The sequence below is a fragment of the Clostridioides sp. ZZV15-6383 genome (genome assembly GCF_020657735.1).
GTDB lineage: Bacteria > Bacillota > Clostridia > Peptostreptococcales > Peptostreptococcaceae > Clostridioides > Clostridioides difficile_D.
The window spans coordinates 1-57,671 of the sequence record NZ_JAGWCV010000012.1 but is presented as its reverse complement, the minus strand read 5'-3'; the positions used below and the strand labels follow the sequence as shown (position 1 = coordinate 57,671).

The 57,671-nt window shown below is 28.7% G+C and carries 55 protein-coding genes, 1 tRNA gene and 1 other RNA gene (1 of these 57 running past the window's edge); 8 read left to right on the top strand and 49 right to left on the bottom strand.

The window, feature by feature from the left end; genetic code table 11:
• From KGF42_RS06765 to polA, 21 genes are all read right to left on the bottom strand, one after another.
• A protein-coding gene (locus tag KGF42_RS06765) for a penicillin-binding transpeptidase domain-containing protein (protein WP_227820946.1) crosses the window boundary here: on the bottom strand, nucleotides 1-2,005 show its 5' portion. Its footprint begins 974 nt before the window's first position; the window shows 2,005 of its 2,979 coding nt (coding positions 1-2,005); it begins with the start codon at nucleotides 2,003-2,005; its stop codon lies beyond the left edge, outside the window.
• Between the two features lie 11 nt (nucleotides 2,006-2,016).
• Nucleotides 2,017-2,505 carry a rod shape-determining protein MreD gene (gene mreD, locus KGF42_RS06760; protein ID WP_227820947.1) on the bottom strand — a complete coding sequence of 163 codons (489 nt, stop codon included), beginning with the start codon at nucleotides 2,503-2,505 and terminating at the stop codon, nucleotides 2,017-2,019.
• A gap of 14 nt (nucleotides 2,506-2,519) precedes the next feature.
• Nucleotides 2,520-3,413, bottom strand: a complete 894-nt coding sequence (gene mreC, locus KGF42_RS06755) for a rod shape-determining protein MreC (RefSeq protein ID WP_227820987.1) — start codon at nucleotides 3,411-3,413, stop codon at nucleotides 2,520-2,522.
• 9 nt (nucleotides 3,414-3,422) lie between these two features.
• Nucleotides 3,423-4,484, bottom strand: a complete 1,062-nt coding sequence (locus tag KGF42_RS06750) for a rod shape-determining protein (protein WP_285891573.1) — start codon at nucleotides 4,482-4,484, stop codon at nucleotides 3,423-3,425.
• Between the two features lie 69 nt (nucleotides 4,485-4,553).
• Nucleotides 4,554-5,213 (bottom strand): RadC family protein, encoded by a 660-nt coding sequence (gene radC, locus KGF42_RS06745; RefSeq protein ID WP_227820989.1) that lies wholly within the window; start codon nucleotides 5,211-5,213, stop codon nucleotides 4,554-4,556.
• Nucleotides 5,214-5,257: 44 nt separating this feature from the next.
• On the bottom strand, nucleotides 5,258-5,842 hold the full coding sequence (locus tag KGF42_RS06740; protein WP_227820948.1) for a Maf family protein: 585 nt from the start codon (nucleotides 5,840-5,842) through the stop codon (nucleotides 5,258-5,260).
• Nucleotides 5,843-6,061: 219 nt separating this feature from the next.
• Complete coding sequence (locus tag KGF42_RS06735; RefSeq protein ID WP_227826013.1) at nucleotides 6,062-7,033, bottom strand: RnfABCDGE type electron transport complex subunit B; 972 nt, start codon at nucleotides 7,031-7,033, stop codon at nucleotides 6,062-6,064.
• Nucleotides 7,034-7,048: 15 nt separating this feature from the next.
• Nucleotides 7,049-7,624, bottom strand: a complete 576-nt coding sequence (gene rsxA, locus KGF42_RS06730) for an electron transport complex subunit RsxA (RefSeq protein WP_003419046.1) — start codon at nucleotides 7,622-7,624, stop codon at nucleotides 7,049-7,051.
• Nucleotides 7,625-7,638: 14 nt separating this feature from the next.
• Nucleotides 7,639-8,232, bottom strand: a complete 594-nt coding sequence (locus KGF42_RS06725; protein WP_003419045.1) for an RnfABCDGE type electron transport complex subunit E — start codon at nucleotides 8,230-8,232, stop codon at nucleotides 7,639-7,641.
• A gap of 12 nt (nucleotides 8,233-8,244) precedes the next feature.
• Entirely contained in the window at nucleotides 8,245-8,814 is a 570-nt protein-coding gene (locus KGF42_RS06720) for an RnfABCDGE type electron transport complex subunit G (RefSeq protein ID WP_003419043.1), read from the bottom strand.
• Nucleotides 8,814-9,791 (bottom strand): RnfABCDGE type electron transport complex subunit D, encoded by a 978-nt coding sequence (locus KGF42_RS06715; protein WP_227826007.1) that lies wholly within the window; start codon nucleotides 9,789-9,791, stop codon nucleotides 8,814-8,816. The genes KGF42_RS06720 and KGF42_RS06715 overlap by 1 nt, the downstream gene beginning before the upstream one ends.
• A gap of 22 nt (nucleotides 9,792-9,813) precedes the next feature.
• A complete protein-coding gene (gene rsxC / locus KGF42_RS06710) occupies nucleotides 9,814-11,151 on the bottom strand; it encodes an electron transport complex subunit RsxC (RefSeq protein WP_227826006.1) in 1,338 nt (445 codons plus the stop codon).
• A gap of 215 nt (nucleotides 11,152-11,366) precedes the next feature.
• Nucleotides 11,367-12,311, bottom strand: coding sequence for a hypothetical protein (locus KGF42_RS06705; protein WP_227826005.1), 945 nt, complete (start codon nucleotides 12,309-12,311; stop codon nucleotides 11,367-11,369).
• A gap of 110 nt (nucleotides 12,312-12,421) precedes the next feature.
• Entirely contained in the window at nucleotides 12,422-13,702 is a 1,281-nt protein-coding gene (locus KGF42_RS06700; protein WP_227820952.1) for a C40 family peptidase, read from the bottom strand.
• A gap of 131 nt (nucleotides 13,703-13,833) precedes the next feature.
• The gene (locus KGF42_RS06695; RefSeq protein ID WP_107595051.1) at nucleotides 13,834-14,205 is read right to left on the bottom strand and encodes a VOC family protein; all 372 of its coding nucleotides are present in this window, start codon (nucleotides 14,203-14,205) and stop codon (nucleotides 13,834-13,836) included.
• 276 nt (nucleotides 14,206-14,481) lie between these two features.
• Nucleotides 14,482-15,081, bottom strand: coding sequence for a hypothetical protein (locus KGF42_RS06690; RefSeq protein ID WP_054273156.1), 600 nt, complete (start codon nucleotides 15,079-15,081; stop codon nucleotides 14,482-14,484).
• A 201-nt stretch (nucleotides 15,082-15,282) separates the two neighbouring features.
• Nucleotides 15,283-15,495, bottom strand: a complete 213-nt coding sequence (locus KGF42_RS06685) for a cation transporter (RefSeq protein ID WP_227820953.1) — start codon at nucleotides 15,493-15,495, stop codon at nucleotides 15,283-15,285.
• Between the two features lie 72 nt (nucleotides 15,496-15,567).
• Nucleotides 15,568-17,286 carry an ABC transporter substrate-binding protein gene (locus KGF42_RS06680; protein WP_227826004.1) on the bottom strand — a complete coding sequence of 573 codons (1,719 nt, stop codon included), beginning with the start codon at nucleotides 17,284-17,286 and terminating at the stop codon, nucleotides 15,568-15,570.
• Nucleotides 17,286-17,840, bottom strand: coding sequence for a lytic transglycosylase domain-containing protein (locus tag KGF42_RS06675; RefSeq protein ID WP_054273153.1), 555 nt, complete (start codon nucleotides 17,838-17,840; stop codon nucleotides 17,286-17,288). The genes KGF42_RS06680 and KGF42_RS06675 overlap by 1 nt, the downstream gene beginning before the upstream one ends.
• Nucleotides 17,833-18,435 carry a dephospho-CoA kinase gene (gene coaE / locus KGF42_RS06670; RefSeq protein ID WP_054273152.1) on the bottom strand — a complete coding sequence of 201 codons (603 nt, stop codon included), beginning with the start codon at nucleotides 18,433-18,435 and terminating at the stop codon, nucleotides 17,833-17,835. The genes KGF42_RS06675 and coaE overlap by 8 nt, the downstream gene beginning before the upstream one ends.
• Nucleotides 18,436-18,443: 8 nt before the next feature.
• Complete coding sequence (polA, locus tag KGF42_RS06665) at nucleotides 18,444-21,092, bottom strand: DNA polymerase I (protein ID WP_227826003.1); 2,649 nt, start codon at nucleotides 21,090-21,092, stop codon at nucleotides 18,444-18,446.
• A 318-nt stretch (nucleotides 21,093-21,410) separates the two neighbouring features.
• Here polA and KGF42_RS06660 point away from each other — a divergent pair.
• From KGF42_RS06660 to KGF42_RS06645, 4 genes are all read left to right on the top strand, one after another.
• A tRNA-Leu gene (locus KGF42_RS06660) sits at nucleotides 21,411-21,493 on the top strand.
• A gap of 539 nt (nucleotides 21,494-22,032) precedes the next feature.
• On the top strand, nucleotides 22,033-23,442 hold the full coding sequence (locus tag KGF42_RS06655) for an MBOAT family O-acyltransferase (RefSeq protein WP_227826002.1): 1,410 nt from the start codon (nucleotides 22,033-22,035) through the stop codon (nucleotides 23,440-23,442).
• Between the two features lie 16 nt (nucleotides 23,443-23,458).
• A complete protein-coding gene (locus tag KGF42_RS06650; protein WP_227820957.1) occupies nucleotides 23,459-24,652 on the top strand; it encodes an alginate O-acetyltransferase AlgX-related protein in 1,194 nt (397 codons plus the stop codon).
• 114 nt (nucleotides 24,653-24,766) lie between these two features.
• A complete protein-coding gene (locus KGF42_RS06645) occupies nucleotides 24,767-25,837 on the top strand; it encodes a hypothetical protein (protein ID WP_227820958.1) in 1,071 nt (356 codons plus the stop codon).
• Between the two features lie 374 nt (nucleotides 25,838-26,211).
• On the opposite strand, the gene KGF42_RS06640 is transcribed toward KGF42_RS06645, so the two are convergent.
• From KGF42_RS06640 to KGF42_RS06545, 20 genes are all read right to left on the bottom strand, one after another.
• Nucleotides 26,212-26,655 (bottom strand): hypothetical protein, encoded by a 444-nt coding sequence (locus KGF42_RS06640; RefSeq protein WP_227820959.1) that lies wholly within the window; start codon nucleotides 26,653-26,655, stop codon nucleotides 26,212-26,214.
• A gap of 2 nt (nucleotides 26,656-26,657) precedes the next feature.
• Nucleotides 26,658-26,855 (bottom strand): helix-turn-helix transcriptional regulator, encoded by a 198-nt coding sequence (locus KGF42_RS06635; protein ID WP_227820960.1) that lies wholly within the window; start codon nucleotides 26,853-26,855, stop codon nucleotides 26,658-26,660.
• Nucleotides 26,856-27,009: 154 nt separating this feature from the next.
• Nucleotides 27,010-27,876, bottom strand: coding sequence for an AraC family transcriptional regulator (locus KGF42_RS06630; RefSeq protein ID WP_227820961.1), 867 nt, complete (start codon nucleotides 27,874-27,876; stop codon nucleotides 27,010-27,012).
• 208 nt (nucleotides 27,877-28,084) lie between these two features.
• Nucleotides 28,085-28,954: a nitroreductase family protein gene (locus KGF42_RS06625; RefSeq protein WP_227820962.1), complete on the bottom strand. Its 870-nt coding sequence runs from the start codon at nucleotides 28,952-28,954 to the stop codon at nucleotides 28,085-28,087.
• A gap of 503 nt (nucleotides 28,955-29,457) precedes the next feature.
• Nucleotides 29,458-29,679, bottom strand: coding sequence for a hypothetical protein (locus tag KGF42_RS06620; RefSeq protein WP_054269644.1), 222 nt, complete (start codon nucleotides 29,677-29,679; stop codon nucleotides 29,458-29,460).
• A 500-nt stretch (nucleotides 29,680-30,179) separates the two neighbouring features.
• Nucleotides 30,180-31,160: a hypothetical protein gene (locus KGF42_RS06615; protein ID WP_227826001.1), complete on the bottom strand. Its 981-nt coding sequence runs from the start codon at nucleotides 31,158-31,160 to the stop codon at nucleotides 30,180-30,182.
• A 159-nt stretch (nucleotides 31,161-31,319) separates the two neighbouring features.
• On the bottom strand, nucleotides 31,320-32,192 hold the full coding sequence (locus KGF42_RS06610; protein ID WP_227826000.1) for a metallophosphoesterase: 873 nt from the start codon (nucleotides 32,190-32,192) through the stop codon (nucleotides 31,320-31,322).
• 162 nt (nucleotides 32,193-32,354) lie between these two features.
• The gene (locus KGF42_RS06605; RefSeq protein WP_227820965.1) at nucleotides 32,355-32,906 is read right to left on the bottom strand and encodes a helix-turn-helix domain-containing protein; all 552 of its coding nucleotides are present in this window, start codon (nucleotides 32,904-32,906) and stop codon (nucleotides 32,355-32,357) included.
• A 19-nt stretch (nucleotides 32,907-32,925) separates the two neighbouring features.
• On the bottom strand, nucleotides 32,926-33,828 hold the full coding sequence (locus KGF42_RS06600; RefSeq protein ID WP_227825999.1) for a glycyl-radical enzyme activating protein: 903 nt from the start codon (nucleotides 33,826-33,828) through the stop codon (nucleotides 32,926-32,928).
• Nucleotides 33,829-33,842: 14 nt separating this feature from the next.
• Nucleotides 33,843-36,215, bottom strand: coding sequence for a formate C-acetyltransferase/glycerol dehydratase family glycyl radical enzyme (locus KGF42_RS06595; RefSeq protein WP_227825998.1), 2,373 nt, complete (start codon nucleotides 36,213-36,215; stop codon nucleotides 33,843-33,845).
• Nucleotides 36,216-36,357: 142 nt separating this feature from the next.
• Nucleotides 36,358-36,585: a GHKL domain-containing protein gene (locus KGF42_RS06590; protein WP_227820968.1), complete on the bottom strand. Its 228-nt coding sequence runs from the start codon at nucleotides 36,583-36,585 to the stop codon at nucleotides 36,358-36,360.
• A complete protein-coding gene (locus KGF42_RS06585) occupies nucleotides 36,582-36,722 on the bottom strand; it encodes a DUF2812 domain-containing protein (RefSeq protein WP_227820969.1) in 141 nt (46 codons plus the stop codon). The genes KGF42_RS06590 and KGF42_RS06585 overlap by 4 nt, the downstream gene beginning before the upstream one ends.
• A 100-nt stretch (nucleotides 36,723-36,822) precedes the next feature.
• Nucleotides 36,823-37,626, bottom strand: a complete 804-nt coding sequence (zupT, locus tag KGF42_RS06580) for a zinc transporter ZupT (RefSeq protein ID WP_227820970.1) — start codon at nucleotides 37,624-37,626, stop codon at nucleotides 36,823-36,825.
• 152 nt (nucleotides 37,627-37,778) lie between these two features.
• Nucleotides 37,779-38,942: a M20 family metallopeptidase gene (locus tag KGF42_RS06575; protein WP_227825997.1), complete on the bottom strand. Its 1,164-nt coding sequence runs from the start codon at nucleotides 38,940-38,942 to the stop codon at nucleotides 37,779-37,781.
• Between the two features lie 59 nt (nucleotides 38,943-39,001).
• Nucleotides 39,002-40,189, bottom strand: coding sequence for a hypothetical protein (locus KGF42_RS06570; RefSeq protein ID WP_227820972.1), 1,188 nt, complete (start codon nucleotides 40,187-40,189; stop codon nucleotides 39,002-39,004).
• A gap of 353 nt (nucleotides 40,190-40,542) precedes the next feature.
• Complete coding sequence (locus KGF42_RS06565) at nucleotides 40,543-42,243, bottom strand: ABC transporter ATP-binding protein (protein ID WP_054273134.1); 1,701 nt, start codon at nucleotides 42,241-42,243, stop codon at nucleotides 40,543-40,545.
• 241 nt (nucleotides 42,244-42,484) lie between these two features.
• Nucleotides 42,485-42,760 carry a PTS sugar transporter subunit IIB gene (locus KGF42_RS06560; RefSeq protein ID WP_227820974.1) on the bottom strand — a complete coding sequence of 92 codons (276 nt, stop codon included), beginning with the start codon at nucleotides 42,758-42,760 and terminating at the stop codon, nucleotides 42,485-42,487.
• A 118-nt stretch (nucleotides 42,761-42,878) separates the two neighbouring features.
• Nucleotides 42,879-43,451, bottom strand: a complete 573-nt coding sequence (gene mobB, locus KGF42_RS06555; protein WP_054273132.1) for a molybdopterin-guanine dinucleotide biosynthesis protein B — start codon at nucleotides 43,449-43,451, stop codon at nucleotides 42,879-42,881.
• Nucleotides 43,435-44,616, bottom strand: a complete 1,182-nt coding sequence (locus KGF42_RS06550) for a molybdopterin molybdotransferase MoeA (protein WP_227825996.1) — start codon at nucleotides 44,614-44,616, stop codon at nucleotides 43,435-43,437. The genes mobB and KGF42_RS06550 overlap by 17 nt, the downstream gene beginning before the upstream one ends.
• A gap of 253 nt (nucleotides 44,617-44,869) precedes the next feature.
• Entirely contained in the window at nucleotides 44,870-45,604 is a 735-nt protein-coding gene (locus KGF42_RS06545) for a hypothetical protein (protein ID WP_227820976.1), read from the bottom strand.
• Between the two features lie 362 nt (nucleotides 45,605-45,966).
• Here KGF42_RS06545 and KGF42_RS06540 point away from each other — a divergent pair, with 362 nt between their 5' ends.
• On the top strand, nucleotides 45,967-46,872 hold the full coding sequence (locus tag KGF42_RS06540) for a selenium metabolism-associated LysR family transcriptional regulator (protein WP_227825995.1): 906 nt from the start codon (nucleotides 45,967-45,969) through the stop codon (nucleotides 46,870-46,872).
• A gap of 55 nt (nucleotides 46,873-46,927) precedes the next feature.
• On the opposite strand, the gene KGF42_RS06535 is transcribed toward KGF42_RS06540, so the two are convergent.
• From KGF42_RS06535 to KGF42_RS06520, 4 genes are all read right to left on the bottom strand, one after another.
• Nucleotides 46,928-47,242, bottom strand: a complete 315-nt coding sequence (locus KGF42_RS06535; RefSeq protein ID WP_227825994.1) for a PTS system mannose/fructose/sorbose family transporter subunit IID — start codon at nucleotides 47,240-47,242, stop codon at nucleotides 46,928-46,930.
• A gap of 255 nt (nucleotides 47,243-47,497) precedes the next feature.
• Nucleotides 47,498-48,892 carry an aminopeptidase gene (locus KGF42_RS06530; RefSeq protein ID WP_227825993.1) on the bottom strand — a complete coding sequence of 465 codons (1,395 nt, stop codon included), beginning with the start codon at nucleotides 48,890-48,892 and terminating at the stop codon, nucleotides 47,498-47,500.
• Nucleotides 48,893-48,911: 19 nt separating this feature from the next.
• On the bottom strand, nucleotides 48,912-49,121 hold the full coding sequence (locus KGF42_RS06525; protein ID WP_054273114.1) for a DUF896 domain-containing protein: 210 nt from the start codon (nucleotides 49,119-49,121) through the stop codon (nucleotides 48,912-48,914).
• 28 nt (nucleotides 49,122-49,149) lie between these two features.
• On the bottom strand, nucleotides 49,150-50,595 hold the full coding sequence (locus KGF42_RS06520) for a PLP-dependent aminotransferase family protein (RefSeq protein ID WP_227825992.1): 1,446 nt from the start codon (nucleotides 50,593-50,595) through the stop codon (nucleotides 49,150-49,152).
• Between the two features lie 109 nt (nucleotides 50,596-50,704).
• Here KGF42_RS06520 and KGF42_RS06515 point away from each other — a divergent pair, with 109 nt between their 5' ends.
• Complete coding sequence (locus KGF42_RS06515) at nucleotides 50,705-51,499, top strand: histidinol-phosphatase HisJ family protein (RefSeq protein ID WP_227820981.1); 795 nt, start codon at nucleotides 50,705-50,707, stop codon at nucleotides 51,497-51,499.
• A 50-nt stretch (nucleotides 51,500-51,549) separates the two neighbouring features.
• Nucleotides 51,550-52,872, top strand: coding sequence for a polysaccharide biosynthesis protein (locus KGF42_RS06510; RefSeq protein ID WP_227820982.1), 1,323 nt, complete (start codon nucleotides 51,550-51,552; stop codon nucleotides 52,870-52,872).
• A 99-nt stretch (nucleotides 52,873-52,971) separates the two neighbouring features.
• On the opposite strand, the gene cdeC is transcribed toward KGF42_RS06510, so the two are convergent.
• The 3 genes from cdeC to KGF42_RS06495 all read right to left on the bottom strand — a co-directional run bounded on the left by cdeC (nucleotide 52,972) and on the right by KGF42_RS06495 (nucleotide 55,547).
• Entirely contained in the window at nucleotides 52,972-54,171 is a 1,200-nt protein-coding gene (cdeC, locus tag KGF42_RS06505) for an exosporium morphogenetic protein CdeC (RefSeq protein ID WP_227820983.1), read from the bottom strand.
• A gap of 183 nt (nucleotides 54,172-54,354) precedes the next feature.
• A non-coding RNA gene (gene ssrS, locus KGF42_RS06500) (6S RNA) lies at nucleotides 54,355-54,536 on the bottom strand.
• A 114-nt stretch (nucleotides 54,537-54,650) separates the two neighbouring features.
• Nucleotides 54,651-55,547 (bottom strand): hypothetical protein, encoded by an 897-nt coding sequence (locus KGF42_RS06495; protein WP_227825991.1) that lies wholly within the window; start codon nucleotides 55,545-55,547, stop codon nucleotides 54,651-54,653.
• Between the two features lie 211 nt (nucleotides 55,548-55,758).
• Here KGF42_RS06495 and KGF42_RS06490 point away from each other — a divergent pair, with 211 nt between their 5' ends.
• On the top strand, nucleotides 55,759-56,157 hold the full coding sequence (locus KGF42_RS06490; RefSeq protein WP_227820985.1) for a hypothetical protein: 399 nt from the start codon (nucleotides 55,759-55,761) through the stop codon (nucleotides 56,155-56,157).
• Nucleotides 56,158-56,281: 124 nt separating this feature from the next.
• Here the strand turns inward: KGF42_RS06490 and ccpA are convergent, their stop codons facing one another.
• Nucleotides 56,282-57,304: a LacI family transcriptional regulator CcpA gene (ccpA, locus tag KGF42_RS06485; RefSeq protein ID WP_413926997.1), complete on the bottom strand. Its 1,023-nt coding sequence runs from the start codon at nucleotides 57,302-57,304 to the stop codon at nucleotides 56,282-56,284.
• Nucleotides 57,305-57,671 lie beyond the last annotated feature (367 nt).

The window sequence follows — 57,671 nt, the reverse complement described above, 5'->3', positions numbered from 1 at the left end:
ATCTATTCATCGTTTCTACTCTACCAGGAGTTTTCTTTTCAGCTGCCCAACTTACAATTTCATCGATTCTTTTTTCGTATTCTTTAGGATTTTTATCCCTAGTTATATCAACAAAGTCATTGGCCATTTCTCTATCTAAAGCTGATTTTAACAATGCTTGTGTTGATTTTAATTTATCCTCTGTACTAGGCACCTTACCTGCTCTTTCCTCTACTTCGTCTTCAAGCCCAGTATTTCCATCTAACCCAAATAATTTTGCATACTCAAGTATCTTACTTGCATTCATATCTATACCAATACTTTTTCCATCGGGCCATATCTTACCTGTACCAATAGTTGCCATATATATATTACAAGACTCTTGTATAGCTTTATATAAATTTGTCATACCATGATTTCCTCTACCATGGTTCCACACATAGTCACCAAAAGATTTTTTACCTAACATGATAACCCCAGGGTCATTTATAGTAAAGTTTGGATTTAAGCCATTTTCTAAGGCTGCCATTGAAGTTACCATCTTAAATGAAGAACCTGGCTGGAATTCCCCTTGTGTAACTAAGTTTAAAAGAGGGCTTCCTGCTAGTAAGTCATTTGGATTTTTTGGTTGAAGTGCTTTATAGTCTTCTGTAGAAATACCCTTTGCAAATTTATTTGGGTCATAATTAGGATAGCTTGATGAAGCTAGTACTTCTCCATTTTTAACATCAATAACTATAAGAGCTGCTGATTGTGCTTTTCCTGCATATGCACTAATTGGTTTGTCCCCAAATTTACTTTTAAAGGTACCACCTTTAGAAGCAACTTCGATTATCTGTTTTAATGCATTATCTGAAACGTCTTGCAAATCTTTATCTAGTGTAAGGTATACAGTATTTCCTGATTTAGGCTTTTTAGATTCAATTTCTTTACTGATTCTACCCAATGCGTCAACTTTAACCATTTTATAACCATCAGTTCCTCTTAGTCTGCTTTCGTTACTTTTTTCTACTCCTGCAAGACCTACCATATCTCCAGTTTCATAACCTTTCTGAAGGTATGATTCTATTTGAGTGGATGGCATTTTTCCTACATATCCTAACATATGTGAAGCTAATGTCCCATTAGGATAATATCTTACTGGTTCAACTGCTATCGAAACACCTACAAGGTCCATAGCACGCTCCTCAATTTGGGCAATTGTAGTTTCTCCTACATCTTTTGCAATAGTTACTGGATTATATTGAGAATATCCTTTTGATTTTATCAAATCCCTTACAACCATTATTTTCCTTGCATCTTCATCACTTAAGCTTTTATCAATTTCTAACGCATCACTATTTCTTACTTTTTCAAACGCTTCTTTGGCACTTAGTTTAGTTTCTTTTATCTTATAACTAGCCAACCAATCTATCTTATCTCTTTCTGCTGTGAACATCCATTTACTAACTAAAATAGGTGGATAGTATCCATTTTCATTTAGTTTTGCCTGTAATTTTGTTGCATCCAATCTTTTATCTTCTTGAGACAATATTCCAGCTGATATAAGTTTATCTACTAAATAATAAAAACTTTCTTTAGCATTATAATCACTTGGAATACCATTTTCTGATTTATATTCTCTAATATCTCTGTCATATGTATAATAGTACTTTCCATTTTCTACATATATAGGAAACTCATCTACATATTCTTCACCATTTTTCTCCAGCAAATTTATAAGTTTTAATGATATTTCATTTGCTCTTGAATGTTTGTTTGTATCTTTCTTATTAATATCGTTACCTGAAACTTGAACAGTAAATAAGTTTTTATTTCCTGCCAACAATCTCCCATATCTATCTTTTATTTCTCCTCTTGGAGCTTCTATTGCCAACTTTTTATATGTTTTATTCTCAGCTAACTCATTGTAATATTCATATTTAAATGTAGTCATGTAGATTATTTTTACTAAAATAGCTAAAAATATCACACTCATGACTATTTTAATTATTTTTAGTCTATCAACTTGTTTATTTTCTTCCATGAAATCACCAACTAATCTTCTTTAAGTTTTAAAACTGCTCTTTTAGATAAGCGATATATTACTAAACCAATTAAACTATTCACTATTGGTGCTACTAGTAAACCTTTTACAAAAAGTGTTGATATGTTATAGCTTTGATAAATTATACTAGATGTACCTATATTGACAATTGAATCAATTAAACTGCCTATAAAAATTAAAACAAAAGTAATAATATAACTACCTTTATATAGCTGGTCTCTCATGTGTCCAATTGCATATGCAATAATAAACAAAATTAATGCATTTACACCAAGAATTCCGCCAACGGTTATGTCTTTAATAATCCCTATTATTGCTGCTATAATCCCACCCTCTAATTCATCTAAGTAAAGAGAGATTATAGTTACATACATAAGGACTAAATTAAAGCTTATGCCAAAAATATCTATATAATTTGTTATACTATTTTCTATAGTCATAAGCACAATCCCCAATAGACAAAGTAAAACTTTTTTCATTGTTTTTATCCCCTTTATCCTATATTTCTTGGTTCTATGACTACAACGTCATTTATATTCTTAAAATCAACATACGGTTTTACAACTACATATTTTAATGACTTATCTTTATCATCAACTACTTTTTCAACTTCACCAATTGGTATACCATCTGGGAAGAATCCAAGACCTGATGTTGTTATTATATCTCCTTGAATTACATTATATGACGAGTCAAACATATATCCTTGCAAATACCCTTTACTATTATAACTATCTTTATTGTCTAAAGTAGTATTTTGAGTAATTGTACCTTTAGCATTGGCATCCTTTGCTAGTTTAAAACTTACAGATGCCTTAGAATCCAATAGTGAAATTGCCTTACTATAATTGTTGGAAACTTCATAAACTACACCAACTAACCCACTGCCATTCATAACTATACTTTCTTTTTTTACACCTGAATTTTTTCCTGCACCTATAACAAAACTCTCATACCAGTTTCCATCATTTTTACCAACAACACTTGTAGAAATACTTGTCGCCTTATATTCTTCTTGTACAAAGTTAAGTGTCTTTTTTAACTCTTCTAGTGATTCTGTTTTATCTAGTTTGGCATTTAAAGCTATCATGTCTTTTTTAAGTTTTTCGTTTTCTTCTTCTAATTTTTTTACCTTTTTAGAATTATCTTTAAATTCTGCTATGTCTTTAAAACCATTTTTAATAAAAGAAAATCCATCATTTATTCCTTTACCTACACTTATAATAGCATCTGAAGCTACTCCTAAGTTTACAGGACTACCACTAGAAAATTTACCAATTGATATACCCACAATTCCAATTAAAGTGATAGCAACTACGCCCGTTGCTATCACTTTAACATTAATCCTTTTTTTCTCATTTTTGTTCTTGTCAAATCTCAAGGCCATCACCAACTTCTAATTCTTAGTATTCATCATTAATACTTTTTCAAAGATTTCTTGGTCTTCAACAGATTTCCCTGTTCCAAGCGCAACACAATCAAGAGGTGTTTCTGCTATTTGTACAGACATACCAGTTTCTTGTGTAATAAGTTTATCAAGACCTCTAAGCAAAGCTCCCCCTCCTGTTAACATTATTCCGTTTTCCATTATATCTGATGCTAATTCTGGTGGAGTTCTTTCCAGTGTAGATTTTATTGCATCTACTATTGAACTTACAGGTTCTTTTAATGCTTCTCTAACTTCTGTAGAGCATATTTCTATTGTTTTAGGTAATCCTGAAATTAAATCTCTACCTCTTATTTGCATATTTATTTCTTCATCATCTTTAAATGTAGAACCTATGCTAATCTTAACATTTTCAGCAGTTCTTTCACCTATCATAAGGTTGTATTCTTTTTTTACATAAGCAACTATAGACTCATCAAACTCGTCTCCACCTATTCTTATAGATTTAGCAGTAACGATTCCTCCTAAAGATATTACAGCTATTTCTGAAGTACCTCCACCAATATCAACTACCATATTACCTTCTGGCTCTTCAACTTTTAATCCAGCGCCTATAGCAGCTGCCATTGGCTCTTCTATAAGGAATGCATCTTTAGCTCCTGCTTGTCTTGCAGCCTCTTCTATAGCTCTCTTTTCTACTTCTGTAACTCCAAAAGGAACACATATAGCTATTCTTGGACTTACAACACCTTTTTTGTCAGCTGCTTTTTGTATGAAATAACTAATCATTGATTGAGTTATATCAAAATCAGCTATTACACCATCTTTCATAGGTCTTATAGCTACTATATTTCCTGGTGTTCTACCTATCATTTTTTTTGCTTCTTCACCTACTGCCAATACTTCCTTACTGTCATCTCTTATTGCGACAACTGATGGCTCTCTAACAACAATACCTTGTCCTTTTATGTAAACTAATGTATTTGCAGTCCCTAAATCTATTCCCATATCCTTTGTCATCTTATTAAAACTAAAAAAACCTTTTTTTTCTTTCTTTTTTCCCTTAGCCATGATTTTACTCCTTCCTACTATTAAGAATCATGTTTAAAACATTCTTCTCTTATTTTATCACATATAAAGTCAAATTATCATATTTTCTTTAAAGCTAAAGTATAATCCATCTCCAATAATTACATGGTCTATTATTTCTATTCCAATTATTTCTCCACATTTAACAAGTCTTGATGTGATATTTTTATCTTCTCTTGATGGTTCCACACTTCCTGAAGGGTGATTATGCATCACTATTATCTTACTTGCACTCCTTCTTATAGCTTCTTTAAAAACCTCTCTAGGATGGACTAATGACGAGCTTAAAGTCCCTACAGATACATCTACATCAGATATTATCTCATTTTTTGTGTTTAAAAGAACCGCTTTAAAAACCTCTTTTTTTAAATACCTCAGGCTGTCCATATAATACCTCTGTATATCCCAAGGATTCTTTATTTTATACTTCATAGGTTTAAAACTAGCTACTCTAGAGCCTAGTTCTAAAGCTGCTTTAATTTGGGTCGATTTTGATAACCCAATTCCATCTATATTACACAGCTCCTCTATTGTCATGTCTTCTAAATGTCTAATACCCTGAATATCTCTATTTATTATATAGTTGGCTAACTCAATAGCATTTTTATTCTTGTTGCCAGTTCTTAAAAGTATAGCCAACAACTCAGTATTTGATAAGCTTTTTACTCCTTCAACAAGCATCTTTTCTCTGGGTCTTTCCTCTGGTGCCATTTCTTTTACCTTGATGGTTGAATTAAATGACTTTTTCAGACAAATCACACTCCATAAAAAAGATTTACACTAAAATGTTTTTTTAATAGGTCGCCTAGCCTCGAAATTGGAAGTCCAACTATATTAAAATAATCTCCTATAATTTCTTCAACTAGCAAAGCTCCATATCCCTGTATACCATAAGCACCTGCTTTGTCGAATGACTCATTAGTTTTCAGATAATCCTCAATATCCTGTTCTGATAACGTTTTAAATTTTACATTGCTGATTACATAGTCAATTACTTTTTTATCTTCGCACAAGTTTATTAAGCTAATACCTGTTATGACTTGATGCTCTCTTCCAGATAGTCTTTTTAGCATATCTCTTGCACAAGACTTATCTTTCGGTTTTCCTAAAATAGCATTGTCTAAAACAACAACTGTATCAGCTCCAATAACAATATCTTCATTATGTTCAGATGCTACAGACATGCTTTTTTCAAAAGCTAACCTCATAACTAAATGTTTTGGTGCTTCACCTTCCAATATAATCTCATCAATTTCATTTTTAATTATATCAAATCTTACATTTGTATTCTCTAGAATGTCTTTCCTTCTTGGAGAGGCTGATGCCAAGATTATATTCATTTATTCACCTCATTTGTACGTAATTTGTACCTATTTAGTCTATCACTATATTGTAAAAAATTCAACAGAAATGTCGAACCTTTTTTGTTACACTATTGTTATATTTATTACCATTAGAATAAATATACATAAAATAGAGGTATGGAAATTATTCCATACCTCTGTTTTATGTACCCATTAGAGATATGGAAATTATTCCATATCCTTATTTTGTCCATATTACAAAATTTTAATAGCTTTCTTTGGACATTTTTCCATACATAAATGGCATCCTACACATTTATCAGCATCTACCTTATGTTTTTCTTTTAATTCTCCTTCTATTGCATCAAACTTACATTGTTTTTTGCATACTGTACATCCAACGCAAAGTTCTTGGTCAATAGTAACTTTCTTTTTCTTAGTTATATCACCTGATATTACTTTTGTAGGGCATTTTGCTACACATTCCATACAGCCTACACACTTGCTAGGGTCTATCTTAGCTATTTTATTTTCAAACACTATAGCATCAAATTTACAAGCTTTTACACACATTCCACAGCCAATACATCCAGCAGTACATTTTTCCTTAACAGCTTTACCAAATTCCTTGCTGTTACACTCTACAACCACTTCTTGACTTTCTGGTTTTGTGATTATTATACCCTTAGGGCAAACTTCTTTACATTTTCCACAATTTACACATTTCTCTTCATCTATTACTGCCACTCCATCAACTATAGAAATAGCATCAAATTTACAAGCATCTTTACATGTTCCAAGACCTAAACATCCAAATTTACACATTTTAGCTCCTGAATTTAAAACATTTGCTGCTCTACAATCTGATATTCCTTCGTACTCATATTTATCTTTTGCACTTGAACAAGTTCCTTTACAAATAACTTTTGCTACTTGTTTCTCACCTGCTTCGGCACTTATTCCCATTATTTCTCCAACTTTTGCACCAACATCTGCTCCACCTACAGGGCAACCATTAACTGGTGCTTTTCCTTCAACTATTGCATTTGCAAGACCTCCACAACCTGGGAATCCACAACCACCACAGTTGGCTCCTGGAAGTACTCCTAGTATAGCTTCCACTCTCTCGTCTACTTCTACAGCAAACTTTTTAGATGCAAAATCTAGTACTATCCCGAAGATTAAGCCCATAATTCCTAAAACTAATACAGCTGTAAGTATCACTATTTTCACCCCTCTTTTTTATAGCTTTATAAGTCCTGTAAATCCTAAGAAAGCTATTGACATTAAACCTGCTGATATAAGTGTTATAGGGAAACCTTTAAATGCTTCTGGTATATCAGCTAACTCTAGTCTTTCTCTTATACCTGCGAATATTACTATTGCTAAAGTAAATCCAGCTCCGGCTCCAAATCCGTTTATTATTGTTTCTACTAAGTTATAACTTTTTTGAACATTAACTAGAGCTATACCAAGAACTGCACAGTTTGTAGTTATAAGAGGTAAATAAACTCCTAATGCTTGATATAAAGATGGACTCATCTTTTGAATTACCATTTCAACGAACTGAACTATAGAAGCTATAACCAATATAAAAGCTATTGTTTGTAAGAATCCAGTTCCAGTTTTTACTAATAAAATTTGTATAAAATAAGTTATAATTGAAGCTAGAGTTAAAACGAATGTAACTGCAACTCCCATCCCTACTGCTGTATCAACTTTCTTAGAAACGCCTAAGAAAGGACATATACCCAAGAACTGAGATGTTATAACGTTATTAACAAGAACGATACTTAAAAATAAAAGTATTAAATTCATTTATTACACCTCCACTACGCTTTTTTACTTCTTAATTTATTAAATCCTGCAAATAAGAATCCTAATGTTAAGAATGCACCTGGTGGTAATATAAATATTAATACTGGTTGGAAAGATGCTCCAAATAGTGTCATTCCAAATAAACTACCATTTCCAAGTAATTCTCTTACTGCACCTATTATTGTAAGTGCAACAGTAAATCCAAGCCCTTGACCCACACCATCAACTATTGAAGGCATAGCTCCAGTTTTGAAAGCAAAACTTTCTGCACGAGCTAGTATTAAACAGTTAACAACTATTAATGGTATATATATACCAAGAGCCTTATCAAGGGCAGGAACATATGCTTTTAAAAGCATACCTACTATTGTAACAAATGTAGCTATAACTACTATAAATATAGGTATTCTTATCTTATCTGGCGTAATTTTTCTTATTAAAGATATAACTAAATTTGCACATATTAAAACTGCTGCTGTTGAAAGACCCATACCGATTCCATTTATTGCTGAAGTTGTAACGGCTAGTGTTGGACACATACCTATAACTTGAACAAATGTTGGGTTCTCATCTATTAGCCCATTTTTAAATACTTTAGCTAAATTCATAATTAACCCTCCTTATTTATTAAGAGCACTATTGAAAACATCTATAGCGGCATTTACTCCTGTAGTAACTGCTGTAGATGTAATAGTTGCACCTGATATTGCTAATATTTGATTATCTGCTGTCGTACTTCCTTTTGCTACTTCAAGAGGTTCAGCAGTTTTTCCTTTGTATTGACCTTTAAATGCATCATCCTTAGCTTTTGCTCCAAGTCCAGCTGTTTCTGACATATTACCAATGTCAACGCCTGTAACTTGACCCTCAGATGATATACCTACCATAACTTCAATTTCTCCACCATATCCACTTGGTTTAGCTTTTAAAGTATATCCAACTACTTCAGAACCATCTAATCCTTCATACACTTCAGCTATAAGACCATCTCCAAGGTCTTTATAAGTACTTTTGTCCATTTCTTTAAATTCTTTTGCTTCTGGAAGAACTGCTTTTCTAAGTTCATTATTTGCTTGTATATTTCTTTGTTCTATTACTGGAGCTGTAACTTGGTTTGTAGCTCCAAGTGCTAATGCGGCTATAGCACTTATAGCAAGTAAAGTCCCACCTAGTCTTACCATACTATTCATTATTTAGCCACCTCCCCAAACACTCTATTTCTAACAAACTTATCTATAAGTGGAGCAAGACAATTTACTAGTAATATTGAGTAAGATACACCTTCTGGATATCCACCATACATTCTTATAACAGTTGTTATAAGACCAGCTAATACAGCGTATATTATTTGACCTTTCTTAGTCATAGGCGAAGTTGTATAATCCGTAAGCATGAAGAATCCACCTAACATAAGTCCTCCAGCAAACAGTTGATATATTGCGAAACTTATATTAAATCCACCTAAAAGGAATGTTAATATAAATACAGTTGCTATGTAAAATACTGGTATAACATAATTTATTATGCCTTTATACATTAGGTATACTCCACCTAATAATAATAATATTGCTGATGTTTCACCTATACATCCACCAATATTACCAATCATCATATTAGCAAGACTAATTCCATTATTAGAAAGGTCTGCTAATCCCGCAGCTCCATTTTTCAAAAAGCTTAATGGAGTTGCTGTAGTAACTGCATCTAAATTTTTACCTATCCAGTTAACACCTGGTTGAGTCCAAGCAGTCATTGCTACTGGAAATGATGCTAATAAAAATGCTCTTGCAGCAAGTGCTGGGTTGATAAAGTTACATCCAATTCCACCAAATACCATTTTAACTACTAATATTGCAAATATTCCTCCTACTAGACACATCCACCAAGGAAGTGATGCTGGTACGTTAAATGCTAATAATAATCCTGTGACAACAGCTGAAAAATCTCCTATAGTACTTTTTTGCTTCGTAAATTTTTGATATAAAAATTCAGTACCTACTGTACCAAGTATACAAAAAAACATAGCACTCAAAGCATTAAGTCTAAAGAAGTATACTCCTGCTACTGCTGCTGGAAGGAGTGCTATAATAACTTGTTTCATTATATATGAAGTATCTTCATTACTTCTCACATGAGGAGAAGATGATACTATCAACTTATTTTCCATCGTTTTTCCCCCTTAACTTTCTTTATTTCTGAGCAGCTTGCTTTCTTCTCTTTGCTCCTATTTCTCTCTTTGCTGATCTTATAGATTGAAGTAATGGCCTTCTTGCTGGGCAAATAAATGAACAAGACCCACATTCTATACAATCCATTGCTCTATGATATTCAGCTGTGTCATAGTCATCTTTTAAAGAATATGCACTTATGAAAAGTGGTTGTAAGAATGATGGACATACATCTGTACATCTTCCACATCTTAAACAGTTTTGAATATCTGGAGTACGTGATTCTTCCTCATCCAAACATAAAATTCCTGAAGAACCTTTATTAGTTGCTATTTCAGTAGTATACTGGGCTATTCCCATCATAGGTCCACCCATTATAACCTTACCAACCTTCTTATCTTCTTTAAATCCACCACATTGTTCTATTATTTCTGAAACTAATGTTCCAACTTTTGTTATTAGGTTCTTTGGTTCTTTTATGCAACTACCCGTTATTGTAGTGATTCTTTCTACCAAAGGCATACCTGTTTTAATAGATTTAGCTATTTGTGCTGCTGTGGCAACGTTGTCAACAACTGCACCTGCTGCTATTGGTAATCCACCAGATGGAACTTCTTTGCCTGTACACGCATAAATAAGTTGTTTTTCTGCTCCTTGTGGATATTTCACTTGAAGACCAACAACTTCGATTTCACTATAATCTTTAGCTGCATTTTGAATTGCTTCTATAGCATCTGGTTTATTTGTTTCAATTCCTATAAATCCTTTTTTAACATCTAATACCTTCATTAATGCTCTTAAACCAAATACAACATCTTCTGGATTTTCCACCATCAATCTGTGGTCTGCAGTTAAATATGGTTCACATTCTGCACCATTTAATATAACTACTTCTGCTTTGCTATCTGGTGGAGGAGATACTTTTACATGGTTAGGGAATGTAGCTCCACCCATACCTACTATTCCTGCCTCTTTTATGATACCTACTATATCTTCTTTGCTCAAATCCTCTAACTGACCTTTTGGTTGAACACTTTCATGTAATTCTTCCTTAAAGTCATTTTCTATAACTACACATTGAGCTGAACCACCTGGTACTTCATGTTGTTCAATAGCAATAACTTTACCTGATACCGAAGAATGAACGTTACATGAAACGAAACCTTGTTGTTCACCTATTTTTTGCCCAAACTTTACTTCATCACCAACTTCAACAATAGGTTTAGCTGGTGCCCCTATATGTTGCTGAAGAGGAATGTAAACTATCTTTGGAGCTTGAGCTTTTTCAAGTGCCTTTGTGTTAGAGTACTCTTTTCTATATGGAGGATGTATCCCTCCCTTAAAAGTTAAGAGTTTCATTGTTTTACCCCCTTATCTATAAAAAAACATTTTTTCTGTCTTCTATAAGTATACTATATATATTAAAAAATCTTAACAATTGTTAAAAAAATATCCGTATTTTTATAATTTATTTTATAAATCAACATCCCTATATTAAGCCAAAATCAGGAAAAGGATTGCTTAATTAAACAATCCCTTTCGTATAGCTTTCTAAAGTCCAAATTTTCTGTATTTTATTTTATAGAATTTATGAACATAGAATACTCTTGCATAGATGATAAAAGTAGACTTTCACTTACGCTATATTTTTCTTCATTTGCAGCTTTTGAAGCTGTATCAATTTTTTCATTCACATTCTTTACATACTCTATTAAATTATCTTTAAATAAACTCATTTCAGAATAATCAATCTTTTCAGCCTCTTTTGATATATTTTGTGATATTGCCTTTCTATTTGTCAAAATAGTATTATATTTTTCCATATCTACATTATTTTCAGCATTCGACCAAAAACTTGATTCTTCTTTAAAGTTTGTTATTAATTTATTTAATTCTTTGGATATACTCTCTATATAAGCATAATTACTTGTATATTCTAAAGATAACATAGGTGCATCTAAATGTGATAAAAATGCATCTGGAAATACCTTTCTTACACTACTTATATGCTTTCTAACATCATTTTCATCAAAAGAAGAATATGTCTGTATTTTTTTTACACCTTCCTTCTCCATAACTGAAAAAGGTATATCATTATTAACTAATGATGTTTGTATTTTTTTTAAATCATCATTATTATCTATTGCAGCAACTTGAATAGTATACATATCCCACCCTTCTATAGTGGCTAATTTAACTTCTTCTGGTTCTTTAGCTTTATTTACTGTTTTTTCTGGATTAGTTTTCTGTTTATCATCTGAATTGGTTTGTGATTTAGATTTTTTTCCGTTTTTTATTGAATTTAATTCATCAGATATATCTTTATAAGTTATATCTGATGAATTATTTAGAAATGGTATTTTAGCCGATACATACTCCAATATCTTACTATCTTTTATTTTTGTATAAGAATAATAGCCGATTAGACACAAGCAAGCAATCGTTATAACGTATTTACGCAAATCAATCTTATGTCTATTATTATTAAATCCTCTGTATATCGTTTTTCTTCTATTCATTAGTTTGTCCCTCCCAAAATTATATTATTAATAAAGTATATTTTTAAGAGTCACAATTTATGAATACAAATAATTATTTGTTCTAATTTTTTAATAAGAAATCATATTTATTAAGCAAATCTTCTTGCCCCAAGTAGTGCTTTAGACCAATATGAACTGGTTAAATTATCCACTTTAACCTTATTAGGATTAGTCTGAGTACCACTACAATGAATAAATCTACTGTTACCTACATATATACCTACATGATTAGTTGTTCCATCACCATCAGTATCAAAATAAACTAAATCTCCTGGTGCATAATTTCCCATAGAAACTGAACTTCCAAACTTAGCTTGTTCTCTAGAAACTCTAGGAATAGAAATACCTACAGAGTTTTTAAAAACATACTGTGTGAATCCAGAGCAGTCAAATTTATCAGGTCCTGATGCTCCCCATTGATATGGTATTCCAATAAGAGTATACGCAAAGTCTACTATTGTTGAGCCTTTTGCTGTAGATTTATCTGAATTTCCAGTAAATGATGAATTTGAATTACTATTAGATTGAGAATTCTGATTAGATGATGAATTTGAATTTTCTTTTGTACCTTCATTAGTCTCAGAAATATAGTTAGCACTCACCCATCCAGTTGTTCCATTTGATAACTTTACTTTATACCATCCACTATTCTTAGCTTTTAATTCAACAACATCTCCACCATTTAATTTTCCTATTATAGAATAGCTTGTCCCAGGACCACTTCTTACATTTAAGCTTACAGTAGATGTTACCTTACCATTTTTACCTTCAATTGACTCTTCACTAGATGGTTTTTTATCAGAATTATTAGTAGTATTTGAGTTTGAATTATTGGAATTATTTGTCCCAACATCTTCTGATGTTTTAGAAATATATTGACTACTAGCCCACCCAGTAACCCCATTTGATAGCTTTATTTTATACCATCCATTGCTTTGTTCTAATAATTTTACTACATCTCCATTATTTGCCTTACCAACTAATGAATAGTTAGTACCTGCACCACTTCTTATATTCAGTCTAGAACTCACATTTACCTTGCCATTTCCACTTACAGTTGTTCCACTTGAAGTTGAATTACTTTGATTTGATGTGCTTTCAGATGAACCACTTGTTGATATGTATTTTGCACTTCCCCATCCAACAATAGAACCCGATACTCTTACTTTATACCATCCATTAGATTTTTCTAAAATCTCTACAGCTTTTCCTTTGTATAATTTTGCTACTTTGTCACAATTAGTACTTGGCCCACTTCTTATATTCAAGGCACTTGCTGTTACTATGCCTTTTTCAAGAGCACTTGCATTTATGGAGCTAACAGATACTGCCACTGCTCCAATTCCTAAAGCTGCTATAGCTTTCTTCACTAATATCACTCCCCCCAAAAAAATTTTATAATCATAAAGTCATAACATTATTATCCATTTTTAGTACCTATAATTTAATGATAACTTATTCTATTATTAATTGTAAAGAAATTATAAATATATCCTTAAAATTAATGATTTTTAGGAAGTATTTCAATCCAATAATTATCTGGGTCTGCTATAAAATAAATTCCCATACTTTCATTTTCAAAACATATACAATCTAAATCTTTATGAAGTTTTTTTGCCTCATCAAACTCCTCAACTTCTAAAGCTAAGTGAAATTCATTATCTCCTAAATTGTATGGTCTGTCCCAATCTCTAAGCCAAGTTAATTCTAATGTATGACTAGTAATGCCATCTCCTAAATAAACTAATATAAAACTTCCATCTTCTGCTTCCTTACGCTTTACTTCTTTAAGACCTAAAGCTTTATTATAAAAATCTAAACTTTTCTCTAGGTCAGTGACATTGAAATTATTATGGCAAAAATTAAACTTCATTTTGAAATCACCCTCCAATTTTTATTTTTTTTATATTATATCATTATTATAAATTTATTTAAATCACATTAAGTTAAAAATTTGAATAATACGGTTTAGTTACCAAATAATGGTAAATTATTTAAAGGAATATGTCAAAAAAAGAATAAGCTCTCTCAAACGCATAAAATTTATAACCAAGTTATATTTAATCATGCAAATTAACAGAACTTATTCTTTAAAATTTTTATAATTAATATCTCACTTCATTTAATTCCAAGTAAATCAATTAAAGCTTTAATTTTTAATCTTTTCTTTGATAATATAATTTATTACTTTTTTTCTAATATCTTCAGCATTATAATCATCTTCTACTTCTATATCCAAAAGTTTTGCTATTGACTTCATATCTTCCCTAGTCTTTGATCTATAGCTTGATATTAATTCATCTTTTATTTTCTCAGGTTCTAAAAGATATTCTTCATCTCCTCTTTTGAAAACAACATATTTTTGAGCATATGAACTTCTATTATAGTATATATATCTTGATATTTTTCTTAAAATTTGATTATATGAAAGTCGCTTGTTAATATCAAGTTTTAAGTACTCTGAAAAGGCAAATAGCTCTTTTTTTGATTTAAATAATGCTTCTTTCTTTATGGTTCTTGATATTGAAGTTACACTTTCTTGATATGCACACTTTTTTAACATTTTTAAATATACTCTATTAAGACCAATACTTTGATTGAATTTTTTAATGTTATTATTAATAATCTTATCCAGGTTACCTTCAAAGTATTTTTTTGCTCCTTTTTGTGATACATAACTCTCAAGTTCTTTGTGGGCCATATCAAGTATCATTTTTTTTAAATCTTCTTTATATCCCCTAGATTCCATGATACTCCCTCCCTTAGCTATTTATAGTATATTCAAAAAGCTTAAGAAATGTGATTCATCACAAAATTTTTTTTACTTTTTATGTATATATTAATTTAAAAGGGGAGATAATAGTAATGTAAAATCAAACATACTCAATCTCCCCCATTTTTAGACCTCTATTACTCCCCCAATAGAGGTCTTTTTTTAGTTTATTATCTTCTATTCAATTCCCTTTAATTCAAACCCTAACTCTTCTATTACTTCTTTTAGTTTTTCAATTGATACATCATCTTTCATATCTACAGATGCACACTTATTTCCTAAATTTACATCTAAAACTTCAATACCATCTATATCTTCTGTTAATGCAGTTTTAAGATGATTTACACAATGACCACAACTCATACCTTCTACTAATAGTTTCTTCTTCATTTAATTACCTCCTTATACCCTACAAGGGTATTTTACCATATAGTTTAAACTTTTTAAATACCAATCAATAATTTAATTTGATTCATTCGGTTTTATATCTAGATTAGAAATTCCCTCATATACATCAAAATCATTTGGAGTAATTTTGCCTTTTAATCTACTATTACTTACAATATAGTTGTTTCTGATAGCTAAACTTATAAATGTTGCATTATCTTTTACATATGTCTGTACATTTTTGTATGCTTTTTTTGTTTCAATTTCAGATGCAGAACTTGTAAGTGCAAACATATATCCATTCAACTTATCATCAGTATATCCACTACTTGCTATGATACTGCTTGCATCTGGCACACTTGATAGTTTCCATCCAACCAACGCTAAATCATAGTTTTTAGAATTAAGGGCATTTTCCATGTCTTTATCTGATAGCTGATTTATTGTATTATTTATTCCTATAGCTTTTAAATTTTCACTTATTATATTTGCAGTTTTTATTCTCTCACTATTATCTCTGTTTACTATTATTTTTAAATTCATCTCAGAAAGTCTTTTCTTTACTTCCTCTTTTTCTCTATTTTTCTTATCCTCAGCTTCTTTTTTGATTCTATCAGCTTCTGCTTTTTTAGCTTTTGCTTCTTCTTCTGGAGTAAGTTTCTTTGTATTCTTTTTAGGTGATTTTTTTTGATTTTTTTCTGCTTTATTGTCCTTTGGATTTACTAAGTTTACATTTGCATATTCTACTTTAGCAAGACACTCTATTGCTTTATCTTTATTAAACTCTAAATCTTTCATTTCGCTATTATAATATTTTGACTTTGAATTAAGTGGAAAATTAACTGGAGTAGCATCATCCATATAACCTTCACTAATAATTCTATCTTTATTTATAGAATGTGCAATTGCTTTTCTAAAATTAACATCTTTGAAAAAAGGATTATTATAATTAAATAATACACACTCATAATCTCTACCTTGATATTTTGTTATATTAAATTCTTTTTCTTGAAACTTACTTAAATCATTTAATTTAACATTGGTTATATCACTATCAAGAGCCATAACCATAGAGGTTCTTGCATCTTCATTAGGCACCATACCCACTTTTATATTCTTCATGGTATTTAGAACTTCTTCATAATAATCTTTGTTTACAGATAAAACCATTCCTTCTCTTTCTGTATATGATTCTATTTTATATTTCCCATTTCCAATCATATTATTATTCTTGTCATTTACATCTTTTGAATCTAAATGATTTTGAGATACTATTGGAAAAATTAAACTGTCAATAGAAAAAGCATATCTAGCTTTAAATTTTATTGTAAAATCTTTATCTGATTTAATATTCACAGAAGCTATATTTTTGGTAAGTTCATTATATGGGCTATCTGCACTTTTTTGAATTAAACCAATAGTATAATTTACATCATTTGAAGTAACAGCTTTTCCATCATGCCATTTTGCATCTTTTAGCTTTATATCTATACTCATTCCATCCTGAGCTATATTATACTCCTTAACTAATTGAGGAGTCACATTATAGTTCTCATCTATAGTAAATAAACCATCATAAACCAAATTCATTATATAACCAACAGATTTATCAGTATTAATTATAGGGTTTATGGTTTTTGGAGTTACCATAGTTAAGTTTATATATTTAGCATCTATAGAACTTTGACTTTTTAAACTTGAATCACTACTACTTTGTTTTGTTTTAGTATTACTACAACCAACTACCATAAGAGTTATAGCTAAAATAACTGTTAAGACTTTTATTCTCTTCATTAGTTTTTTCCTTTCTTGCCATATATCTCATTATAATGTTTATAATTATTTTTAACTTTTTCTACATACTTTGAAGTTTGCTTAAAGGGTATATCATGTAGATTTTCTCCATCTTTACTATATTCATTATTTTCTAACCATTTTCTCACATTACCTGAACCACCATTATATGCAGCTATTACTAAATCCAATTTACCAAACTCTTTGTATAACTTATTTAAGTACCAACAACCAAGTCTTATATTAGTCTCTGGGTCGAAAATATCGACATTTTTTAGATTTAATTCCTCTGCTCCCCAATCTCTAGTTATATCTAATATTTGCATTAATCCCTTTGCTTCTTTTTTTGAAACAGCAGAACTATTAAACTTACTTTCGGCTTTTATAACACTGTAAACTATATTTTCATCTAAATTGAATTCTTTAGAATACTTTTCTACATATTCTGAATATTTTTTAGGATATAAAAATTTATGTATTACTTTGCTTTCCATTAATAGTGCTCCAAATAAGATTATAAAAATAGATAGAATCAATACTTTCTTACTATTCACGCCAATTCTCCTTCATGTACTCAATAAATTTATGTGCTTTACTTTCTAATTCAGTTATTGTTCCCGAATTATCTATTATATAATCACCATATTTGGATTTTTCTTCCTGGCTCATTTGTGAATTTATCCTACTAAGTGCTTCTTGCTCACTACAATTATCCCTCTTTTGTATTCTACTAATTTGTACTTGTTGTTTACAAGTAACCACTAATAGCTTGTCAACCATCTCTAAAAAACCACTTTCTACCAATATTGCTGCATCTAATACTACTATACTTTCACCTTTTTTTCTTACTTCTTCTATTTCACTTATTATTTTTTCTCTTATTCGTGGATGAGTCAAATTATTTAACTCCTTAAGTTTTTCTTCATTATTAAAAACTATTTTACCAAGAGCTTTTCTATTTAGAGTTCCATCATCATTTTTTATATTTTGTCCAAAATGGTCAAACACTTTTTCTAATAACAACTTATCATCAAATATTTCTCTAGATATAATATCAGCATCCACTATAGAAATGTTAAGATTCCTAAATATATTTGATAGGCTGCTTTTTCCACAGCCTATTCCTCCTGTAAGTCCTAATATCAACATAAAATCACCTACTTTGTCTCATACCAAGAACTACCTACATTTAAATCTACATCTAAGTGAACATCCATATTTACGGCATTTTCCATTTCTTCTTTTACTATTTTCTTAACTATATCTATTTCATCATCAATTGCTTCAACTATCAATTCATCGTGAACTTGTAGTATAAGTTTTGATTTCAAATTATTCTCTTCCAATTTTTTATGAACATTTATCATAGCAATTTTTATTATATCTGCTGCACTTCCTTGTATTGGTGCATTCATTGCAAATCTCTTTCCTCTATTTCTTTCCATAAAATTACTTGACTTTATTTCTGGTATATATCTTCTTCTGTTTAAAATTGTTACAGCATATCCATCCTCACTAGCCTTTTCTACTGTTGTGTCCATAAACTCTTTTATTTTATGGTATTTAGCAAAATAACTTTCGATATATTCTTTCGCCTTTGGAACAGGTATATTTAAATCATCAGCTAGGCCAAAGTCACTTTTACCATATATAATACCAAAGTTTACAGCTTTAGCTGCACCTCTCAATTCACTAGTAACATCTTCCATAGGAACATTAAAAACTTGTGAAGCTGTTTTGGTATGAATATCTTCATGATGTTTAAATGCTTCTATCATATTTTCATCCTGACTCATATGTGCAAGAACTCTTAGCTCTACTTGTGAGTAATCGGCATCAACCAACTTACAGTTATCATCTGCAATAAACACTTTTCTTATTTTTCTACCCATTTCCATTTTTATAGGTATATTTTGAAGATTTGGTTCTGTAGATGAAATTCTTCCTGTAGTTGTTATAGTTTGATTGAATGATGAATGAATTCTATTGCTTTCTGGATTTATTATATTCAAAAGCCCTTCAACGTAAGTAGAATTCAACTTTACTATTTGTCTATACTCAGTTATCTTATCTATTATTGGATGTTTATCTCTTAATTTTTCTAGAACATCTGCATTAGTTGAGTATCCAGTTTTAGTTTTTTTAATTATTGGAAGCTCTAATTTTTCAAATAATATAACACCCAATTGTTTTGGTGAATTTATATTGAATGGCTCTTTTGATAATTCATAAATTTCCTTTTCTAGTGTAGCTATTATTTCTTTAAACTCTACACTCAATTCATTCAATATACTTTTGTCTACTTTTATACCTTCATACTCCATATGCCCTAAAACTTCTACTAAAGGCATCTCTACATGATAAAAAAGACCATCCATACTCATATCTATTAGACTTCTTTCCATCATAGGAACTGTTTCTTTAACTGTGCATATTATTTGACCCATATACTCAGCTAAATCCTCAAATTCTAAATCTTCATAGTTTTTAGATTTAACACCTTTTCCTAATAATTCTTCTTTTGATTTAACCTTTTTTGATAAATACTTCATAGCTATTGCACTACAATCATATGAAGTAGATGAAGTTGAATCTATTAAATACTCAGCTATTGTTATATCAAAATACATATTTTCTAAATTTATATTATATGGTTTTAAAGATATATAATCATCTTTTAAATTATATCCATATTTTTTGATTTCGTTATTTGAAAGTACGCTATCTAATTTTGTTATTTCATCTAAATTTATATAATATATTTTTTCTCCATCTACACTTATAAAAATATATATTATATTTTTTTCAAGTATATTACCTTGTCCTCTAACAGTTTTTAAAATAACTTGTCCTTTTTTATTTACTTCATCTATAAATTTTTCTATGTCTTTTAATTTTAATATTTCTATTTTTTCTTCTACTTGTTTTGTATCATCTGAATCTACTAAATCAACTAGTCTTGATAATAGACTTGTAAATCCAAAATATCTAAATTTATCTAAAAGTTCATCTTTATCATAATCACCAAAAATCATACTATCTAAATTTACTTCTATTGGTACATCTCTTATAATAGTTGCAAGTCTTTTACTTTGAATAGCTATTTCTTTATTTTCTTCTATTTTCTTTTTTACACTACCTTTAAGCTTATCTGTATTCTCTATTAAGTTCTCTATACTAGAAAACTCTTTTATAAGCTTTATACCTGTTTTTTCACCTATTCCAGGTACTCCAGGTATATTGTCCGACTTATCTCCCATAAGACCTTTTAAATCAATAAACTGTGTTGGGGTCATCTCATATTTTTCAATCACAGAATTAAAGTTATATTCTTCTACTTCTCCAACTCCTTTTTTTGTTATAAGAGTAGTTGTATTATCTGAGGCAAGTTGAATAGCATCTTTGTCTCCAGTTACTATGTATACCTGATATCCATTATCTTCTGCTTTTTTAGAAACAGTTCCTATAATATCATCTGCCTCATAGCCATCTATTTCTAACCTGTTTATTTTAAATTTATCTAAAAGGTCCTTTAATGGCTGTAATTGTTCTGCCAATTCATCTGGCATTCCCTTTCTTCCAGCCTTATACTCTTTATATTCTAAATGTCTAAATGTAGGTGCTTTCCTGTCAAAAGCTACACTTATATGTGTTGGTTTATATATATCTATCATTTTAAATAGCATTGTTGTAAATCCATATATAGCATTGGTCTTTAACCCTTCTTTATTATTCATCTCTGGTAGAGCATAAAAAGCTCTATTTATTATTGAATTTCCATCTATTATAATTAATTTTTTTTCCAAATTGTATCACTCCTAAAAATTATCTATTTTTGTAACATATATATTATATACCAATATACTGTTATTTAATATTCCCATAATAATAATAGTATATTAAAATTAAATATGTTGCAAATAATATATTTTTTTGCTATAATAATATACATGACATGCCCGAGTGGTGGAATTGATAAATACAAAGGACTCAAAATCAACTCTGTTGATTCATAAGTTTTTATAATGTTTTACAGTTTGATGAGTATTTTGTATTCAATATTCCTCTTGCATATTCCTGGAAAATTTGGTAGGATATACAAGTAACTCGGATTTAAAATATAAGCCGCTGTGGCGGAACTGGCATACGCATACGACTCAAAATCGTACGGGAAACCATATGGGTTCGAGTCCCATCAGCGGCACCAATAAATTAAAACTCTTTAGTATATACTAAAGAGTTTTTTTATTGTAATATTTTTTCATCTTTGTTTTCTAGCCTTGCATATCAATCATCATTATTCAGTATAACGATTCGATATTATTTTAAAGTATTTGTCATTTAAAACAAACTTGTAATAAAGCATATCTGAAAGTATTCTGACCCCAATACTTAATAAAGAGTTCTTTTTAAAATTATAGATATAAACAATATCTATCTTAATGAACTGTATAGAGCCACAACCAAAGGCAAACACATATAGTTAAGTAATATATCCTTGATTTTTCTTTATTGTTTTATTATAAGAGCTTTATTAATTCATTATAATATTATATCATTTTAAAAAAATTATGTAAAAAATCAAAATTTACATATATATTAATTAAAATTGCAAAAACACAGTTAAATTTGTACAATTAACTACTTAAAACTTGAAAATACTTCCTTTGCTATATATTTTAAATAAAGATATAATTTATTTGGTTAAGAAAAGAAGTGGTAAATATAAAAAATAAGGAGTCTAATATGATATTCAGTAGTTTAATATTTTTATTTTTATTCTTTCCAGTCACACTCATTTGCTATTATTTGGTGAATCCTAAGTATAAAAATGCTATGTTACTTCTAGCAAGTATTGCATTCTATGCATGGGGAGAACCAAAATATATACTTTTAATGACGCTATCAATAATAGTTAATTATATATTTGGTATTAAAGTTTCTGACAGTAAAGATAAAAAAATATGGGTTATACTCTCTGTGATTTACAATATATCTATTCTTGGTGTATTCAAGTACAGCAATTTCTTTGTAGATAATATTAATTTTTTATTCAATACAAATATAACTATATCTGAGATTAAATTACCTTTAGGTATCTCATTTTTTACATTCCAGATAATGAGCTATGTAATAGATGTATATAGAAATGATGCTAAAGTACAAAGAAAATTAACTAATCTAGCATTATACATAAGTTTATTCCCTCAACTTGTGGCAGGTCCTATTGTTAGATATCAGACTGTGGCAGATAGCATTGAGCATAGAGAACACAATTGGGACAAATTTACTCAAGGCGTAAACAGATTTGTTGCTGGTCTTGGAAAAAAGGTAATTCTAGCAAATCAATTAGGTATAATCGCAGATGGTGTATTTAATAAGTCAGCTGGAGATTTATCAAGACTTGAGGCATGGCTAGGTATAGTTTGTTATACATTTCAAATATTCTATGACTTTAGTGGCTATAGTGATATGGCTATTGGTCTAGGTAAGATGTTTGGATTTGAGTTTTTAGAAAACTTCAACTATCCATATATATCTCAAACAGTATCTGAGTTTTGGAGAAGATGGCATATATCTTTAGGTACTTGGTTTAAAGACTATGTGTACTTCCCATTAGGTGGAAGTAGAGTTTCTAGGGCAAAACTATATAGAAATCTATTTGTAGTATGGTTTTTAACTGGTATGTGGCATGGAGCTAGTTGGTCTTTTATTATATGGGGTCTATATTATGGAATATTAATATCAGTAGAAAAAGCATTCTTAGAAAAGTTTTTATATAAGATGCCAAGAATTATAAGACACATATATTTACTTCTTATAGTCATGATTGGATGGGTATTCTTTAGAGTAGATGATTTACCAAAAGCTATTAAATTTATAGGCATTATGTTTGGTGCTGGAAATTATCCAGCTATCAGCAATGCATTCAATGTATTTATGATTGAATATTGGTATGTAATTGTTGGGGCAATCCTTCTATCAACTCCTATTGTAGAAGTTATAAAGTCATTAGTAACTAAAAATAATGAAAATACACTAAATGGCATAGTGTGTCAAGTTGCTAATATGGCTTTCATTGTTGCTTGTATGTTTATTGTAATGGTAATGTTAAGTAGCTCAACTTATAATCCATTCTTATACTTTAGATTCTAATTTTGGAGGTATAGACATGAATAAAAATAAACCAAGGGTTGTTGCCATTTCATTTTTAATTATAATATTTGGATTTTTTATATTAAGCTTTACACTTCCAAAGAAAAAATTAAGTATAACTGAAAATAGAAATCTTGCAAAATTACCGACCATAGAAAATTTAAAAAAAGGTAACTACATAGCTAAATTTGAAGAGTATTTTAATGACCATTTTCCATTTAGAGATGAAATGATATCAATAAATACAAAATCTCAAGCTAGTTTAAATAAAACTAAGGTAGGTAACTATTATTTAGGAAAAGATAACTGGATATTAGGTATGTTTCCAAAAACTTTAGACCAAAACCAATTGAGTAGATATAAAAAGTCTATTAATTACTTATCTGGCCTAAGTAAAGATATGGGAAAAGATGTGTATTTTACAATGATGCCACATAAATCTAATATGCTAAAGCATTTATATCCTAAGTATACTGATAATATGGATAATATAGATACAAATTTAAAGAATTTTAAAAATACATTAAATCCAGATTTAATTAAATATATAGACATGGATGAGTATTTTTTAAGTAACTATTCAGATAAAGAAAGAGAAAATTTATATTTTAAAACTGACCATCACTGGACTGGATATGGAGCATTTGAAGGCTTCAAGATGATAGCATCAAATATGGACTTAGGTCTATCTAAGCAAGATTTGGACAAGCATTTTAACAGCTATAAAAAGTCTATAGTTACTGATAAGAAGTTTGTAGGAAGTTATAATCAAAATATAGATATGCTAATTAAAGAAAATGAATATATAGTTTATATGACAAAAGACAACCAAGATTATAAATTTGATATAAATGGGAAAGAAAAAGAAGAAAAAGAAGTTTATGCAACTAAAAGAGATGATAAAGAGTGGGATTATGGTGGTGCATACATTAGAGGAGCTAAAACTAATATATTAACTATAAAAAATCCTAAAGCATTAGTAGATAAAAAAATACTAATATTTAGAGATTCATATCAGGCTCCTACAACACTTTTATTTGCTGATATGTTTAAAGAAGTAGAAATAGCAGACCCTAGAAATATAAGCTCAATAAATAAAACATACAAAGAAATAATTGAAGAAAGTAATGCAGATATTGTAATGTTTATGTATAATAGTTCTGGGTTTGATTCAATGATAGATTCAATGATAGATAAAGGAATAAAGTAGCCAATAAAAAGCCTCTATTAAATTCAAAATTTAATAGAGGCTTTTTATTGTTTATTTTTTTATTGCTTTGGTAAAAATAAGCTAATCAAAATAAAAGGAAGGAGATATAGAATATTGAATAAAAGACATAATATACTTATAGTATCAGTGATATTATTGATGGGCTTAATTAGCTTTAATAATAAACAAAATTATATTACAATGAAAGAAGTTTTTAATGCTCATATTACGCAGAGTCAAAATAAAAAAATTAAACAAAAATATTATCTAACTGAGGATGGATGGCTATTAGGCAAATTTGCTAAATTATTACCTGATTATCATATAAAATCTTACTCCAAAGCCATTAATAACTTGAGTAACTTAAATAGTAAAAAGGATTTTTACTTTGTTTCACTTCCTCATAAGACAAATATGCTTAAGCACTTATATCCAAGTGATATAGAAGGTAAAAATAATATAGATATTAACAAAGAAAACTTAGAAAAGCAGTTAACAGATATAAATTTCTTAGATACAGATGATTACTTTTATAGAAGTTTTACCGAAAAAGAAAGAGAAAACTTCTTTTTAAAAACAGACCATCACGGAAATTCGTTAGGTGCATTTGAAGAGTATAAGTTTATGCTTGATAAATTAGACCTTGGCTTATCTAAATCAGAAATAGATAACCATTTAAAAAGATACAGTACTCGATATGTAAATGACAAGGTCTTTATAGGTAGTTATAACAAAAAGATGGGATATCCACTTAAGAAAAAAGAGTCTATAAGCTATGTTGAAATAAGTGATGCAAAGTACAAATATTTTATTAGTAATGGTACTAAAGACACTGAGATTAATGAAAATATCATAAAAGCAAAATTAAAAGATAAAAAAGAATGGGACTATGGTGGAGCTTATATGAGAGGTTGTGATTGTAACATACTTAAAATTAGAAATTCAAGCTCTTTAACTAATAAAAAGGCCCTTATATTTAGAGATTCGTATCAAGCACCTATGACCTGGATGTTGGCTGATACTTTTAAGGAACTCGAAATACTAGATCCTAGATATATTAAAAATATAGATATGACTTATGATGAGATAATTAAAAACAGTAATACGGATGTAGTTTTATTTATGTATAATAGCTTTGGATTTGCTGGAATGATACAAGAAATGATTGACAAGGGAATAGTATAACAATTTGAATTAACTCCTTTTTTGTATAAAAAAGGAGCTCCCAACAATCCCTAATCTATATGATAATTTAGCACATCTGTTTAACAATAGAAATAAAATCACAAAGATTCTTAGACAACCATTTATCTTTATGATAAATTAGTTGAGAAACAATTTTATAATTTGTATGATATGGAATCTTAATTAATTCATTACTTTTTAATTCTTTCTCTACTGCAATCTATAATCTTTAACCACAAAAAGCCACAAAATACAATATATACTTATGGCTTTTTATAAATTTATATAATTGTATATAAAGATACATTCAAAAACTGCCTTAAGAATCTAAAGTTTAAAAATCCAACATTTTTATTATGAATTTAAACTTTTTATTACAACTTTTTATCTAATTTATTATATACAACAACACCACAAATAAATTGAAATAAAATAAGCAGTCCAAGAACAACTAAAACCCAATTGCTTATTACCACTACAGAAAATACACTCAATATAGAAACAATAAATATAAGAATTACGAAAACATAAGACATGATTTGATTAGTAATACGTCCAGATTTATCACGTAACATAATTCTTCTTTCATCATTCATCTCTATCCTTTGATTTTTTATCTTTTCTTCATACTCTACTGCTTTTTCAGGTTTACTCCAATACATATATTGAAAAATCATCCATACCCCAGGACCTAAAGCAGCTCCAGATAATCCCCAAATAAAAGCCTCAAATGAAAACTCAGTAAATGTAGCCAACAAAACAAGTAAAATTCCACAAATAAAATATACAATTCCAACATATAACATATTCTTTTTCATTTTTACTCCTCCTCATAAATAAATATTTCCTCAATACTCATATCAAAGTATCTAGATATCTTAAAAGCTAAGATGATAGAAGGATTATATCTACCATTTTCTAATGAACCTATAGTTTGTCTTGATACTTGCAAAGCAGAGGCAAGTTCTTCTTGTTTTATGCCTCTTTCTTTTCTTATTTCTTCTAATCTATTTTTCACATCTGTACCCCTTTAATATCTTAATTATGGAAAGTTTACTTTCCATAATTATACAACTATATTCCATTTATGTCAAGCTTGCTTTCCATATTTACAAAAAAATAACAGGCTATTTTAAGCCTGTAATTTTAGAATTTCATGTTATTTATTAATTTTAACATTGCTTCTGAATTGGAATCCAAACTTCTGTAGTATAATTAGGAGCATTGATATCGCCATTAGGATAAAGTTCAATATCTGGTAAATTAGCATACACATATCCAGAACTTGGTAACCACTCAGTAATAATTCTTTTTTGCAATTCCTGTATTGCCAAAGCATTTGGCATTGGAGAAACACATTCAAATACTGCCCATGTACCTGATGGTATTAAGTATTCATGAGTATTTTCTAATACAGGCTTATCTGTTGGAGCAGCAATATAATAATCTAACCCTTTACTATTTGTGCATACACTAACTCCAAGCAATCCATGAGGTTCGTTATTTATTAACTCTGAAAGTTTATCAATTGTTCCATTTTTTATGGATTTAGCCCATAGCTTAGGAACTTTATCAAAACACTCTTCTACAATCATATTCATACTTTCTTTTATACCAACAATACGGAATCCTTTCTTTTCTACAATACGATATTGCATTTCTACATTCCCTTTTACATAAATACTCAATGTCATCTTAGGATATGCTTTTAAAACAACTCCCTTTGCCCTAGCTGCAGATGGGGAAATATTATGTATATTTTGAAAAGCTCTATTAAAAGATGTTGGTGAATCATAACCATATTTCTCGGATAGTTCTAAAATTTTAATGTTACTATTCTGTAGTTCAAATGCCGCTTTAGTCATACGTCTTCGTCTAATATATTCAGACAATGGCACATCTGCAATATATGAAAACATTCGTTGAAAATGAAAGGTTGAACAACATGCGATTTTTGCTGCTTCTGCATAATCTACTCCACTTTCAAGATTATCTTCAATATAAGTAATAGCTTGATTTAATTTATTTATCCATTCCATTTGATATTACCTCCAAGCAAAGTATACAGTCTAATAAAATAATATACCTCTCTATTCATGCACAAAATTGTAAGCATTTAAATTCACAGGTATTTTTTTATTCATAGATGTAATAAATAAAAAAGTTCAATAACATTATATTATAGAATGCTATTGAACTCTTTATAAAAATTAATTTAAGTGTAGTTAAATTAATTATTAAATTACCTTATATATTACAATATCCAACTATCTTATAGTCTTCTGGTACTTTATAATCTTTATCTGGAGTACCTAAATTCCATTTTAACTCAAACATAGTTGCACTTATTATTGTTGCAAAATAAAGCATAACTATACCTACATCTATTTTTTCTTCATATAAATTAGTATGACCATCTTTTCGAACTGCTAAAACTACAGTACCTCCATCAACTATAAATCTCCATGGTTGTCTGTTTAATGTAGATGGAGCTAATCTTGCATAGTGAAATGCATCAAGAAGTGCTCTTTCTTCTAATATTTCTATATTTGCATTATTTCCCCATTCATTCATATAAACAACATCTTCTACCCCTAGTCTAGAAGAACCATTATCTGTTACAACTTGCATATCAGATTTTGAATAATTTCCCCCAGTCTTTGTAGCATTTAATACTTTAGTGCTACTTACATTTTCTCCATATCCAATAGCTATAATTCCTGTTACCTCTTTATCTGAATTAATTCCAAGTTTTTCTCTTACCTTTTTGCTATCTTCAAAAGTAACCCAACAAGAACCTATTCCAAGTTCTGTTACTTTGAAGATTATATTTTCTCCTATGTACCCTGAATTTTCAATGTAATTATCTTTTACATCAGATAATATTATAATATAACTTGGAGAATCTATCATATTCCCTTTATATCCTGCCACTTTATCTAAATTGTCAAAAACATCACTTCTATTCATAACTCTTATATCAACATCTATTTCTGGAACTAGTTTCTTGCAAGATTCTGAGTATTTCTTAATTTCACTAAGATATTCCTCTTCAATATCTGTGTTTTTATATTCTCTAACAGACTTTCTATTTAATATGATTGTTTTATAATTCATAAGTTTTATCCTCCCCAAACTAGTATTGTCTTAATTATATACCCATTAATATACTATTTTACTCATTTACTTAATAAATAATAATTACAATTTTGTAATAATTATTTATTAATAGTATTCCACTTTTACATTAATAATGACCAGTTATGCAAAATCCATTGCCAACCTTCAAATAAAAACATATTATAAAGGTAATATAAAATAACAAACAAATCTTAACAAAAAATTAAACTTTTTTTACACGAAAGAAGGCTTCCCGTTGCCTTCTTTATTTTTATAAAAAATAAGCTGTTCCTAAAATGATTTCACATTTTTGAAACAGCCAAGTTATTTTATAATGACAACTATAATTTGAGGATGTGAGGGATAGTTGTCATTATAATTTTAGGGTAATTATATTATGTTTTAAGCTAGTTCTTTCTATATTTATATAATACATTTTATATATGAATTTTATATGAGATTGGTATAAATGGTACATGAAATTGCATATATTTATTATATTAAATCTTATTATTACATTTTCCACAACAATATTCATATGTCTCCACATTATTTGGAATATTTACAAATACAAATTCTTTACAGTTCTCACAATACTTTAATATAGATATAGTTCCACAAGTGTAACATTCAAATGTTACACAATCCTCATTTTCCTCTACTATTTCAAACTTTTTACTATGTTCACCACACTCTGGGCACTTGTGATTATTTACATTCATAAATACTCCTCCTTATTAGTATAGTTACATGTCAAAAACTTAATTAATGTATTCTATATTACTTATTATATATTCTATAATAAATCATATTCTAATATAATAAAACAAATTAAATAAAAAAAAACCATAAATTTTAAATTTATGGATTAATTCTTGTAATGATAACTCTATTTGAGGATGTGAGGGAGGGTTATCATTACAATAGGGTATTATATTATGGTTTTTAAGCTAGTCTTTCTATACTTTATATAATACATTAACTATATGAATTTTATATGATTTTTACATAAATATTTTATGAAATTTAAATTTTTTAGTTATTTTGAAATTTGTAAAAAGTTCTCTGAAAATCCATAACATCATAAAAAACCAACATTTAAGTAAAACATCATAAAAAAATTTGTTCAATAATTTTAACAAGTTATATCACCTCATTATAATTATTGACACAAACTTAAATAGACAATCTACAAATCCCCTATAAAACTTAATTTTAATACTTATTGATACATAATCTCTAGTTTATCAATCCTATTTTGCATCTCTAAGAAAATTTCTTCAACGGAATTGTCAAATATATTGCCTAAATAAATTCTTTTATCTTTTTGAAGTGAATAAGATTTTACGCTACCATCAGAAGAAATGTGTAAATGACTCCATTCTGCACCATATTTTGAAAACCTCTCCTTTGTATCTTTAAATCTCATATCCTCTATTTTTATTGCTTTTTCCCTGTCTCCTCTTACTACCGTATGTCCTCTTTTTATTAAACTAGTTATTTTTATATCTTCTTTTAATTTAACATGTGTATCATCATTTTTTGAATATACTTTCCATATCACTTTATGGCGATAATTATCTAATTCTTTTATTAAGCTCCTATCAATAGTAAAACTATCCTTAGTTACTACAACTAAATCAAAATGGTCTAGCATATATTGAAATACTTCTCTCATATTTTTATTTTTTAAAATGTCCTCACCAATAACCTCTATAAATCTACAGCCTTTCTCATACATACACTTTAATAGACTTGTGATTTCAGAGAAATACTTATTTGTATTATTATTTCCGTCTATTTCTATAGTAAAATACAAAGGAGTTAGATATGTTTTATTTCCTGTTATCTCAAATACACTTGATAATGTCTGTATCTCATCTTCAAAAGTTAAATACACATTCTCATAAAACATAAAAAATTCCATCACTTTTTCTCTCACATCAGGGATATTTCTATATCTGTTGAATAATATATTTATTATATCTTCAGTAGTATTTTTCCCATCACATTCTACCAGTACAACAATTTGCTTCCAACTTAAGCTATCCACATTTCCTATACTTTTTTTATATCCATTTGCATCATCATAAATAGGACCAATTATGATGTTTTCTTTTGGCCACATATGAACCCTCGTTCCATCTTTTAATTTTGGATATTTATTTCTTACAGACTCATAAAATCTACTTGTATCACCCATGATTTTTTACTACCCCCCATATTTTAAACATTCTATGCTAAAAATAGCACTTTATTTTTATTAATTCAACAATTATTCAAAATTGGTCATTATACATGTTTAACTGGATTTCACATCAACTTTATTTATATGTTATTGATGTTTATATGCAAAGTCTTACTAATTAGACTTCAATATAATCTTAACTATTTCTGGTTTACAATTAAGTCTAATTAGAACTTTTGAACCTCCTAAGCCCTTATTTAAAATCATAGTGCTATTATCTTTTTCATATTTTCCCCAATCATATTTAGGAAAGAATTCTCTATTTGGAGATAATACACCTCCAATAAAAGGTATTCTTATTATGCCACCATGAACATGTCCAGCTAAAACTAAATCTGCTCCCCATTTTGCATATTTTTCAAAGAAAAATGGTGTATGAGATAAAAGTATATTATATTCATTTTCATTTACTTTACCCAGATTATCTTCTATAAAATTGTCACTTAATTCTAACTTTTTATTATTAGCAAAAAAATATGGATAGCATTCTAACGGTATAATTAAACCATATAAATTAAGATAACTATCTCCTCTATATATTCTTACAGATTCATTTTCCATATTTATTATTTTCTTTGAATATAACTCCTTAAAATAACCTTTATATAGATGCTTGTACTTTTTTATCAAAGATTTTTGTTCATGATTTCCAATTATATGGTATACTTCATATTTTTCTACCAAATTATCTATTAAATCTAATGCAACTTGAAAATTTTTATTTTCTCCATCAACTAAATCTCCTGTTATAAATATAACATCTGGATTTAATGACTCAATTTTATCTATCAATATCTTATTATTATTTTTATCAAACATCTTATTATGTAAATCACTCACTTGAACTATTTTAAAGTCATCAAATTCTTTTGGAATCTTCTTGTTGAAAATAGTATATTCTGTCGTTTCTATATTTTTAGTTTCATACTTATACAGAATATACAATAATGCTAATACTAATACTGTCAATAAAATCTTTATAATCATATTATCTTCCTCTTTATTCTATTTTATTAATATTATTATAATGCTTTTATGTTTTTTTAAAACAATAACATCAGCACATATATATAAATCTTTTCGACATTATAAAAATAAGTTATCCTTTTCTAAAATTGTCATTTATTTTAGAAAAGGATAACCATAAAATTATCTATAAACTTCTATATTATGAAATATAGTTTTCCCTTTATTTAAATTTTTATATACATGTTCTAACGTTCCATCAAACCTAATAGAATGTCCAGACTCTAAAATATAAGTTTTCCCATTTACATTAAGGTCAAGCTTCCCTTCTATCACAAGTACATACTCTTCTAAAACATGACTATGTGTAGATGAAACATGAGTGCAATTTTCTTCAAGCTCAATTATAAAAAGTTCAAACCTTCTCTGAGGACTGAAAGGAAATATTGGATATAACTTCATATTCCCTTTTTGTTCAATAATAGGCTCTACTTCTTCTTTTTTTATAACTTCATAAGTATTTGTATTTTCATTTAATAGTGTAGTAAAATTTATTTTAAATCCAGATGAAATTTTCCATAAGGTAGATACTGTTGGACTCGATTCACCTCTCTCAATCTGGCCAAGCATTGCTTTACTAACTCCTGTCATCTTCGAGGCTTTATCTAAACTTAGGCCCATTTCTTGTCTCAATAACCTTAAATTTTCTCCTACATTAGGAAATTTATTTTCCATGTTAAAATCCTCCTGATAGCTATTTGTATTCTATGATTTTTACTCCTGTAAGTTCTATTATCTCTTTTAATTTTAACATATGATTGTTACAAATTTCATCAAATTCATATATATAATCTTCAAGTCCTAATGCCTTATATTTATCAATTCCAAACTTATGATATGGGAGTAATTCCATCTTTCCTCCTGGAACATTCTGTTTTACAAATAATGCAGTATTTCTTATGTTTTCTTCACTATCATTTACTCCATAGATAATTGGTACTCTTATAACCATAGATTTATTCAGATTTGAAATCCTACATATATTATCTAATATAATTTTATTGCTTACTCCTGTATATTCTTTATGAATATTATCATCCATAGATTTTATATCTACAAATATATGGTCTATTTTCTCAAATACATCATTTACTTTATTCCAATCAAAATATCCACAAGTTTCAATTGCTATATTTATACCTTTATCATAAAAAACATCAACTAATTCTCTTAAAAAATCAATCTGAAGTGTGGGTTCTCCTCCAGAAAAAGTTACCCCTCCATTAGATTCAAAGAAAAATATAAAATCTTTTTCAACTTCCTTTACTATTTCTTCAACACTCATTTCTTCGGTCATTATACATATAGCATCTTTAAGGCATGCTTTAACACATTCTCCACATAAATCACATTTATTGTTTATTTGCGTTCTATCAAATAGTGAACTTATATTTTGGTGACAAACATCTATACACCTATTGCAAGATACACATTTATCCTTCATAACACCTAGCTTTACTATATTGCTCCATGAATCTGGATTAGAGCACCACTTACATTTTAATTTACATCCTTCTAAAAATATAGTAGCCCTTATTCCATCTCCATCATTTACTGAAAAATGTTGTACTTTTACAACTCTACCTTTTCTACTCATAATCTACCTCATAATTAAAAATTACTATGTGAATTTCTAGCTATTATAGCATCTTGCATTTCTCTTGATAAATTAACAAATTGAGTACTATATCCAGCAACTCTCACTAATAAATCTTTATATTCCTCTGGATTTTCTTGAGCCTTTAATAGAATATCATTTGCTATTGTATTAAATTGTACATGGAATCCTCCTAAAGCAAAGTATGATTTAACCATAGACGTTAGATTTCTAAGCCCTCTTTCTGTTTCTATTAAATCTTGATTAAGTCTTAAATTTAAAAGTGTTCCACCAGTATGAACATCATGATTTATTTTTGATGCAGATTTCATAGCTGCTAGTGGGCTTGTTGTATCAGTACCAACAAATGGAGAAACTCCCTCTGTCAAAGGTTTTGTTGCTTTTCTTCCACATGGAGTTGCACCTACAATTTTTCCAGTTGGTACATAGTTTGATATTCCCATAAATGCACTATTAAATTTAGAACCAAATATATCCTTGTATTTTCTAGTTTCAGTATAATAAAAATCAGAAACTTCAATTGCTAATGAGTCTACATAATCATTATCATTTCCATACTTAGGAACATCTAATGCTAGTTTTCTTAACTCTTCATAACCTTCCCAATCATTATTTAGTGCTTTTGTTAACTCTTCCAGTGTAGTAACCTTATCTTCAAATACTAGTTTCTTTATAGCTGCTAATGAATTTGAAACCACACCTAACCCTATACCAGTTAATACAGGTCCTATATTATATTTTGCTCCCCCTTTACTTAAGTCAGTCCCCTTATCCAGACATCCATCTACACAAGTAGATAAAAACGGTCTTGGTACCATTTCTTTATGAATTTGTTGAGCAACAGTAGTTCCTATAACAGAATTCTTGATAAGATATGCTAATTGCTTTAAAAACTCACCCTTAACTTCTTCAAAAGAAGTAAATTCTGTGATACTTTTTGTATCTAGCCCCATTTTTTCTCCAGTTAATCTACTCTTACCTTCATTCATAGCATATTCTAAAGCTACTGCAAAATTGATGTTTACAGCTGAAGTCCACTGTCCTGTTTTTCTAAAATGAGGTACTACACAACCACAGTTACTCCAATCTCTAGCATCTTCTGCATCATATCCATCTTGCAGTAACATTTGTGCACCTGCACTATCACTGTGTATAGCAGGAAAACCAGTACCTTGTTTTACTAATTTAGCAACTGCCATAACGAAATTATCTGGTGCTCCTTGACTTACTCTAACACTTAACCCTGGCTGATGAGTTTTTACACTTTCTGTAGCTTTTAAACACATATATGAGATATCATTCGTCCCATCAGTACCATTTCTCTTTTTACCACCAACAGTAAGATTTTGGAATTGATTATATCCTGCAAAATAATTTGCTGTATTTGCTGATATAGTCCATACCCATTCTGATAACTTAATCCAAAGGGCTTCTATCAATTCCTGAGCTTCTGATTCAGTTATTTTACCTTCTTTAGCATCATTTTCATAATATGGATACATATATTGGTCAAATCTACCTAAATTTAATGCTAATGGATTTTCTGATAGAATACCACCTAGTTGAACAAACCATACAAATTGTATTGCTTCATAAAAATTAGTTGGTGGATTTGCTGGTACATTCATACATATCTCTGAAATTTTTATAAGTTCTAACTTTCTCTTTTCATCTGTCTCTTGTTCACTCATCTCTTTTGCAAGATTTGAATATCTTTTTGCCAATGTCATAATCCCCTCTGCAACTATAGAAACAGATTTGTAAAAGTCTATTTTTTCAATATTTTCTGAAATTGATATATCTAACTCTTCTATTTTTTTATCTGCATCTTCTTTAATCCCTTTATATCCTTTCACAAACAGTATATCTTGATAATCTGGTGTTACTTCACCTACTGCCTGTCTCCACTTAGAATCATTATCTATTATACCTGTATCTACTAATATCTTAGCTGTGTCTTCTGGAATTCTTGCTAAAAAAACTTCTTCCAAAGATTTTCCCTTCCAATATGGAAATATTTCTTTTCTTATAAATTCTATTTGTTCTTTTGATATTACATATGGGTCTTGAGTTCTTTTATCAAAAGTATCCATTTCTTTGTCTACCCATTGCCAAGAAAATTCTGGTGTCAATATCCCTGTTCTTCTAAATTTTCCTGCTGTACCCACAATTAATTCATTTTCAAAAACTTTTATAGGAAGTTCTTTACATGTTTCCAAAAAAGCTTTAGCTCTTCTTATACATATAGCTTCTCCTTCAGTTTTTTTATGTGATTCTGTAAAAATTCTAGCCCTTTCACAACATATCATAGGTTTAGAATTAATATATTCTTGTCTAAATGCTTCTATTCTATTAGTTTGACTCATTTAAAATCCCCCTTTGGATAAATATATACTATATTTTTGTATGTTATAACATACTTTAATTATATTATACTGTCCTTTAGCATAAAATGGAAGCAAAAATAATTTATATTTTTTGATGTTCCTTGAGTTCCCATATATCTATTCAACTGTCAGTATCTTGATTTAAGGGTATATATATATTTAGTATAAATTTATCCTTATTATTTTCAAATAATAATTCTCCATTATATTTTTGTAAAGAGGATTTAATACTCTGAATTCCTATTCCATGCATAAATTTATCCACTTTATCTGTCAACAAAATATTTTTATTGGAAGTAATATGATTTACTTTACTATTTTCACATTTAAGTACAAAAAATGACTTCATTTATGAAAATAAAATATTCCTCCAAATTTATTTATCCTATATAAATTATATCCCTTAGTTTCCATATCTTCTAGCCATTTCTCTATCTTATCAGGTGAGATATACCAGTCAAATTTGAACTTTATTTTCTTTTCCATAATACTCACTCTCCAAAATGATATTTTTAAATAGCTTAAAAATCTATTTAAAAATATCATTTTGATACTAACTTTAGGTTACAATCAGATATCTAAAAAGCTATTTAAATAGTAGTAAACTAATAGCCATAACGCCCATTCCTGCAATCAATCCATAAATTGATAAATGATGTTCACCATATTCTCTAGCTGATGGTAATAATTCATCTAGTGATATAAATACCATAATTCCTCCTACAATTGCAAATACAATTCCAAGTGTTATATCATTTAAAAAATTTCTGAGAAGTGCATATCCAATAATTGCTCCTAAAGGCTCAGACATACCAGATAAAAAAGAATAGTAAAAAGCCTTCTTCTTATCCCCTGTAGCGTAATAAACTGGTACAGATACAGATATACCTTCTGGTATATTGTGTATAGCAATAGCTATAGCTATCGGTATAGCTATTGTAACATCATCAAGAGCTGATATAAATGTAGCTAATCCTTCAGGAAAATTATGAATTGCTATAGCCATTGCTGTAAAGATGCCTGTTCTCAAAAGAGATTTATTCTTTTTGATATTTTTTTCTTCTATATTTTCCATTTTCTTTATCTCATGTGGATTTTCTTCTTGTGGAATTAACTTATCAATAATCGCAATAATAGCCATACCTATAAAAAAAGCTATTGCAGTTGACCAGCTTCCCAACTTCTCTCCCATAGATTTTGTCAAAACATCTTGTGCTTTAGGAAAAATTTCTATCATAGACACATAAATCATAACACCAGCAGAAAACCCTAAACTTATAGAAAGAAACTTAGTATTTGTTTTTTTAGCAAAAAACGCTATACAGCTTCCTATACCAGTAGATAAACCTGCCAATAATGTTATCAAAAATGCAAATACTACATTATTCAAATGAATCACCTTCTTTTTTAATTGATATTGATTATCATTTTCTTTTATATTATCATATATATTTTATATAGTCAATATTTATAAAAAATATACACAATAAAAAAGCAGAGATATAAACTTAGTCTCTGCTTTTTATTAATAGTATATTAAAATTATTTATTCAAGAAATCCACCGCATATTGAACGTATAATGCAGTTCCAATCTCTAAGGCATCTTCATCTATATTAAAACATCCATGATGATGAGGATAACAAGCGCCTTTTGACTCATTTCTAGCTCCTACAAATGCTAGTGCACCAGGTGCTATGTTCATAAACTCAGCCAAATCTTCTGCTCCTGTTACTTTTTCAAATAGTGTTATACATTCTTCTCCAAATAATTTAATTGCTGCATCTGTGGCTATCTTTGAACATTCCTTGTCATTTATAACTGCTGGTGTCAAATACCCATACTCTAATTCTGCTTCTGCTCTATATGCTCCTGCTGTAGATTTTGCTATACGTTCTAAAATTCCAGGAATTTGCTTTCTAAGCTCTGGATTAAATAGTCTTATTGTACCTTCTAAAACAGCTTCACTCGCTATTACATTAAATCTAGTTCCAGAATTTAAAACTCCAACACTCACAACTAATGGTTCCAGAGGACTTACTTCTCTACTAACCATAGATTGTAGGTTCATAACTATTGCTGAACTTGCAAGTACTACATCAACACCTTGATGAGGAAGCGAACCATGACCACCTTTACCTTTTACAGTAATTTTAAAGAAATCTGCAGAAGCCATTCTTGGTCCTTCTTCTACTGATATAGTCCCAGACTCTACATCAGTCCAAAGGTGTATTCCAAATACACTATCTACACCTTCCATAGCCCCATCTTGAATCATAGCTCTTGCACCTTTACCAACCTCTTCTCCTGGTTGAAAAAATAATTTTACTGTTCCATTAATACTATCTTTAATGTCATTTAGCACTTTGGCTGCTCCTAGAAGCATTGATGTGTGACCATCATGACCACAAGCATGCATAAGCCCTTCATTTTTCGATTTGTATTCTACATCAGTACATTCAACAACCTGTAGTGCATCCATATCTCCTCTAAGTGCTACAGTTTTTCCTGGATTAGCTCCTTTTATAGTTGCAATTACACCTGTTCCTCCAGCTGATACATATGGTACTCCTATTTTATCAAGTTCTTCTTTAACTCTCTTTGATGTTCTAACTTCTTCCATGCTTTTTTCAGGATTTTCATGAAATTCCCTTCTAAGCCTAATTACATAATCTTTATAACTCTTTGTTATTTCTTTAATATCCATTCCAGACCTCCAAGTAGTACATATTCTTCTTATTTAAAATACTTTTTATCAGTTAAATACTATATTAGATTTACAAATATACCTGCTATTACTACAGAAGCTATTGTAACTGTAGTAAATCCTCCAACAAGCATCTTTGGAAGCATTTTATCCATTAAAAATTCTTTTTCTTCTGGTGTTTCAGCCAGAGCCTTTACTGCCTCTTCAGTTAATATATAGTTTGGTGGGAAACCGTAAAGTGATGTAAGCGAAACTGAAAAAGCCATTTCTTTACTTTCACCTAAAAGCTTTCCTGCTATAATAGAGAAAATTCCCATACCTATTACACCAAATATTATGATTCCTACAAGAGGAACTGCCATTTCAACAAGCATTGCTGGTGTAGCTTTTGCTAACCCTGCAAATATAAAAGCCATCAATGATGTCATTAACCATCCAAATGAACCAGATTTATTAAGTGGTTTTCTATCAACTATTCCAAGTTCTGATGCTATTACACCAAATATTAAACATATAACATATCTTGATACAACTTCATTTGTAAGATTTGTAAATTGTACTGCTAACCATGCTACAAGTCCTAATCTAAGTATTATCATGTATGTTGTATCATATTTTTCAGGTAAATCTGGAATTATCTTAAATCTACTTTTTTGTTCAGGTAAATCCTCAACTTTTTCTTCAGCTTTATTTACAGTTACTTTTCCACTTCTAAAATCTGATAAAAGTCTTTTCCCTTCTTTTTTAAGCATTAGAGCTGTAATAGGGTAACCTGCAAAACCTTGTGCAACGTACATTAAAATTGCAAGTACTGCCAAGCTTGCAAGACCTTTTGCTGTAGCAGCATCTGCCATCATTATAGATGCAACTAGTCCTCCAGTAAGAGGAGGTGTAGCTATTACTGCTGTATCCCATCCAAATACTACTGTCCCTAATGCTAAAGCTCCTACACATATTCCTACTATTCCTGCCAGAGCTATTACGATTGTTTTCCATTGACCTGCTAATTCTTTAATACTCATCATAGTTCCCATATGAGTTATTAATAAAAGCATTCCCAATTGAGCTAATGGTGTTCCTAAAGCAGCTAAGTCCACAATATTTTCTGGGAAAAAAGTCCAAAATCCTACTATAAATATAATTGCTGATACAAAAACTGACGGAACAAAAGCTTTAGTTTTTGCTGAAACCACATCTCCTATCGTCAGTGACACTAAAACTAGACAAAAAGCTGTTATTGCCTCCATACAAAATCCCCCCTCATAATAAATATATTTTTATAAAATGTATGTATAGTTATCCATTATTTTACTACTTTTGAAAAACATTTCAAGTCAAAATTCGATTTTTTTCATAAAATTCGATAAATTAAATTTAGTTTTCTAAATTATTCTTTTTATAAAAACGCTATCCTAATTATTGGCTATTTAGCTCTATTCTTATAAAGAGAATTAAATGTAATTTGCAAAAAATAAAACATAGAATACATTTTATTCATAAAACATCTCATTAATATAAAATGAATTTGCTTTATGAATCTTAATATATTCTATGTTTATAAATTTAACAGGTATGTTAGCTATAGTGTAAAATTTATATACTAGTTATTGTGTAATCTACTATATACTCCATTTTTATTTACTAATTCTTCATGAGTACCTCTTTCTTCAATTCCTTTATCCGTCAATACTATAATTTCGTCAGCATTTTTTATAGTAGTCAATCTATGTGCAACAACTAAATTTGTTCTATCTTTACTTAATTCTTCTAAAGACTCTTGAATTTCTCTTTCTGTTACATTGTCTAAAGCAGATGTAGCCTCATCCAATATTATTATTGGAGGATTCTTTAAAAAGATTCTTGAAATTGAAATTCTTTGTTTTTGTCCACCCGATAATTTTACTCCTCTTTCTCCTATATAAGTATCATATCCATCTGGTAAAGTCTCTACAAAATCATGTATTCTAGCTTTTTTGGCAGCAGCTATCATTTCTTCATCTGTAGCATTAGGATTTCCACAAAGAATATTATCTCTTATAGTTCCTGTAAATAAAAATACATCTTGTTGAACTATACCTATATTTCTTCTCAATGATTTTAAACTGACATCTCTTATACTCTTTCCATCAATTTTTATATCACCCTTATCAAATTCATAAAATCTTGGCAATAAATTACATAATGTAGTCTTTCCTCCTCCAGAAGGTCCAACTAATGCTATAGTCTTACCAGCTTTTATAGATAAGCTCAAATTATCTAACACTTGAGTCTTATCTTCATATGTGAAAGATATATTTTCTATCTCAATATCACCTTTTACATTTTCAAGTTCAATAGGATTTTTAGCTTCTTTTTGATGGTCTTGCTCCATTATTTCTATAAATCTTTTAAAACCTGTCATACCATTTTGATATTGCTCTGTAAAGTTTATTAATTTTTTCATAGGGTTTATAAACATTTTTACATATAGTATATAAGCAGCAAAATCACCCAAAGTAATTTTTCCAATATAAGTAAAGTAACCACCAGCTATGACAACTACCCACTCTAAGATGTCCATATATAAATTCATACCCGAATAGTATTCTGCCATTACTTTATAAGAATCTTGTCTTGCTTTTCTAAATAATTTATTGCTTCTTACAAACTTATTTAATTCTTCTTTCTCAGTACAAAAAGACTTAGTTACCTTCATACCTGCTATACTATTTTCTAAAGTAGCATTTACATCACCTATAGTAACTCTACTCTTCATAAAAGCAGTATTCATCTTATCTTTTTTAGTTATTACAAACCAAATTATAAATGGTAATATAGCAAATATTATAAGAGTAAGAGGAATATTTATATCTATAAGTATAAAGAATGAACCAACCAACATTACTATAGAAATGAATAAATCTTCAGGTCCATGATGTGCAAGTTCTGTTATATCCATCAAGTCATTTACTATTCTAGACATAGTTACTCCAGATTTGTTATTATCAAAATACGTATTTGGAAGTCTTTGTAAGTGTGTAAATACTTCATTTCTCATATCAGCTTGCATATCTACACCAATAACATGTCCCCAATACTGCATAAAATAGTTAAGCCCTGCTTTTGCTATAAATATAAGTATAAGTACTACTGCAAAAACTACTAACATTCTTAAGTTTTTATTTGGAACAACGTCATCCATTATATTTCTAGTTATCATAGGATAAACTAAATCACATAAGGAAAATAAAAAAGCTGCTATAAGATCTAAGGTAAAAATTTTCTTATATGGCTTATAATATTTGACAAATTGTTTTATCATAAGTATTAAATCCCTCCTTCATTGGTACTTCTAAAAAATACCCCTAAATTAGTATAACATAACAATAACTTTAAATCTTTTATAAACTTACAAAGTAATAACAATCTTTTTCATAAAATTGAAGATTTATATCATATAGTTGTATACTTGAAACAACATAAAAAGAGCTATATCTCTATATTTAAAATTTTATAAAGATATAACTCTATATTTAATACTAAATTTTTTTATAAATGCAAAACTACTTCAATGCATTCAATATCTTTTTATCTAATGCTGTTGTATTTATACCTGTTATATATCCTGTTGCCTTTATTGTAGGTATATCATAAGTTGTTGGTAGTATAGTAGTAGATACGATTAAATCAGCACCTTCTTGTTTTGTTGAACATTCGGCAATTTTACATTGTATAATTTCTGCTTTTATATTATTTTCTTTAACCAATTTTTCTACTCTATCATAAACTATTGTTGATGTTGCTATTCCTGCTCCACATGCTACTAATATTTTTTTCATCTCTTGTCCTCCTACAATTTCTTTAATATTTTATAATTCAAAATAAAATTGATAAATTTCTTATATCCTTATTTATGTAAATAATTATATCATTTTATATCAAAAGAACATCTTAAAATTATTCTTTTAGTATGTTTTTTATTTCAACATTGCTTATACTTAAAATATCATTTTTTATACAAAACTCTATGTACTTTGATATATTTTCATAGTCATTTAAATCAAACTGTTCAATATTCAAGTTATATTCTATATCACTAACAATACCTATCAAATCAGACTTATTAGATAAAATATCCTCATATTTATCTTTTCTAGTTACTTCCAATCTTTTAAACCTATAGTTTTTATATCCTTCTATAATAATTAAGTCCATATCTTCATATAATTGAATCATTTTATATAATGGATTCTTATCTTTTAGTTCTTCAATATATGCTACTCGTTTATCTGATATTATACAGACTTTTCTTGCACCAGATTTTCTATGTTTGTAAGTATCTTTTCCTTCCTCATCCATATCAAAATCATGACATGTATGTTTAATAACTCCAACACGATACCCTTTTTTATTTAGTTCTTTTATTATGCCTTCAATTAATGTAGTTTTACCTACTCCTGAATAGGAGACAATTGACAATATATTATACATAAAATTGCGTCCTTTCATAAAACTATCTAGTAACAACATCGACCAATTGATTTTCTTTTATTGTTTCATTCTTTTTAATCTTAATCATACAATTACTTCTTAGTGTTGCAGATAACCTAGCTTTGGCATCTTTCTTATCATTTAACTCTACATATAGTTTACCTTCACTTGTATATAGTTTTCCACTTACAAACCTATCTTTATTTGAAATTTTATTAAATTCTCCTCTAAATAAGGCTTTTATATAATGATTCCTTTTCTTATATGTCAAATACTCAATCACAGGAACTACCACATTATCAAATACCACGATTGCTGCATGTGGATTACCAGAAAGACCAAACAATAGTTTTTCTCCCAATGTAGCTACATAACAAGAACCTCCTGGTTTGATATTTATTTTCCAAAACAATTCTGTTGCCCCTATTTTTCTAAATACATCTGGAATTAAATCTTTATCTCCAACAGACACGCCACCTGTAGTAATTAAAAAATCTACATTCTGTAACATATCCCTTACCTTTTTTTCTAGCTCGAATATATCATCAGAACAATTGCATATTGTATCTGCTTGTATTCCAAGTTTTAATAATCTTGAATATAAGGTATATCTATTACTATCATATATCTTACCATTCTCTAAAATCTCATTTATATCTTGTAGTTCCGTACCTGTATTCAAAATTCCAACTTTTAAATCATCATAAACAGTTACTTTGGTTATTCCAAGACTTGCTAATACCCCAATACCATCATATCCTATATTCTGATTTTTATTAATAATCAATTGACCCTTTTTTATATCCTCACCCTTAAATATGTAATTATCATATTCCTTTAATTTTACATTTAAAGTTATCATATCACCTATAACCGTTACATCTTCTTTTTTTATTACACAGTTTGCACCCTTTGGTATTTTTCCACCAGTCATTATCTTCACTGCTTCATTTTTATTTAATATACTATCAAACACTTCTCCTGCATACAAAGTCCCTATAACCTTTAAATTTCTATTTTCAGAATTTGCATTATATGCATAACCATCATATGGTGACCTATCAAATGGAGGGCTATCAATTACTGAATATATATCTTCTGCAACTACTTTATTTACTGCATCTATGAGATTTACTCTCTTGACCCTATTTATTGGTAAAACATTTTTTTCAATAATTTTTATGGCATCTACTAATTCTATCATTTTAAATACTCCCCAATATATTTTTTATTTAAGACATTTTAAAGTAATCTGTTATAGATATAAAAGTTGAAAATAATTTTATCTTATCTTTAATTATAACTAATTGTTACCTATAAGTGCAGTTCAAATTTAATAAACATTATAAAATTATTGCTAATTACAATAAAATAAATTTTTTGAATCTAATAAAAAAACTGTTTCAAGATAGAAATTTACTTCTATCTTGAAACAGCCTTGCATGCTCTAGAATTCATTATTCTAATAAAGCTCCTTTTATTATTTTTACAATTTTATCACTTTCAATAGTTTTTATAGATTTTATTTTACTATCTACAATAGCTATTGTAAGTATTTCTTTTTTTAATATTTTATTATCTTCTTTTAATCTATAGCTCTTAACTACTTTACTACCTTCATGATTATATGCTGTCAAATCATAATTCGCATCTCCTACGATTTCATTTATTCTGGACTCTTCAACTCCAACGTACTCTCCCAGGTCAATGTGTCTAAATTTTTCTAGTGATACAGCCGATTTTTCATGGTCATTTTTTTCAATCATAATACTAGATGCAGTATCAATGGCTATCAAATTCTGCGATGAGAAAGAATTAGTTTCAACATTGACAACTTTATTTTCATTAATATCAACATATAAAGCACTTCCATCTAGTTCATTATTTCCAGTATACTTTGGATAAACTAATGTCATATAACTTGATGTATTTATATCTTGCATTGTATCTGATTCTTTTAAAACTTTAGGTTTTATATAATAAAATGTATTATAAGGTATACCCATATTTTTTATAATATACTTATAATCTTTATTCATAATTTCATTAACATCATTTTGAACTTTTGTCATAGTTTTTTGCTGTGTTGCTTTACTTGCTACTTGATTTTTATCTTTCGTAGTTTCTTTATGACATCCAACAAGTATAATACCTAAAATAGTTATACAAACTAATGACCTTTTTAACTTCATAAATCAATCCTCCTTTCTTAAATTTTATAGTATTTATCTATCTCTCAATGTATGATTATCCATCTTTTCAATAATTATATTTATTATATTATAAAATAATTATATAATATTTATTTGAATTTAATAAGATTAAGAAGCTATTTGTAATTTTTCTGTAATAAAACATATTTTAAAGTTGAATTTTGAAAATTCAATTTACGATATTTTTATTGCAAATATCCTTATAACATTATACCAAATTATTCCTAAACAATCAAAAACTCCATAAATATTTAAGGGTTTTCTATTTTAAAAATCACCTTTGACTATTAATTTATCAAATATGTTATAATAGTTTTAGATAATTTAAGGAGGATTAAATAATGGATTTTAAACAACTTGAAGTATTTGTTGCTGTTGCAAAACATCAAAGTTTTTCAAAAGCTGCAAGAGAACTTTTTTTAACTCAACCTACTGTAAGTGCACACATACAGAATTTAGAAAGAGAGTTAGAAACTGTACTTATAAATAGAAGCAACAAAGTTATTACACTCACAAAATCTGGTGAAATTCTTTATAAACATGCTATATATATATTGAATAACTGTAAACGTGCAATTTATGATATAAAAGAATATTCAGGAAAAATAGAAGGTGTTATAGATATAGCATGTAGTTCTATACCTGAAACTTATATTCTGCCTGATTTTATGAAGAGTTTTTCTATGAGTTATCCAGATGTAAAATTTTCCATAAGCCATTATGATTCTCAATATGCTATATCAGAAATTTTAAATGAACGAATAAGCTTTGGATTAGTTGGTTCTAAAATCAATAATCCTCAAATAGAGTACCTAGACTTATTAGACGATGAACTTGTTCTTATCACCCCTTCAGATTTTAAAATTGATAATAAAAATAATTACATCGATATAGGAGAATTGGCTTATCTAAATTTTATTATGAGAAAGGAAGGGTCGGGTACAAGAAACTTAATATTAAACACACTTAGCAAAAACAACTTTCCAGTAAATAAATTAAATGTACTAGCTCACGTAGAATCAAATGAGGCTATTAAAGAAATGGTTAGATTAGGTCTTGGAGTATCCTTTATATCGTACATTTCAGCTATTGATTATCTCAATACAGGTAAAATAAAATGCTATAAAATAAAAGATGTTGATTTTACTAGAAAATTTTTCTTTATTTACTCTAAAAAGAAAACTTTTTCCCCATTAGAAGATAAATTTCTGAACAGATTATGTGAGTATTTCGAAATCATAATATAATAATTTCAATAAATAGTTAAAAATCCCTCGTTCAAATGAACTTGGGATTTTTTATTTATACTACTCCAATAGCAGCTAATACTATACAAATAATCATAACCGAGATTAATATCGTAGTTGTCTTTACCTTTTTTCCTAATAGCCAATACATAATACCAAATATCATAGCTAGAAGCATACATGGCATTATTTGGTCTAAGTAAGTTTGAATAGGCTCTGCCCATTCTCCACTACCTACATTGACACTAAGTTTTAGCATTATGTTAGATGCAGTCATACCTCCAATTACCATAAGACCTAGCATTGAAGCTACTTCCATAGCTCCAGATATACCTACTAATAGAGTACTTATATGAGGAGTAACTGACATGAATTCAAGATGTCTTTTTAAAGCTTTAGATTTTTTTACTTTTTTATAACATTATATAATAAGTTCTTTATTACATATTATAACAAGATGAAATCGTTGTCAATTTTTTTAAAATAATTTTTAATTTGACAGTTTTTTATTTTATTCTCTCCATTGTAATAATTCGTTACTTTTACAAAAAATAAGACCATTGTATAACAGTTTAAAATTGTTTATACAATGGTCTTTATTCACTTACTATATTTATACTTTTATTTATAAATTGATATTAAAGAATGCCTTATATCCCTTATACATTTCATATATGTCTACTTTAGAGACAATCTCATGTGGTGCATGCATATTTAAAACTCCAACACCACAATCTATAACCTCTGCACCTTGATTTGCTAATATATGGGCTATAGTTCCGCCTCCTCCTTGGTCTACTTTTCCAAGTTCAGCAGTTTGCCATACTACATTTCCTTTATTAAAAATTCGCTTTACTTCTGACATAAATTCAGCATTAGCATCATTACATCCACTCTTTCCTCTTGAACCTGTATACTTGGTTAAGACTACTCCATTTCCCATATATGCAGAATTTCTCTTTTCATATGCCTCTCCAAAATTTGGGTCATATCCAGCAGAAACATCAGCTGATAGTACCTTACTATTTGCTAAAGCTCTTCTCACTTTAATATCACAATAATCTCCTTCTAAAGCAATTAGTTCAGCCACAGTATTTTCAAAAAACTTTGAGTGCATACCTGTATTCCCTTTAGAACCAATTTCTTCTTTATCTACACATAATGCAACTGAAGTAAATTCTGGTTGTTCAGTTTCTAGTATAGCTTTTACAGCAGCATATGAACATACTCTATCATCATGCCCATATCCCAACACCATTGACCTATCAAACCCTAAATCTCTTGCTTTACCAGCTGGAACTACTTCAATTTCAGCACTTAATAAATCTTCTTCAACTATACCGTATTTCTCATTTAAAATCTTTAATATATTTGCTGTTATAGGCTCTTTTTCCTCATCATCTAAAGGAATATTACCAATTAATATATTTAAAGATTCTCCACTAATTCCTTCAGATAGTTTCTTTTGCATTTGGTCTCCAGCCAAATGAATCAATAAATCAGTTACACAAAATACTGGGTCATTATCTTCTTCCCCAATAGATATATCAACTTTTGTTCCATCATTTAATATAACTATACCATGTAAAGCAAGTGGAACAGCCGTCCACTGATATTTTTTTATTCCACCATAATAATGAGTCTTAAAAAAACCTAGATTACTCTCTTGATACAATGGATTTGGTTTTAAATCTAATCTTGGGGAATCTATATGACTCCCTATAATCTTCATACCTTTTTCTATATAATTTTTACCTATTACAAAAAGTGCTACTGCCTTTTCTTTATTTATAACATAAATCTTATCACCACAACTTATGCTTCCTTTTTCCATAGCTTCATCTATTGAAATATAACTATTTTCTTTAGCCAATTTTATAATTTCTTTTACTGAAAGCCTTTCAGTCTTTGACTTACTTAAAAAATCCATATAATTGCAAGAATATTGCATAATTTGTTCAATAGTATTTTCTTTTCTTTCAACATCCCAGGCATTCTTAAATTCGTACTTTAAGTTCATGTTTTCCTCCTACTAAGTTCTAATTTTTATTATTTTTCATGTATTGTTCATATTCTTCTGGTGAAACTACCTTTACACTATCCAGTCTTGATCTAAAGTGGGCTCTAAAGTTTTCTAAATATTCTTTCCTTAAAATTTCTCTTTCTTTGATTTCATCAGCAGAAAGAACTCCCTCTTTATTTTTCTTTGCTAATTCATTAATCCTATCTAATTTCTTCTTGTCAAACATTTTTTCCTCCTAAAAAACTTCTATTTATTTAATAAAATAATTTATTGCTCTTTATATCTAACTTATTTTTATATTCACAAAAAAACTCATCTATATTATCACTTATTATAGATATTCCCTTTTCTAGCTCTTCCACGCTCGGACGAGCTATATTGATTCTAAAAAATCTATCATCTACTAGATTATCAAAAAAATAAGTTCCTGGAAGCATAGATACCCCTTTGTTTAACATAAAACTTGTAAATGCTTGAGAAGTATATCCTCTTGGTAATTCTAAAAAAAAGTTTATTCCTCCACAAGATTTTCTAACTTTTAATTTACCACTCAATTTGTCATTAATCAAGCTTTTTGCCAATTTGTACTTATCAGTATATATCTTCTCTATATGATTCAAATAATTTTTCCAATCAAAATTATCCATATAATAATACATTGATTTTTGAATTAGACCTGGTGTTGATATATCTGATGAATATTTAGCCCATAAAACCTTTTTTAATAATTCATTTGGCATTTCTACAATTCCTATCCTAAGACCTGGCATAAGTATTTTTGAAAAGCTCTTTATATAAACTACTCTATTTTTATCATCATAACTTCTAACCGTTCTATTGTCTTTTGATTCAAAAACAAAATCACTTATAAAATCATCTTCAATTATATAAAAATCATGTTCTTCTGCCAATTCTATTAACTTCTTTTTTTTATACGTTGAGTAAGATATTCCTGTTGGATTTTGAAAATTAGGCATAATATATATAAGTCTTGGTTTTATTTTTTCCAATTTTAACTTTAAAATACCTATATCAATCCCATCATCTAACATAGGTATAGATATTATTTTTGCTCCTCTACTTTTAAACACTTCAATCGCTCCATTGTAAGAAGGCTCTTCCATAAAGACAACATCTGAATAACTTATAAGCCCTTTACAGACTATATCTATACCTTGTTGAGCACCTGATATTATTTGAATATTTTCCTTCGTAGTTTTTATATTTCCATCACTTAGATACTCTACCATCTTATCTCTTAATTCTTCAGAACCAAGACCTTCATCATAATCAAATATTGAACTGCCATCTTTAGATAATGCCATATTTACAGCATTTTTAAATGAATCTATAGGAAACATATCATTAGATGGATTTCCATTGTCAAAATGAATTAAATCTTCTCTTTGCACAATAATCTTATTTTTTCTATTATCTATACAATTTTTATAAGAATTTGAACTCGATACAAAAGTTCCACTTCCTACAATCTTATATACATATCCTTCATTTTCTAAAAGCTCATATACTTTAACTATAGTAGTATTATTTACTTGTAGAAAATCTGATAGTTTTCTTATTGGTGGCAGTTTTTCATGTTCAACTAGCTCTTTATTTATTATCAATTCCTTTATATGATTAAATATCTGTATATATTTAGTTAACTTTTTCTCACTTAAATCTATTATGTATTTTTCCACATTTATCACCGCTCATTGTATTTATATTTTATTGATGCTTTCACATATATTTGATATTATTTAGTATGTATATATAATACCAAAATTTTTATAAAAAGGGGAAATATTTATGTTTTACGACTATCACATGCACTCAAGTTTCTCTACTGACGGAAAATCTACAATGGAAGAAATGATAAAAAAATCTATCGAACTTGGTTTGAAGGAAATTTGTTTTACAGACCATGTTGACTATGATGTATATGCTGATGATTCTTTTTCAATTGTTTATGAAGATTATTTTAAGAGTCTAGAAACTCTTCAAAACAAATATAAAGATAAAATATCTATAAAAAAAGGAATTGAATTTGGAGTTCAGACTCAATTGATGGACACATATAAAAGGGAAGCACATCAATATCCATTTGATTTTATAATATGTTCTATCCATGCTATAGATACAATGGACTTATACCTTGGTAATTATTTTAAAGATAAAACGCAACATGAAGTTTATGAAAATTACTATCTTTATTTATATAATATTGTTAAGAATTATAAGGATTACTCTGTTTTAGGTCATTTAGATTTGATTAAAAGGTATGCACCTTATGATACTATTTTAGATGATAGACTATTTTCTGATATAATTGAAGAAACGCTTAAACAGGCCATTTATGATGGTAAAGGTATCGAGATAAATACATCTTGTTATAGGTATAATCTTCCAGATTTGACTCCATCTAGATATATCCTTCAGATGTATAAAGACTTGGGAGGAGAAATCATAACTACAGGTTCAGATTCACACCATGTAAATCAAGTTGCGTGTGAGTTTGATTACATATATTCATTACTAAAAAGTATGGGATTTAAATATGTATCTAAATTTAATAAGTTAAAACCAGAATTTATAAAATTATAAATTTTTACACCTCCTTGTGAATATATTTAAAAGATAGGGAGGTGATTTTTTTGAAAGTACCTTATTTAGTACTATCAACAGTTATTTTATTTATATCCAACTTTATTGTAAGAATATTTGGTTTTTTATATAAAATATTCTTGTCAAGAGCTTTAGGTGAAACAGGTTTAGGTATCTATCATATGATTTTTAATTTTTTGATGATTTGCTTAGCCGTTACAACAACAGGTATACCTACTGCACTTAGTTGTTTAGTTGCAAAGAGAAAAGCTTTAAACGATAAACACAATACCAATGCTTTATTTATATCAACTTTATATATAGCATTTTTTGTAGCACTGGCAATATCTATAGTTGCATCTTTTAATAGCTCTTTTTTATCACTTAAGTTTTTAAAAGACCCTAAATTAAACCTATTTATACTAGCAGTTTGTCCTGCTATAGTTATAATAACTCTTTCAAATGTACTAAGAGGATATTACTATGGTGTAAAGAATGTAAAAATCCCTGCTATTGGACAAATTATTGAACAAATTGGTAAAATTTTATTTGTTGTTTTACTTGTTATGTACATAAATAATAAATCTATGAATTGTTATATTGCCCTATTAGGTATATCGATTGGTGAATTGAGTAATATCATATTCATGCTTATTTGTTTATGGCGAGATTCATCATTTGACAATAAGTATATCATAAGCATAAAAGATTTTTATAATTCTTCTATGGAAACATTAAAAATGTCCATTCCCATAACTTGTAATAGAATGTCAAACATACTTTTACAATCTATAAGTTCTATGATGATACCATCAAGATTAGCATTATCAGGAATGACTTATCAGCAATCCTTAAGTATGTATGGTATCATCAGTGGAATGGTCATGCCTTTTATATTTTTACCTTTTACTGTTGGTTCAGCGCTTATTGTAAACTTAATCCCCACTATATCACAAGAAATAGCTCTAAGAAAGCGTAAGAGTGTCATAAAGAAAATCAAATACTCTATACTCCTAACTTTATTTGTAGGTATACTATCATCAATATTTTTTTATTTCTTTGGAAAAGATTTGTGTATACTAGTATTTAAAAATACACTTGCTGGAGAATATTTAAAAGCTATGTTTTTAGTTCCACTATTTATGTCTCTAAATCAAACGCTATCTGGCATTTTACATTCAATAAGAAAAGAGTTAGCTTCAAGTATAAATACTATTATTGGTATGCTAATTCAACTAGTAGCTCTATATGTATTTCTTCCTATTCCAGGACTTAATATTTATGCATACATATACACAATGACAATAGTATCAATATTTACTTGTCTATTGCACACTATAGTACTTTTTAAATCACTAAAATCTATACGTTAGGTATAAAAACGTGAAGGCTACCAATGTAGATTATCTACTTTGGTAGCCTTCCTTAGATGATTTTTATTTATAATTTAAACTGTCTATATATCTACCTATCTATCTGTGGCAACTAGGCTTTCCACTTCCATGATTAGGTCCACATTGCGAAAAATCACATACTTTAGAGAAAGTATCAACAAGTCTTGGTTGGATTGCATTTGGTGATGCTAAAACTACTATTTGTTCACTTATTAATGTGCTAACTGTTTCTTGTAAGCAAAGTACTAAATCTATATCATTTGGTATTATTAATTCATAGAAAGGTTCACAACATTCGTTACATTCTAGTTTTAATATAGATTTTCCTATACAATCTACAGTTAAGTTAGTTTGGTATTCTTGTCTTAAAGTAACAGCTCTTCCGTCAGCTGGCAAGCATATTGGTGCTGAAAGTGTGTTAAAAGTAAATTCTACATAATCAACTCTCTTCTTACATCCACCTCCTGCTCTGACTGCTGGGAAGGCTAATGCAACGAATTCTGTACATCCACATCTACCTCTTAGTTCTAATACTAAATTACGAACTGCTACAGTTAATCCTCTTTGTTTATAAGCTACTGATTTGCCTTTTCCTTGTCTACAACATTCAGCATTTCTTTCTCCACATACTGCATATTCAAAAGTTGTTTCACAATTTCTTCCTACTATATCTCCTAATGGGTCTAAATCGAAATCTTCTAAAGTTGTCATTCCTGTATCTATAACTATTCCATCATTGCTTAAGCATATTTTGTCTATAGTTACACTTACTCGACCTGCACTTGGAATTGAACCAAATACTTCTACTACTTCTGTTTCAAAAGTTAATGGCTCTCCATTTGGTCCAGTAGCATCTGTAAATGTTTGGAATTGCATAGTGTCAAATATTCTATTAGCCTCTATTGCAAATGGCACTGCATTTGATACGGAGAAGTTTCTTGGAGATATAGGATTACAGCAGTCTGGTCCACATTTGTTTTCAAAACATTCATCTGAATCCATTTGACATGGTTCACAATCACATTTACAATCGTCATGACATCCACAATTGTCATCACATGGATTAGGTTTACATGGATTACATGGATTAGGTTTACATGGATTGCAATCATCATGACAATCACAATGATTATCAGTATTACATCCATTATGATGGTGTGACTTTTTAAACCCTCTCATGTCCTCTGAATTTATTTCATCTGTATACACTTCTTCTTCACTCATTGTAGACATTGGCTGATTTATCATTCTTCTTTTATTTTTTTTATAATCTTGCATTTTTCATTGCCCTCCCTGTAAGCGATTCTTATTAAGTCTTTGGCTTTTTGAAGCCTAATTAATACTATGCTCTTTAAATCTTAATTGTTACTTTGCTTTTTAAATTTATCAATAATTAGGCATATTTAGTAGAAAAATGCATTTTAATAAAAAAAGTGCTACTATTTAAAATAGTAGCACTTTTTTTGTCCCGAAACACCGGTGGCTAAGTAAATTCACACCCTAGGCACTCCCAGGTGGGTGACTTGCCAGTAACCTTTAACGTCCAAAACTAATCAGGCATGTTATAATTTACCAGACACGGTCTCCCGTATTTCATTTGTAGGTTGAATTTAAAAAAGCCTTATCGTATGTTTCAGGATTTCATATTATTATTATATAATAAATTTTGAATTTTTTAAAGTGGTTTTATATAGTAATTGAGATAATCTTATTCTATCATTACTTTTTCTTCCTTTTCTCTTTATGTATTTAGTTGATTATCGCTTTTTCTTAGTTCTATTTTTAGTATTTTTTTCATTATAATTATGTTCAGATTCTTGCTCATTAACATTGTATAGTTCCTCATCATAAACTATATCTTCATCATTTGCTGTATCTTCATAGTCTGTTTTCTTATCTTCTACTAATTCCTCTTCATTATCATCTATTTCATCTTCATCTGTTAACTCTTCACTATCATAATCTAATTCTTCATCTTCATAATTCAATTCTTCACTATTATCTTCTTCATCAGTATCATTATTACTATCATCACCTCTTAAAAGACTGCCTAGCAATTTTAGATTATTCATACTACCAAGATTGTTTATATTTGCCAAAGAACTTAGACTAAATCCACCTTCTCCAAAATCATCTGGTAAAAATAATTCTGCAAATAAGTCTATCTTCTTTTTCATTCCTATAGCTTTTTCAACTGAATTTTTTCTTTTTTCTGGAAACACGTCTATAATTTCCTTTATCATCATGTTCTTTTTATCATCACTATCCATTTTTCTGAAAAAATCTGTTTCATCTTCTATATCTACCACGTCTATATTGTTTAATTTTTTTATACCTCTAACCAAATCTAAAACACTTTCTATTTTTATTAGTATTTTTCTTTCCTCTCTTGACATGTATTTCTTAGTTCTTGTTATTATCTCCATTCCCATTTCTAAATCTTCTTCACTTAAATCCATAAGCCTTAAACCTCTTTTTATGTCATTTGCATCAAACCTTAAATTGCTATGTGCAGACTGTGACAGCTTATCATTTGCATTTTTTTTGCTTTTTTTAACTCTATTATTTCCTTTTGATTTATTTTTATCATCAAATATAGAGATATTACCATTACTCAATGCAATCACTCCAATCAAAAATAGTAAGTTATTCAAGACAATTCCCCCTTATATTATATAATTGCCCTATATTAAAGTATGTTTTTCATATTTTAATGTTCCATTTTTAAAGCTCAGTGCATATATATTATCTATAAGAATTTTTATTTATATTATATATCACTTATAATTCACCACTTCAATATTATTTCTATATATAAATAGTATGAATATAATTCAATATATATTTATAGAAAGGGGTTTTTTTATGAAAAAATTAGATACAGAGTCATTAGAAAAAATGGCTAAACAAAAAAATATTGACAAGGATAAGATAGAAAAGATGGCTGATAGTTACAAAGGAAAATCAGAAAATGAACTTATGGAGGAACTTATAAAAATAGGCAAGAACTTAGATGGAAGAGATGAAGTAGTATCAAAATTCAAAGCATTTTTAGATGAAAATCAACGCAAAAAATTGGATACTATAATGGAAAAAATCTCAGACGCAGAAACTCAAAGAGATGCTAAAGCAGCTAAAACTAAGAAGGCTAAACCTACTAAAGGTAAATCAAATTCACCTGCACCAAAAAATACACCAAGTGGTCAACAAAAGAAATCTAAAGGTTTATTTAAGAAAACTAAAAAGTCAAATCCTCATGAATAGGTAAAAAATAAACCGTTTAGATAATCAAACAATTATTTTTTAAATAGGCTATTCTTAAGTTTGATATTAATGACATAAAAAATCAGGTAGTGCTTAAAGCACTACCTGATGAATTTTAATAGTTTTATTTTTCTCTTTCGATAACACTTTCTCTATCAATAATTCTATAAGGTAATTCTATTTTCTTATTTTCAATTAATTCTTTATTTATCAATTTTATAACCATTCTTATTGCCACTGCTCCCATATCATATAAAGGTTGATATACTGTAGTAAGTTTAGGTCTATACATTTTAGCTATCTTAACATCATTAAATCCTGCAACTGATATATCCTCTGGAACCTTATATCCAGCATCACATATAGCATTTATAGCTCCTATAGCAGCCTCATCCCCTGTTACAAAAGCTGCATGAGGTACTATTCCGTCATCTAATAATTCTTTCATGCTATTGTATCCACTTTCATAATCAGTTCCACCATACTTAATTAAACTCTTGTCCAATTCTATATTATTATTTGAAAGTGCTTTTTCATAACCAGAAAGTCTTTCCATTTCTAAAACAGTATCATCTTTACTTGTCATTATAAAAGCTATCTTTTCATGACCTTTCTTTATAAGGTGTTCTGTCATATCAAAAGTAGCCTCTTTATTACTGGTACTTACTGTATATATATCATAATCTCTAGCAGTTTTACTTATATATGTTGCTGGTATACCACAATTTTGTATATAGTTGATGTGCTCTTGTTCAACTATCCATGAAATCATAACTATACCTTCCACTTGTTTTGCCCTCAATAGATTTATACTCTTAAGTTCTTGCTCTTTATCAGAGTATGTATTAGCTAAAAGAATGTCATAGTCATACATTTTAGCAACTTCTTCTATTCCATTTAATACCTCATTAACAAAAGAATCTGAAACTTCTGGAACTATTACCCCGATTAATTGACTCTTCTTAGTTACTAGGCTTCTAGCAAGCGGATTTGGTATATATCCAGTCTCTTTTATAACCTCTAAAACTTTTTGTTTGACTTCATCAGTTACAGGTTTTGAATCATTTATAACTCTAGATACAGTAGATATTGACACGCCTGCTTGTTTAGCAACATCTTTTATCGTTATATTACCTTTCATCTTCATCCTCCTTATTTTACTAAAAATTTATCTAAAACTGAACCAAATTTTTGAAGGTTCCTATTTTAACTACATTTATATAAGTTTTTATTTTACCATAAAAGCAAGTACATTTAAATACATTATATTTTATATTATACCCTATATTCAACAAATTTAATAATATTCATTCTTAATTTAAATTATATTAAAAAATAAAATAAAAAAAAGGGGCTGTCGCAGGAGCAAATTAAATTTGTTCTGTGAGAGCTCTTTTTTACTTACCTTAATAGGTATATTTTTAATTATTTTATATAAAGTTTATGTTGTAAGTAAAATTATGCATGACAAATAAAGGTATGAAAATACCATTTTTTCAGATAATATTTGATTG

Bases quoted from the DNA above. Each gene is read 5' to 3' on its own strand.
- mreD (WP_227820947.1), bottom strand. From the start codon at position 2,505: ATGAAAAAAGTTTTACTTTGTCTATTGGGGATTGTGCTTATGACTATA.
- mreC (WP_227820987.1), bottom strand. From the start codon at position 3,413: ATGGCCTTGAGATTTGACAAGAACAAAAATGAGAAAAAAAGGATTAAT.
- KGF42_RS06750 (WP_285891573.1), bottom strand. From the start codon at position 4,484: ATGGCTAAGGGAAAAAAGAAAGAAAAAAAAGGTTTTTTTAGTTTTAAT.
- radC (WP_227820989.1), bottom strand. From the start codon at position 5,213: ATGGCACCAGAGGAAAGACCCAGAGAAAAGATGCTTGTTGAAGGAGTA.
- KGF42_RS06740 (WP_227820948.1), bottom strand. From the start codon at position 5,842: ATGAATATAATCTTGGCATCAGCCTCTCCAAGAAGGAAAGACATTCTA.
- rsxA (WP_003419046.1), bottom strand. From the start codon at position 7,624: ATGAATTTAATACTTTTATTTTTAAGTATCGTTCTTGTTAATAACGTT.
- KGF42_RS06725 (WP_003419045.1), bottom strand. From the start codon at position 8,232: ATGAATTTAGCTAAAGTATTTAAAAATGGGCTAATAGATGAGAACCCA.
- KGF42_RS06720 (WP_003419043.1), bottom strand. From the start codon at position 8,814: ATGAATAGTATGGTAAGACTAGGTGGGACTTTACTTGCTATAAGTGCT.
- KGF42_RS06715 (WP_227826007.1), bottom strand. From the start codon at position 9,791: ATGGAAAATAAGTTGATAGTATCATCTTCTCCTCATGTGAGAAGTAAT.
- rsxC (WP_227826006.1), bottom strand. From the start codon at position 11,151: ATGAAACTCTTAACTTTTAAGGGAGGGATACATCCTCCATATAGAAAA.
- KGF42_RS06705 (WP_227826005.1), bottom strand. From the start codon at position 12,311: ATGAATAGAAGAAAAACGATATACAGAGGATTTAATAATAATAGACAT.
- KGF42_RS06695 (WP_107595051.1), bottom strand. From the start codon at position 14,205: ATGAAGTTTAATTTTTGCCATAATAATTTCAATGTCACTGACCTAGAG.
- KGF42_RS06690 (WP_054273156.1), bottom strand. From the start codon at position 15,081: ATGGAATCTAGGGGATATAAAGAAGATTTAAAAAAAATGATACTTGAT.
- KGF42_RS06685 (WP_227820953.1), bottom strand. From the start codon at position 15,495: ATGAAGAAGAAACTATTAGTAGAAGGTATGAGTTGTGGTCATTGTGTA.
- KGF42_RS06680 (WP_227826004.1), bottom strand. From the start codon at position 17,286: ATGAAGAGAATAAAAGTCTTAACAGTTATTTTAGCTATAACTCTTATG.
- coaE (WP_054273152.1), bottom strand. From the start codon at position 18,435: ATGTTGATATTAGGACTTACAGGAGGAATAGGCTGTGGAAAAAGCAGC.
- KGF42_RS06655 (WP_227826002.1), top strand. From the start codon at position 22,033: ATGATATTCAGTAGTTTAATATTTTTATTTTTATTCTTTCCAGTCACA.
- KGF42_RS06650 (WP_227820957.1), top strand. From the start codon at position 23,459: ATGAATAAAAATAAACCAAGGGTTGTTGCCATTTCATTTTTAATTATA.
- KGF42_RS06640 (WP_227820959.1), bottom strand. From the start codon at position 26,655: ATGAAAAAGAATATGTTATATGTTGGAATTGTATATTTTATTTGTGGA.
- KGF42_RS06630 (WP_227820961.1), bottom strand. From the start codon at position 27,876: ATGGAATGGATAAATAAATTAAATCAAGCTATTACTTATATTGAAGAT.
- KGF42_RS06625 (WP_227820962.1), bottom strand. From the start codon at position 28,954: ATGAATTATAAAACAATCATATTAAATAGAAAGTCTGTTAGAGAATAT.
- KGF42_RS06620 (WP_054269644.1), bottom strand. From the start codon at position 29,679: ATGAATGTAAATAATCACAAGTGCCCAGAGTGTGGTGAACATAGTAAA.
- KGF42_RS06615 (WP_227826001.1), bottom strand. From the start codon at position 31,160: ATGGGTGATACAAGTAGATTTTATGAGTCTGTAAGAAATAAATATCCA.
- KGF42_RS06610 (WP_227826000.1), bottom strand. From the start codon at position 32,192: ATGATTATAAAGATTTTATTGACAGTATTAGTATTAGCATTATTGTAT.
- KGF42_RS06605 (WP_227820965.1), bottom strand. From the start codon at position 32,906: ATGGAAAATAAATTTCCTAATGTAGGAGAAAATTTAAGGTTATTGAGA.
- KGF42_RS06600 (WP_227825999.1), bottom strand. From the start codon at position 33,828: ATGAGTAGAAAAGGTAGAGTTGTAAAAGTACAACATTTTTCAGTAAAT.
- KGF42_RS06595 (WP_227825998.1), bottom strand. From the start codon at position 36,215: ATGAGTCAAACTAATAGAATAGAAGCATTTAGACAAGAATATATTAAT.
- KGF42_RS06590 (WP_227820968.1), bottom strand. From the start codon at position 36,585: ATGAAGTCATTTTTTGTACTTAAATGTGAAAATAGTAAAGTAAATCAT.
- KGF42_RS06585 (WP_227820969.1), bottom strand. From the start codon at position 36,722: ATGGAAAAGAAAATAAAGTTCAAATTTGACTGGTATATCTCACCTGAT.
- KGF42_RS06575 (WP_227825997.1), bottom strand. From the start codon at position 38,942: ATGGATATTAAAGAAATAACAAAGAGTTATAAAGATTATGTAATTAGG.
- KGF42_RS06570 (WP_227820972.1), bottom strand. From the start codon at position 40,189: ATGGAGGCAATAACAGCTTTTTGTCTAGTTTTAGTGTCACTGACGATA.
- KGF42_RS06565 (WP_054273134.1), bottom strand. From the start codon at position 42,243: ATGATAAAACAATTTGTCAAATATTATAAGCCATATAAGAAAATTTTT.
- KGF42_RS06560 (WP_227820974.1), bottom strand. From the start codon at position 42,760: ATGAAAAAAATATTAGTAGCATGTGGAGCAGGAATAGCAACATCAACA.
- mobB (WP_054273132.1), bottom strand. From the start codon at position 43,451: ATGTTGTTACTAGATAGTTTTATGAAAGGACGCAATTTTATGTATAAT.
- KGF42_RS06550 (WP_227825996.1), bottom strand. From the start codon at position 44,616: ATGATAGAATTAGTAGATGCCATAAAAATTATTGAAAAAAATGTTTTA.
- KGF42_RS06545 (WP_227820976.1), bottom strand. From the start codon at position 45,604: ATGAAGTTAAAAAGGTCATTAGTTTGTATAACTATTTTAGGTATTATA.
- KGF42_RS06540 (WP_227825995.1), top strand. From the start codon at position 45,967: ATGGATTTTAAACAACTTGAAGTATTTGTTGCTGTTGCAAAACATCAA.
- KGF42_RS06535 (WP_227825994.1), bottom strand. From the start codon at position 47,242: ATGTCAGTTACTCCTCATATAAGTACTCTATTAGTAGGTATATCTGGA.
- KGF42_RS06530 (WP_227825993.1), bottom strand. From the start codon at position 48,892: ATGAACTTAAAGTACGAATTTAAGAATGCCTGGGATGTTGAAAGAAAA.
- KGF42_RS06525 (WP_054273114.1), bottom strand. From the start codon at position 49,121: ATGTTTGACAAGAAGAAATTAGATAGGATTAATGAATTAGCAAAGAAA.
- KGF42_RS06515 (WP_227820981.1), top strand. From the start codon at position 50,705: ATGTTTTACGACTATCACATGCACTCAAGTTTCTCTACTGACGGAAAA.
- cdeC (WP_227820983.1), bottom strand. From the start codon at position 54,171: ATGCAAGATTATAAAAAAAATAAAAGAAGAATGATAAATCAGCCAATG.
- KGF42_RS06490 (WP_227820985.1), top strand. From the start codon at position 55,759: ATGAAAAAATTAGATACAGAGTCATTAGAAAAAATGGCTAAACAAAAA.
- ccpA (WP_413926997.1), bottom strand. From the start codon at position 57,304: ATGAAGATGAAAGGTAATATAACGATAAAAGATGTTGCTAAACAAGCA.